The organism is Nocardioides segetis (genome assembly GCF_051390595.1).
In the GTDB taxonomy this organism is placed as follows: domain Bacteria; phylum Actinomycetota; class Actinomycetes; order Propionibacteriales; family Nocardioidaceae; genus Nocardioides.
In genome coordinates this window covers 166469-221023 of sequence record NZ_JBNINR010000005.1, presented here as the reverse complement: position 1 = coordinate 221023, position 54555 = coordinate 166469, and the positions used below count along the sequence as shown (strand labels likewise).

Below are 54555 nucleotides of genomic sequence, written 5' to 3'. Positions count from 1 at the left end.
TAGGGTCGGAGGACCGACGTAGGTCCGCTCTCCCAGGAGGTTCGCAGTGACTGTTCGTGTAGGAATCAACGGATTCGGTCGGATCGGCCGCAACTTCTTCCGCGCGGTCCGCGCGAGCGGCGCCGACATCGAGATCGTCGGAGTCAACGACCTCACGGACAACGCGACCCTGGCCCACCTGCTGAAGTACGACTCGATCCTCGGTCCGCTCGACGCCGACGTCGAGGCGACCGACACCGCGATCATCGTCGGCGGCACGGAGATCCGGGCCTTCGCCGAGCGCGACCCCGCCGCCCTCGGCTGGGGCGACCTCGGCGTCGACGTCGTGGTCGAGTCCACCGGCTTCTTCACCGACGCCACGAAGGCCCGCGCGCACGTCGACGGCGGCGGCGCACGGAAGGTCATCATCTCCGCCCCGGCGTCGAACGAGGACGTCACCATCGTGATGGGCGTCAACGAGGACCGCTACGACCCGGCCGCGCACACCGTGATCTCCAACGCCTCGTGCACCACCAACTGCCTGGCGCCCATGGCGAAGGCGCTCAACGACGGGCTGGGCATCGTCAAGGGCCTGATGACCACGGTGCACGCCTACACCGCCGACCAGAACCTGCAGGACAACATCCACAAGGACCTGCGCCGGGCCCGCGCCGCCGCGATCAACATCGTGCCCACCTCGACCGGAGCCGCCAAGGCGATCGGCCTCGTGCTCCCGGAGCTCAAGGGGCGCCTCGACGGCTACGCCCTCCGCGTGCCGACGCCCACGGGCTCGCTGACCGACCTCTCCTTCGAGGCGCCCCGCGACACGAGCGTCGAGGAGGTCAACGCGATCGTGAAGGCGGCCGCCGACGGTCGCTATCTCGTCTACTCGACCGACCCGATCGTGTCCTCCGACATCGTGACCAACCCGGCCTCCTGCATCTTCGACGCGCCGCTCACCAAGGTCATCGACAACCAGGTCAAGGTCGCCGGCTGGTACGACAACGAATGGGGCTACTCCAACCGCCTCGCCGACCTGATCGTCCACGTGGGCGCGGGCCTCTGAGCGCCACGGCTAGGCTCTGACGCTTGTGACCGACTTCAACGGCCTTGCCCCGGAGTTCCTGCAGCGCGTCCGCGGCAAGCGCGTCCTCGTCCGCTCCGACCTGAACGTCCCGCTGGACGGCGACCGGATCACCGACGACGGCCGGATCCGGGCCAGCGTGCCGACCATCCGGGCCCTGGCCGACGCCGGTGCCCGCGTGATCGTCGCCGCGCACCTCGGCCGTCCGAAGGGCGAGCCCGACCCGGCGTACTCCCTGGCGCCCGTCGCCGCCCGGCTCGGCGAGCTGCTCGGCGCGCCGGTCGCCTTCGCGACCGACACCGTCGGCGCCTCGGCGCGGGAGACCGTCGGCGCCCTGGCCGACGGCCAGGTCGCGCTGCTCGAGAACGTCCGCTTCAACGCCGGCGAGACCAGCAAGGACGACGCCGAGCGCGGCGCCTTCGCCGACCAGCTCGCCGGCCTCGCCGACGCCTTCGTCTCCGACGGCTTCGGCGTCGTGCACCGCAAGCAGGCCAGCGTGTACGACGTCGCGCAGCGCCTCCCGCACGCCATGGGTGGCCTGGTGGCCGCTGAGGTCGAGGTCCTGCGTCGCCTGACGGTCGCGCCCGAGCGTCCCTATGTCGTCGTGCTCGGCGGCTCGAAGGTCTCCGACAAGCTCGGTGTCATCGACAACCTGCTCGGCAAGGCCGACAAGCTGCTGATCGGCGGCGGCATGGTCTTCACCTTCCTGCACGCCGACGGGCTCGAGGTGGGCAACAGCCTGCTCGAGGAGGACCAGCTCGACACCGTGCGCGCCTACCAGGCCCGCGCGAAGGAGCTCGGTGTCGAGATCGTGCTGCCCACCGACATCGTGGTGGCCGACAGCTTCGGCGACGAGGCGTCGGCGCGCGTCGTACCCGCCACGGCGATCCCGGCCGACAGCCTCGGCCTCGACATCGGGCCGGAGTCGGCGGCGGCCTTCGCCGCGGCCCTCGCCGACGCGCGGACGGTGTTCTGGAACGGCCCGATGGGCGTCTTCGAGCAGCCCGCGTTCGCCGAGGGCACCCGGGCCGTCGCCGCGGCGCTGACCGAGGTCGACGGCCTCTCGGTCGTCGGCGGCGGCGACTCCGCGGCCGCGGTGCGCACGCTCGGCTTCGACGAGTCCGCGTTCGGGCACATCTCGACCGGCGGCGGCGCGAGCCTGGAGTACCTCGAGGGCAAGGAGCTGCCCGGCATCACCGTTCTGGAAGAGGAAGGCGCCTGACATGGCCGCTGCTGGACGCACCCCGCTGATGGCGGGGAACTGGAAGATGAACCTCAACCACGCCGAGGCCGTGGTCCTCGTGCAGAAGCTCGCATGGACCCTGTCGGACAAGCGGCACGACTACGGCAAGGTCGAGGTCGCGGTGATCCCGCCGTTCACCGACATCCGCTCCGTCCAGACCCTGATCGACGGCGACCGGCTCTCGATCCGGTACGGCGCGCAGGACGTGTCCCAGCACGCCGCCGGCGCCTACACCGGGGAGATCTCGGCGGCGATGCTGGCCAAGCTCGGCTGCGCCTATGTCGTGGTGGGGCACTCCGAGCGGCGCCAGTACCACGCCGAGACCGACGCGATCGTCAACGCCAAGGCCAAGGCGGCCCTGGGCGAGAAGATCACGCCCATCGTGTGCGTGGGCGAGGGGCTCGACGTACGCCAGGCCGGCGAGCACGTCCCCTTCACCATGGCGCAGGTCGAGGGCTCGCTCGCCGGACTCTCGAAGAAGCAGGTCGCCGGCCTCGTCATCGCCTACGAGCCGGTGTGGGCGATCGGCACCGGCGAGGTCGCCACGCCGGAGGACGCCCAGGAGGTCTGTGCCGCCATCCGGGGCCAGGTCCGGGAGTCGTACGGCGACGAGGCCGCCGACGCCGTACGCATCCTCTACGGCGGCTCGGTGAAGGCGGCCAACGTCGCCGGGATCATGGCCAAGCCCGACGTCGACGGCGCGCTCGTCGGCGGCGCGAGCCTCGAGGTCGACGAGTTCGGCGGAATCTGCCGGTTCTACGACATGCCGGTGCTGTCCTAGCACCAGGTCTGACGTAGGATTCCTCGCGTGTCGACGCTTCTGACTGTGCTGCTCGTGATCACGAGCCTGATCCTCATCCTGCTCGTGCTGCTGCACAAGGGTCGGGGCGGTGGCCTCTCGGACATGTTCGGCGGCGGCGTGTCGAGCTCGCTCGGCGGGTCCTCGGTCGCCGAGCGCAACCTCGACCGCTTCACGGTCGGGGTCGGCGTGATCTGGTTCGCCTGCGTGATCGCGCTGGGCCTCCTGCTCGCCTATCAGAACTGACAGCACAGACCGTCTTGCAACCGCACCCGGCGGAGCCGGGGCGTCCGAGGGCTTGAGGAGAGAATCCGTTGGCTGGTGGTGGGAACGCGATCCGCGGTAGTCGCGTCGGTGCGGGTCCGATGGGAGAGGCCGAGCGCGGCGAGGCGGCTCCCCGTCAGGCGGTCACGTACTTCTGTGCGAACGACCACCGCTCAGTGATCACCTTCTCGGTCGAGGCGTCCGTCCCCGACTCGTGGGACTGCCCGAAGTGCGGCCTGCCCGCGGGCCTCGACTCCGAGAACGCCCCGCCGGCGCCGAAGATCGAGCCCTACAAGACCCACCTCGCCTACGTGAAGGAGCGCCGCTCCGACAAAGAGGCCGAGGTCATCCTCGACGAGGCGATCCAGCTGCTCCGCTCGCGCCGGAAGTCCGGCGAGATCATCTTCTGACCGACCCGGCGCATCTGAACGTCCTGAGAGCGCCGACCCGGCGTGTTTGAACGCGCCGGGTCGATGTCTCAGAGCGACCCGAAGCGCCGTCGAGCCTCGGCAGCGCCCTCCCGGATCAGTCGCTCCGCACACTGAGCGGGTCCGAACACCTGCTCCTTGCGGAGCGCGACGACGTGGAAGCCTCCCTCGTCGAGTACGGCGGCCCGTCGCACCCGGTCGTGCGCGATCTGCTCCGGAGTGCTGTGCCACTCGTCGCCGTCGTACTCCGCGCCGAAGCGGAGCTCCGGGTTCCCGAGGTCGAGCCTCGCCAGGAATCGTCCCTGCGCCCATACGTCGAGCTGCGGGGTCGGCGCGGGCACGTTCGCCTCGATCCACCGGAGCCGGAGGACCGACTCCGGTGGCGACTCCGCACGCCCGTCCGCCAGGGGGACGACGACCCGCAGTACGCTCACCCATCGCATCCCCTTGAACCGCGGGAGCCCGGCGGCGAGCTCGGCGGGCGAGAACGCCCCGAGCCGAAGCATCTGGTCGACAGCGGCCAGCGAGCGTTCGATCCAGCGGTTGCGGCCGAGGTCCCACGCGGTGCGCAGGGGCGTCGTGACCGCCAGCCCGCCGATCTCCATCACGTCCTCGGGACGAAGACTGCGCTCGCCGCTGTCGGCGAGATCGTTGCGCAGCCGCCGGCCGGTCGGCAGGTACATCGAGATCGGGGCGAGTGCCAGGTGCTCTCCGGGTTGGAGCACCATGGTCGCGCCCGCGAGCCAGCCGGCGTGCCGGTCGCAGACGACGGCGTCCGGTGGCACCACCAGCCGCAGGCAGGCGCAGCGCAGGTCGATGGTGTCGGGCAGTCGGCTGTCGACGTACACACTCTTGATGGGGCGCCGCAGGAATCCCTCCGCGGTCAGCCACGTCAGCTCCCGCTGACGGAGACCTTGGGCGCGGGCGAGCTGATAGGTGAAGGGACGGTCGAGCGGAAGCGGGAAGGAGTCGGGAAGGAACGGGAGGCCGGCGAGCTGCATGAGATCCATGGGCCCGGGATTGCCCCGGCCGACCCGCTACTCAAACTCGGGCGCGCGCGGCCTGTGGACGGGAGCGTGAATCAACCGACCCGTCGTGTTCAAACGCGCCGGGTCGGCGGTCACAGGACGTTCAGATGCGCCGGGTCGGGCTAGATCAGAGAGGCTGCCGCGGCGTCGAGGAACCAGGTCGTCTCGGTGCGCCCGGTCACCCCGCGGGCGGGGGTCTCTCGGAGCGCGGCCGCCGCGTCGGCGGGCGCCACCTCGGCCAGGGCCCGGCGTACGGCGTCGGCCTTGGCCTCGCCGCTCACCAGGAACCACACGGCCTGAGCGCGGTTGAGGGCCTCGAAGGTCAGGCTCACCCGGTCGGGCGGCGGCTTGGGGGACTCGTGCACGGCGATGGCATCGACGCCCGCAGCGTCGAGCCCCGGGTGGCCCGGGAAGAGCGAGGCCACGTGACCGTCGGGGCCGATGCCGAGCATGAGGATGTCGAGATGGCTGCCACCCTGGGTCCGGATCGTGTCGGCGTACGACGCCGCGGCCTCCTCGGCGGAGCCGACCTCGGAAGACGAGGGCGCGGTGTGGACGCGGAAGGCACCGACCTCGTCGAGGAACGCCGTGCGCGCCTGGGTGATGTTGCGGTCGGGGGAGTCGGCGGGGACGAAGCGCTCGTCGCCGAACCACAGCACGACCGCGCCCCAGTCGACGCCGGAGGCCGGGGCCAGGCGGGCGATCTCGCGGTGGATCGCGTCGGCGATCGTGCCACCGGTGAGCCCGACGTGGGGGACCTGGCCAGCGGCCTGGGCGTCCGCGAGCCGGTTGAGGAGCTCGCCGGCGACCGCCGTCGCGAGCGCGGCGGCGTCGTCATGGACCTCGATGAGGGGCTGGGACGTCTCGGTCATCGTGTGCGCTGCTCCCGGTAGTAGTCGATCATCGCGCGGGTCGACGGATCCTGCGCGGCCAGGACGTCGGCGTCACCGGCGAGGGCGGGCGTGATCTGCACCGCCAGCTGCTTGCCGAGCTCCACGCCCCACTGGTCGAAGCTGTCGATGCCCCACACGACGCCCTGGGTGAAGGTGATGTGCTCGTAGAGGGCGATCAGCTGTCCGAGCACCGACGGCGTCAGCGCCGGCGCCAGGATCGAGGTCGTCGGCCGGTTGCCGGAGAACACCCGGGCCGCCACCGTCTCCTCCGGGATGCCCTCGGCGCGCACCTCCTCGGCCGTCTTGCCGAACGCGAGCGCCTTGGTCTGGGCGAGGAAGTTGGCGAGCAGGAGCTCGTGGACGTCGGTGTCGCCGTCCTCGAGGGGGTACGCCGGGTTCGCGAAGGCGATGAAGTCCGCGGGGATCAGGCGGGTGCCCTGGTGGAGGAGCTGGTAGAACGCGTGCTGACCGTTGGTGCCGGGCTCGCCCCAGAACACCTCGCCGGTGTCGGTCGTGACCGACGAGCCGTCCCAGCGCACGCTCTTGCCGTTGGACTCCATGGTGAGCTGCTGGAGGTACGCCGGGAACCGGTGCAGCGACTGCGCGTAGGGGAGCACCGCGTGCGACTGGGCGCCGAGGAAGTTGGCGTACCAGACGTTGAGCAGTCCCATCAGCGCCGGCACGTTGCGCTCCAGCGGTGCGGTGAGGAAGTGGTCGTCGACGGCGCGGAAGCCGCCGAGGAACTCCTCGAAGCGCTCGGGCCCGATGGCGACGGCCAGGGAGGTCCCGATCGCCGAATCCACGGAGTAGCGGCCGCCGACCCAGTCCCAGAAACCGAAGGCGTTGGCCGGGTCGATGCCGAACTCCTCGACCTTGTCGAGCGCCGTGGACACCGCGACGAAGTGGCGCGAGACCGCCTCGTCGCCCGTCCCGAGCCCGTCGAGCAGCCAGCGGCGGCACAGGCGGGCGTTGGTCAGGGTCTCCAGCGTCCCGAAGGTCTTGCTCGAGACGATGAACAGCGTGGTGGCGGGATCGAGTCCGGTGAGCTTCTGCGCGGCGTCGGTGGGGTCGACGTTGCTCACGAAACGGCATTCGAGGCCGTGTTGGACATAGGGACGCAGCGCCTCGTAGGCCATCACCGGACCGAGGTCGGACCCGCCGATGCCGATGTTGACCACCGTGCGGATCGGCAGGCCGGTGGACCCGCGCCACGCGCCGGAGCGGACGTCGTCGGCGAAGGCGTAGACCCGGCGCAGGACGGCCCGGACCTCCTCGACCACGTCGGTCCCGCCGACGTCGAGGCGAGACCCGGCGGCGCGGCGCAGCGCGGTGTGCAGGACCGCCCGGTCCTCGGTGACGTTGATGTGCTCGCCGCGGAACATGGCGTCGCGGCGAGCGGGAAGACCGACCTCGGCGGCCAGCGCCTGCAGCTGCTTCCAGATCTCCGGGGTGACCAGGTTCTTGGACAGGTCGACGCGCAGGTCGCCCGCCTGCACCGTCGAGCGGGTCACCCATTCCGCGTCGGCCAGGCTCCGGCGCAGGTCCGGACGGAAGCCGGAGGCGAGCTCGGTGAGCCGGCCCCAGGCCTCAGTCGTGGTCGGGTCGACGGGAGCCGCCGCCACGGTCAGTCCTTGGCCTTGTCCATCTGCGCCTGGACCGTCGCGACCAGCTCGGTCCAGGAGGCCTTGAACTTGTCGACGCCCTCGGTCTCCAGCACCCGGAAGACGTCGTCGAGATCGACCCCGACCGCCGCCAGCTGGTCGAAGACCGCCTGGGCCTCGCCGGCCCGACCGGTGACCTGGTCACCCTTGACCTCGCCGTGGTCGGCGAACGCCTGCAGCGTCTTCTCCGGCATCGTGTTGACGGTGCCGCCGACGACCAGGTCGGTGACGTAGAGCGTGTCGGGGTACGCCGGGTTCTTGACGCCGGTCGACGCCCACAGCGGCCGCTGGGGGTGGGCGCCCGCGTCGGCGAGGGCCAGCCAGCGGGGGGAGGCGGTGACCTCCTCGAAGGCCGCGTAGGCGAGTCGGGCGTTGGCGACGGCCGCGCGGCCGCGCAGCGCGAGCGCTTCCTCGGTCCCGATCTTGTCGAGTCGGGCGTCGATCTCGGTGTCGACGCGGGAGACGAAGAAGGAGGCGACCGACTGGATGGTGGCCAGGTCGATCCCGGCGTCCCGCGCCTGCTCGAGCCCGGCGAGGTAGGCGTCCATGACGGCCCGGTAGCGCTCGACGGAGAAGATCAGGGTCACGTTGACGCTGATGCCTGCCGCGATCGCGGCCGTGATCGCCGGCAGGCCCTCGAGGGTGGCCGGGATCTTGATCAGGGCGTTGGGCCGGTCGACCGCTGCCCAGAGTGCCTTCGCGGAGGCGATGGTGGCGTCGGTGTCGTTGGCCAGGGTCGGCTCCACCTCGATCGAGACCCGGCCGTCGGCGTGGTGCGCGGCGGCGACGGGCGCGAGCACGTCGCACGCGTTGCGCACGTCGTCGGTGGTGAGCGCGAAGATCACCTGATCCACGTCGGCACCGTCGGCGACGAGCTGGCGCACCTGCGCGTCGTACCGCTCGCCGTCGGCGATCGCCCCCGCGAAGATCGTCGGGTTGGTCGTGACGCCCACGACCGAGCGCTCCTGGACGAGCTCGGCGAGGTTGCCGGTCTCGATCCGCTCGCGGGACAGGTCGTCGAGCCAGATGGACACCCCCGCGTCAGCGAGGGCCTTCAGTCGATCAGTCATCAGTTCCTCCTGCTGCGGTGGGTGTGCCGTTCAGTCGCGTGCGGCGGCCGCCATGCTCTCGCGGGCCGCCTGGACGACCGCCTCGGGAGTGAAGCCGAACTCGCGGAACAGGGTGCCCGCGTCGGCGCTGGCCCCGTAGTGGTCGATGCTGACGATGCGGCCCGCGTCGCCGACGTACTCGCGCCAGCCCTGCTTGACGCCGGCCTCGACCGAGACGCGCGCCTTGACCGTGGGTGGGATGACCTGGTCGCGGTAGGCCTGGGTCTGTGCCTCGAACCACTCCAGGCAGGGCAGAGAGACGACCCGGGCGCCCACGCCCTCGGCGGCGAGCCTCTCGCGGGCGGCGACGGCGTACTGGACCTCGGAGCCGGTCGCCAGGAGGACGACGTCGGGCTGGCCGCCCTCGGCGTCGAGCAGGACGTAGCCGCCCTTGGCGACGTTGTCGGTGGTCGCGTAGCCGTCGGTGCCGCGAGGGAAGGTCGGGACGTTCTGGCGGCTCAGGATGAGGCCGGCCGGGCGGTCGCTGTTGCGCAGGACCTGGAGCCAGGCGGCAGCGGTCTCGTTGGCGTCGGCGGGTCGGACGATGTCGAGCCCCGGGATCGCGCGCAGTGCCGCGAGGTGCTCGATCGGCTGGTGCGTGGGACCGTCCTCGCCGAGGCCGATGGAGTCGTGCGTCCACACGTAGACGACCGGCGCCTTCATCAGCGCGCCGACCCGGACCGCGCCGCGCATGTAGTCGGAGAACGTGAGGAACGTGCCGCCGAAGACGCGGGTGCCGCCGTGGACGGCGATGCCGTTCATGATCGCGCCCATGCCGTGCTCGCGGATGCCGAAGTGGAGGACGCGCCCCTGGTAGGGGTCGCCCTTCCACTCCGCGACCGAGCGGTCGAGCGGGAGGAAGGACGGCGCGTCCTTGATCGTGGTGTTGTTGGAGCCGGCGAGGTCGGCCGAGCCGCCCCACAGCTCGGGCATGACGGCGGCGACGGCGTTGATCACCTTGCCGGAGGCGGCGCGGGTCGCGACGCCCTTGGCGTCGGGCTCGAACACCGGGAGCACGCCCTCGATGCCGTCGGGAAGGGCCCGCTCGCGCATCCGGTGCAGCAGGGCGGCACCCTCGGGGTTGGCCGCGGCCCAGGCGTCGAGCTCCTTCTGCCACGCCGCGGCGGCGGCCTTGCCGCGCGCGATCAGGTCGCGGGTGTGGGCGAGGACGTCACTGGGGACCTCGAAGGACTTGTCGGGGTCGAAGCCCAGGATCTTCTTGGTCGCGGCGACCTCGTCGGCGCCGAGGGCCGAGCCGTGGGCGGCCTCGGTGTTCTGCGCGTTCGGGGCCGGCCAGGCGATGACCGTCTTGAGGACGATCAGCGACGGGCGGTCGGTGACCTCGTCGGCCGCGGCGATCGCCGCGTGCAGGGCCGGGACGTCCTCCTCGTAGTTGGCGAGGTCGTTGTGGTCGGTGCCGGTCCAGTCGACCGTCTGGACGTGCCAGCCGTACGCCTCATAGCGCTTCGCGACGTCCTCGTTGAACGCGATGTGGGTGTCACCCTCGATCGAGATCCGGTTGGCGTCGTAGATGACGGTGAGGTTGCCCAGCTCCTGGGTGCCCGCGATGGACGACGCCTCACCGCTCACGCCCTCCTCGAGGTCGCCGTCGGAGGCGAGCACGTAGACGTGGTGGTCGAAGAGCGAGGGGCCGTCGCCGGCCCCGGGGTCGAGCAGGCCCCGCTCGCGGCGCGCGGCCATCGCCATGCCGACCGCGTTGGCGACGCCCTGGCCCAGGGGGCCGGTGGTGACCTCGACGCCGGAGGTGTGGCCGAACTCGGGGTGGCCGGGGGTCTTGCTGCCCCACGTGCGCAGTGCCTCGAGGTCGGCGAGCTCGAGGCCGAATCCGCCGAGGAAGAGCTGGGTGTAGAGGGTGATCGAGGAGTGTCCGCAGGAGAGGACGAAGCGGTCGCGCGCCATCCAGTCCGGGTCGGCGGGGTCGTGGCGCATGACCTTCTGGAACAGCAGGTATGCCGCCGGCGCCAGGCTCATCGCGGTGCCCGGGTGGCCGTTGCCGACCTTCTGGACGGCGTCCATCGCGAGGACGCGGGCGGTGTCAACTGCCTTGCGGTCGAGGTCGGTCCACTCGAGCTCCGGGATCATGGTTCCGAGCCTACCGAGAGCACGTGGGAGACAGACATCCGCGTGGGGCGGCCACGGCCCGGCCGCGTCGCCACCTGCGAGATTCTTCCCACAGGGGGGATCGCGGGTGTCCGCTTTCTTCCGGAAGACGCCGTCGGGCTACACTCAGAGCGCTTCTACTCCTGTTTGCGAGGACTTCCGTGACCTACGTCGACCCGACCAGCCGCGATCTGCTGGCTGACGACGAAGGACGGCAGAAGGCGACCTTCCGCGACGTGGTGATGGCGTACGTCGGCCTCACCAAGCCGCGCGTCATCGAGCTGCTGCTCCTCACGACGGTCCCGGTGATGTTCTTCGCCGCCCGCGGGGTGCCTCCGCTCGGGCTGGTCCTCGCCACCGTCGTCGGCGGCACGCTCTCCGCCGGCTCGGCCTCGGTCTTCAATTGCGTCTACGACCGCGACATCGACGAGCAGATGCGTCGTACCCGTCGCCGGGCGCTGCCGCGCCACATCGTCACGCCGGCCGCGGCGCTCGTCTTCGGCATGGTCCTGGGCATCCTGTCGACCGTGATCCTCGCGGTCTGGGTCAACCCGCTCTCGGCGATCCTCTCGGTCAGCGCCAACGCGTTCTACGTCTTCGTCTACACGATGCTGCTCAAGCGGCGCACGACCCAGAACATCGTCTGGGGCGGCATCGCCGGCTGCTTCCCCGCGCTCATCGGCTGGACGGCGGTGACCGGTGAGCTGTCCTGGGTGCCGGTCGTGCTCTTCGCCGTGGTGTTCTTCTGGACGCCGCCGCACACCTGGGCGCTGGCGCTGCGCTATCGCGAGGACTACGCGCAGGTCGACGTCCCGATGCTCCCGGTGGTCAAGCCGGCCCGCACGGTGGCGCTGCAGATCGTCGTCTACAGCTGGGTCATGGTCGCCACGTCGCTGCTCCTGTGGCCCGTCGCCGACACCGGTCCGCTCTACCCGATCGTGGCCGGCGTCCTCGGCGCGGTCTTCCTGGTCCAGGCCCACGGCCTGCACCGTCGCGCCCGGACCTCCGACGAGCTCAGCGTGCTCCAGCCGATGCGGCTGTTCCACTCCTCGAACCTCTATCTCAGCCTCCTCTTCGTCGCCGTCGCGATCGACCCGCTGCTCCACTGACCCGCTGCTCCACTGATCGGCCGCTCCGTTGACGCGCGTCGTCACGGTGCGGCGCCGAGCCGCCGGGCGAGTGCGGAGGCGGCGACGGCCAGCGGGGCCGGGCCGACGACACGGAAGGACGCGTCGAAGCGGACGACCTCCGCGAGCAGGCCGGCCCACGACCACGAGCCCAGGGTGACCAGACACGATCCGTCGGTCTCGGGCTCGACCTGTCCGTCGCGCACCCACGGGACCACCGCCGTCGCGGGCAGGTCGAGCACGACCTGCCCGACGCAGGGCCAGGCGCCGTCGCCGCCGGCGCCCCGGGCACGGGCCGCGAGGAAGGCGGCCGCGTCGCCCAGGGGGATCGCGCGGGGAGCGAACCGCGGGCCGGTGGGTACGCGCGGCAGCATGCGGTCGAGCCGGAAGGTCCGCCAGTCCCCGCGGTCGAGGTCCCACGCGATGACGTACCACCGTCCGTTGCGGGCGACCAGTTCATGGGGCTCGGCACGCCGGGCCGGTGCGTCGGCGGGGCCCGAACCGTAGTCGAAGCGCAGGGTCGTCCGCTCGCCGACAGCCCGGCTCACGGCGTGGAGCACCTCCGGATCCACGGGCTCGGGGCCCGGCGTGCTGGCGAACCGTACGCCGTCGACCCGGTGCCGCAGCCGTGACGGCAGCACCTGCCGAACGGTGGCGAGTGCGCGCTGTGCGGCATCCTCGATCGCCACGCCGCTCGAAGCGGCGTTCTGCAGGGCCACGGCGAGGGCCACGGCCTGCTCGTCGTCGAAGAGCAGCGGTGGTAGATCCGCGCCCGCGGCCAGCCGGTAGCCGCCGTCCGGACCCTTGGCGGCCGTGATCCGGTAGCCCATGACGCGCAGTCGGTCCACGTCGCGACGTACGGTCCGGGTCGTCACCCCGAGCCGCTCGGCGAGCACCTGCCCCGGCCAGTGGCGACGTGCCTGGAGCAGGGACAGGAGCGTGAGGCTGCGCTGGGAGGCTCCGGACATGCGCTCATTCTGCTCGGGGTAGCGGACAGCAGTCGTCCGCCATGGGCGCCAGAGTCGTGGTCACGGGCGAGTGCCCGCAGCGGAACCGACACCAAGGAGCGACCCGGTGACCCTCACCATCACGACCCATCTCAACCTGCCCGGCACCGCCCGTGCGGCGCTGGCCTTCTATCGCGACGTGTTCGGAGGCCGGATCACCACGACGACCTACGCCGACCTGGGCCAGCCCGCCGAGAGCGCCGGCGCCGACCGGATCGTGTTCGGCGCCCTCGAGGCGGACAACGGCGTCCGGCTGATGGCGTACGACGTCCCGGGGCTCACCGAGGCCGCTCCCGTGTCCACGCGGCGGATGGACGGCATGACTCTCACCGATCAGCCGTTCTTCGTCTCGTTGAGCGGGGAGACGCTCGAGGAGGTCGCGGCGTACTGGGAGCGGCTCGCTGTCGGGGCCCGGGTCGTCGAGCCCCTCGCGGCCTCGGCGTGGAGCGCCGGCTTCGGGATGCTGACCGACCGCTTCGGCGTCACCTGGGTGCTCGACGTGGCGACGCCGGCTGCCGGTTGAGGCCGATCAGGCCGCGTCCGTGCGGGCCCGAGCGGCCAGCACCACCCAGGTGATCGCCGCCGACGTGAGTGCGGCGCCGAGCATGTGGGTCGCGACCAGGAGCTCGGGCAGGTCGGCGAAGTACTGCCAGAAGCCCACGACACCCTGGGCCAGCTCCAGTGCGAGGAGCGCGCCGGCGGCCGACTGCAGCAGCGGACGGCCGGTCCGCCGTGCGACGACCAGGACGGCCACCGTCGCCGCGACGAGGACGTAGACCGCCCAGGCGTGGACGTGCGACATGACCTGCGGGTCGAGCCCCGTGCGCTTGGAGTCCAGGTCGCCGGAGTGCGGGCCGGAGCCGGTGACGACCGTGCCGAGGTAGAGGACCACCCAGCCGAGGGCGAACACCGCCCACGCCAGACCCCGGGTGCGCTGGCCGGCCGCCATCCGGGGTCCGGCGAGCAGGTGGTCGAGCAGCATGACGCACAGGCCGATGATGACCATCGACGACAGGAAGTGGAACGAGACGACCCAGGGGTTGAGGTCGGTGAGCACGGTGATGCCGCCGATGACCGCCTGTGCCGGGATGTAGAGACCGATGAGGAGGGCGAGCAGGCGCGCGCGCCGGTCGCGGCTGCGCCAGGCCGCGACGAACGCGGCGATCGCGATGGCCCCCACCGCGAAGGTCAGCAGCCGGTTGCCGAACTCGATCGCGCCGTGCAGGCCGAGCTCTCCGTGCGGCACGTACGACTCGTCGCTGCAGCGCGGCCAGGTGGGGCAGCCGAGCCCCGATCCGGTCAGGCGGACGGCACCGCCCGTCACGACGATCCCGATGTTGGCGACGAGGTTCGCCCAGGCGAACCCGACGAGCCAGCGCCTTGTCACGGCGGTCACGGTCACTCCCACGTGAAGGTTCGAGCGGTCAGGGCGGAGCCGAGGCCGGTCCAGGCCACGAGCACGAGCAGGTCGCGCACGGCGACGGCGCCGTCGCAGGCGGAGCGGACGGCCTCCCCGAGCGCGCCCGAGGGCAGCCAGCGCACGACGTCGCCGAGGCCGCCGTACATGGTGGCGGGGAGGATGACGGCGCCGCCGGCGAGCAGCAGCAGGTAGACCAGGTTCGCCGCCGCCAGCGTCGCCTCGGCGCGCAGCGAGCCGGCGAGCAGCATCCCGAGGGAGGCGAACGCGGCGGTGCCGCACAGGGCGGCCAGGAGGAGGGCCAGCACCCCTCCCGCCCCGTCGGGCCCGGACCAGCCGAGCGCCAGGCCGACCCCGCCGATGACGACGAACTGGAACACCTCGACCAGGAGCAGTGCGAGCACCTTCCCGCCCAGGAGCGTCACCCGGGACAGGGGAGCGGTGCCCAGGCGCTTGAGGACGCCGTAGCGGCGCTCGAACCCCGTGGCGATGGCGAGGGACGTGAAGGCCGTCGACATCACCGCGAGGGCGAGCACCCCCGGCGTCAGGACGTCGATCGGGCGGCCGTCGAGATCCAGACCGACCTTCTCCGCACCGCGGACGGCGCCGATGAGCACGATGACGGGGATCACCACGGCGAGCAGGAGCTGCTCGCCGTTGCGCAGCATCAGCCGGGCCTCCATGCCCGCCTGCGTGACGAGCTGGCGGGCGACGGGCGCGGCGCCGGGCGCCGGGGCGAAGGTGCGGGCGCTCATGCGAACTCCTCACGGCCGGTGAGCTCGAGGAAGACGTCCTCGAGATTGCGCTGGCCCAGGGACAGCGACTCGGGGAGCACGTCGTGGGCCGCGCACCAGGCCGCGACCGTGGCGAGCGTGGTGCTGTCGGCGGGGCCGGACAGCTGCAGGCTCAGCGGGTCGAGGACGGTGAGCTCCGTCCCGTCGCCCAGCTCGCGCACCAGGGCCTCGGGCGCGCCCTCGGGGAACGGCTGGGTGACGACGATCCGGATCGTCGCGACCGTGCCGCCGCGGGTGAGCTCGAGCGGGCTCCCGCTGGCGACGAGGCGGCCGCGGTCGAGGATGTGGACCCGGTCGGCGAGCCGCTCGGCCTCCTCCAGGTAGTGGGTCGTCAGCACGACGGTGACACCGTCCGCGCGCAGCTCCTCCAGCAGCTCCCACACCGCCCGGCGGATCTGGGGGTCCATGCCGGCGGTCGGCTCGTCGACGAAGACCAGCTCGGGACGCCCGACGAGCGCGAGGGCCAGGCCGAGGCGCTGCTGCTGACCACCGGAGAGCCGACGGTACGGCGTCCGGCCGCACTCGTGCAGCGCGAGCCGGTCCATGAGCAGCCCGACGTCCTGGGGGTGGGCGTGCAGGCGCGCGAAGTGCCGCAGCATCTCCTCGGCGCGGGCGCCGCTCCAGGCCCCGCCGGACTGCAGCATCACGCCGATCCGCGGCAGCAGCTCGGCCCGCTGACGGACGGGGTCGAGCCCGAGGACCCGGACGGTGCCGCCCTGCACGCGGCGGTAGCCCTCGCAGGTCTCCAGGGTGGTGGTCTTCCCGGCGCCGTTGGGGCCGAGCACGGCCGTGATCGTGCCCCGCTCGACGGTCAGGGAGAGCGCGTCGACGGCGACGGTGTCGCCGTACCTCATCACCAGTCCGTCGACCTCGACAGCAGGGGAAGGAAGAGGCACGGCGACAGTCTAGGAATGCGTCCTCACGCCTCGTCGGGCAGGGCCAGGGGTGCGAGCTCGGCGAAGCGGTCGCCCGGACCGGGGTTCCCCGGAGCGCTCGTCCCGCCGAAGTGACGCACGACACCCCACACGGCATTGAGGGCTGTCGTGACGGCGCCCTCGGCCCAGCCCGCGGTCCAGGAGATGTCGTCACCGGCGAGGAAGATCCCGCGCCGGTGCGGCGGGAGGCCGTCTTGGACGAAGTGGGAGAACAGCCGCCGCTGGTAGCGGTAGTGACCCGGGAGGTTGGCCTTGAAGGCACCCATGAAGTTCGGGTCGGACTCCCACGACACGGTGATCGGGTCCCCGACGATGTGGGAGGCGATGTCGACGCCGGGGTAGATCTTGCGCAGCGAGTGCAGCTGGAGCCGGACGCGCTCCTCGATCGGCAGCGCCAGCCACTTCAGCGCGTCGTCGTTCCACGTGTAGGACAGGCAGATCGAGGCCGCGCCGTCGTCCTCCAGGAGGTACGTCGCCCGGGTCAGCCGGTCGGTGAGCGTCATGCTCATCACGTCGCGTCCGGTCTCCGGGTCGACGTCCTTCCAGAAGGGGCGGTCCACCCGCACGAAGGTCTTGGACGACTGCATGTAGTGGGTCCGCTCCATCGCCATCCACAGGTCGGGGGAGAAGAGCGACTCGTCGACGTCGATGCGCGCCGACAGCAGCCAGACCTGGCAGGTGACCACGACGGCGTCGTAGGACCGGGTGGTGCCCCAGCGGTCGGTGATTTCGAAGCGCTCGTCCGCCCCGCGCGCGATCCGGGCCACGCCGGGCAGCGCCGAACCGCCGTGCAGGCTCTCCAGCGAGGTGCCGGCCGGCCAGTGCGCGCACGCCGGCGCGTCCCGCCACAGCCCGACCGGGAGCTGCTGGGCGCCGCCGTGGACGAGCTGGTGGTCCTCGTCGGCGTTGGTGAAGATCACCCGCAGGATCTCGAGCATCGAGTTCGGGAAGTCGGTGTCCCAGCCGCCGGTGCCGAAGCCGACCTGGCCGAACACCTCGCGGTGCCGGAAGGAGCGGGAGCCGAACGCCTTGGAGTTGGCGAGGAATCCGGAGAAGGTCTCCTCGTCGAGGGTGAGGACGAGCTGGTTCCACAGCTCCTTGAGCGCGGCCACGTCGCGTTCGGCGATCGCGCGCTGGGCGTCGGCGAAGCCGATCTCCCCGAGCGCCTCGTGCCAGGCGTCGGCGACGTCCTTGAGGAAGGCCGGCAGGTCGTCGTACCCGCGGGCGTAGAAGGACTCGCCACCGAGCTCGACGACCGTGCTCGGCGTAGCCTCGGACAGCGGGTTCGGGAACGGCGAGGTCCGCAGTCCGAGGTGGTCGAGGTAGTGGAACAGCGCGCGCGAGGACAGCGGGAAGCGCATGCCACCGAGCTCGGCGATCGGGCCGTGCGGGCCGCCGAAGGGCTGCGAGCGCAGCCGCCCGCCGATCCGGTCCGCCTCGTAGACGACCGGCTTGAGGCCCAGGCGCATCAGCTCGAAGGCGGTGACCATGCCCGAGAGCCCGCCGCCGACGATCGCGACCTCGCGGCCGTGGTGCTCGGCGGGAACCGAGCCGAGCCCGGCGGGGTGGGCCAGGTACTCGTCGTACCCGAACGGGAAGTCGGGACCGAGCATCGTCACCGGAGCGGGTACGACGTGCGCGGGGTCCGGCGTGGTCTGTCCGGTCGTCATCGGGTCAGTCCTCCGTAGACCTCGGGCCTGCGGTCGGCCAGGTGGGTGTTGACCCGGCGCGCCTCGTCGAGGGCGGCGGAGGTCAGGGTCGCGACGACCAGGCCCGGCCGGTCGTCGGCGCGGGCGAGGTCGACGCCGTCGGGGCCGACGACACAGCTCAGCCCCGGGTAGGTCAGCCGGTGCTCGGTGCCGGTGCGGTTCGCGTAGGCGACGGCCATCTGGTTCTCGAACGCCCGCGCCGGGACGAGGAGCGTGCTGACGGCGTCGTACGGCGTCATCAGCGCGGTCGGGCAGGCGAGCAGGTCGGCGCCGGCCAGCGCGACCATCCGGACCTGCTCGGGGAACTCGATGTCGTAGCAGACGAGGAGACCGACGCGGTAGCCGTCGATCTCGCCGATCGCCGGCGTCCCGTCGCCGGGGACGTAGACCGAAGCCTCCTCCGGACCATAGAGGTGGGTCTTGCGGTGCCGGGCCAGCACCGTGCCGTCCCGGTCCACCAGCTCCACCGCGATGTGCACCTGCTCGCCGTCGCGCTCGGGCCAGCTCCAGACGATTGCGAGGGCGTGCCGACGCGCGATGTCGGCGACGGCCCGTCCCATCGACCCGCCGGCCGGCTCGGCGAGCTCGCCGGCCCGCGTCGCGATGTCGTAGCCGGTGAGGGTCAGCTCGGGACACACCAGCAGTCGGGCACCGCGGGCCGCCGCCGCGGCCGCCGTGTCGTCGAGGGCGACGAGGGCGGCGGGCACGTCGAGCAGCGGCCCGTCCGGCTGCCAGGCGGCGACGACGAGGGCGTCGGCGCGGGGGATGTCGGTCACCCGGACAGCCTAGGAACGCTGTCGCGCAAGATCGAGGGATGCGCGTTGCTCGGTGGTGGCGATTCATTGCGTCGATCGATGGCCCAGCCGTGGTCTCTTGCGCTGCGCGCCGTCGGACGGGTTGACGGCGTGGGTGGTCAGACCAGTCCGCGATTGGGCAGAGACCGCACGTGAGCAGGCCGAAATGTTGCGGTTTGGGACCAAACCGCAACGCCACCGCCCGCCCCCAGGGGTCAGTCGGGGAGGCTGCCCTGTTCGCGCCGGACCAGCGGCGAGAGCACGAGCTCGCTGCGGGTCCGCGCGACGAACCGCTCGCTCGCGATCCGCTCGACGACCTGCTCGAAGTGCCGGATGTCGGCGGCCAGGATGTGCAGGATCGCATCGGCCTCGCCGGTCACGGTCGAGGCCGAGACGACCTCCGGGTGCTTGTCCACGGCCTTGAGGATCTCGCCGGGCGTGGTCGAGCCCTGGCAGTAGATGGAGACGTAGCCCTCCGTCGACCAGCCGGCGACGGCCGGGTCGACCCGCGCGGTGAAGCCGGTGATCGCGCCGGAGGCGACGAGCCGGTCGACGCGGCGCTTGACCGCGGGAGCGGACAGTCCGACCGCCTGCCCGATCCGCGCGAAGGTGGCCCGGCCGTCCTCGAGCAGGACGCCGACGATGAGGCGGTCGAGGTGGTCGAGCTGCATGGGGGTCATTCTCGCCGACGCCCGGCGGTCTACGCTGACCGCCGTGAATCCCTGGCTGTACGGCGTCGCGCTCGTCATCGCCGGCGCGCTCGCCGTCCTGCTCGTGGTCGATCTCGTCCGCGACCGCGCCGCGCAGGACTCTCACTTCATCGGCCTCGCGGTGCTCGAGGTGATCATGCTCGTCCAGCTCGTCGGGGGCGTGATCGCGCTGACCCGCACCGAGCGCGACGTCGAGGGCGCGGTGTTCGTCAGCTATCTCGTCACGAACCTGCTGGTCCCGGTCGTCGCCGCGCTCTTCGCGCTCACCGAGCGGTCCCGGGTCGGCACGACGATCCTGTTGCTGGGCGTCGCCACGGTCGCCGGGCTCGAGGTGCGGCTGTGGGACGTGTGGGGAGGCCGCGGTGCCTGAGTCGCGGCAGCCGAGCCAGGCGCTGTCCGAGGGGTGGGGGCGTGCCCTGGTCTTCGTCTACGGCCTCTTCGCCGTCGCCGCCACCGGCCGTTCCGCGGTCCAGCTCGGCATGGATCCGGACAAGGCGCCGCTGGCCTACTCCCTGTCGCTGCTCGCCGCCGTCCTGTACCTCGTCGCGACCACCTGCCTGCTGCTGGGCGGTAGCACCGGCTGGCGGGTCGCCGGCATCGCGGTCACCGTCGAGCTGCTCGGCGTCCTCTCGGTCGGCACCTTGAGCTACCTCGCCACCGATCTCTTCCCGGACAAGACGGTCTGGTCCCACTTCGGTCAGGGCTACGGCTTCCTGCCCCTCGTCCTCCCGCTGGCGGGGCTCGCCTGGCTGCGTCACACCAGCCCTCGGTCGGACTAAGGCAACCCTTGCTTGAACGGGCCCACCCAATATCGGCACACTGATGTTGTGGAAATGGCGACCGAGAGCGATCAGCCGACGCGGCAGCGCGTCGCGCGGTCGATCCTGGTCAACGGGCCGTCCACGGCAGCGGCGCTCGCCGAGCGCCTCGAGCTGACCCCCGCGGCGGTGCGTCGGCACCTCGACCAGCTGCTGGCCGAGGGTGCGGTCGACGCGCGCGACCCGCGTCCGGTCGGGGCGCGCGGCCGGGGCCGCCCGGCCAAGGTCTTCGCCCTCACCGAGCGGGGCCGCGACGCCTTCGACCAGCAGTACGACGACCTCGCCGCCGAGGCGCTGCGCTTCCTCGCCGAGACGGTGGGCGAGGAGGCGGTCCGCGCGTTCGCCGAGCGCCGGGCGGCGTTCATCGAGCAGCGGTTCCCCGAGGTCGCCGCGGCGCACCCGGACGCGTCTCCGGCGCAGGTCCTGGCGATGGTGTTCTCTGACGAGGGGTACGCCGCCGCGGTCCGCGAGCTGCCGGTCGTGGGGGAGCAGCTGTGCCAGCAGCACTGCCCGGTGTCCCACGTCGCCCACGAGTTCCCCCAGCTGTGCGAGGCCGAGACGGAGGCCATCGGTCGCGTCCTCGGCACCCACGTGCAGCGTCTGGCCACCATCGCCCACGGCGACGGGGTGTGCACCACGTGCATCCCGGACGCCGCCACGGTCTCGTCCCGAGAGAAGAAGGAGCAGGTCACCTCATGACCTCCATCGAAGAGCTGAACCCCGAGCTCAAGGGGATCGGTCGCTACGAGTTCGGCTGGGCCGACAAGAACGACGTCGGCGCCAATGCCAAGCGCGGCCTCAACGAGGACGTCGTCCGCGACATCTCCGGCAAGAAGAGCGAGCCGGGCTGGATGCTCGACCTGCGGATGAAGGGCCTCAAGCTCTTCGACCGCAAGCCGATGCCGACCTGGGGCTCCGACCTCTCCGCCATCGACTTCGACAACATCAAGTACTTCGTGCGGTCCACGGAGAAGCAGGCCCAGAGCTGGGAGGACCTGCCCGAGGACATCAAGAACACCTACGACAAGCTCGGCATCCCGGAGGCGGAGAAGCAGCGCCTCGTCGCCGGTGTCGCCGCCCAGTACGAGTCCGAGGTCGTCTACCACCAGATCCGCGAGGACCTGGAGGAGCAGGGCGTCATCTTCCTCGACACCGACACGGCGCTCAAGGAGCACGAGGAGCTCTTCAAGGAGTACTTCGGCACCGTCATCCCGGTCGGCGACAACAAGTTCGCCGCGCTCAACACCGCGGTGTGGTCGGGTGGCTCCTTCATCTACGTCCCGAAGGGTGTGCACGTCGACATCCCGCTGCAGGCCTACTTCCGGATCAACACCGAGAACATGGGCCAGTTCGAGCGGACCCTGATCATCGTCGACGAGGACGCCTACGTGCACTACGTCGAGGGCTGCACCGCGCCGATCTACTCCTCCGACTCGCTGCACTCCGCGGTCGTCGAGATCATCGTCAAGAAGGGCGGCCGCTGCCGCTACACGACGATCCAGAACTGGTCCAACAACGTCTACAACCTCGTCACCAAGCGTGCGGTCTGCGAGGCCGGCGCGACGATGGAGTGGGTCGACGGCAACATCGGCTCCAAGGTCACGATGAAGTACCCCGCCGTCTACCTCATGGGCGAGCACGCCAAGGGCGAGACCCTGTCCATCGCCTTCGCCGGCGAGGGCCAGCACCAGGATGCCGGGGCCAAGATGGTCCACGCCGCGCCGCACACGTCGAGCTCGATCCTGAGCAAGTCGGTGGCGCGCGGCGGCGGCCGGACGTCGTACCGCGGCCTGATCCAGGTCAACGAGGGCGCCCACGGGTCGAAGTCCAACGTGCTGTGCGACGCGCTGCTGGTCGACCAGATCAGCCGCTCCGACACCTACCCCTACGTCGACATCCGCGAGGACGACGTGTCCATGGGCCACGAGGCGTCGGTCTCGAAGGTCTCCGACGACCAGCTCTTCTACCTCATGTCGCGCGGCATGGAGGAGGACGAGGCGATGGCGATGATCGTGCGCGGCTTCGTCGAGCCGATCGCCAAGGAGCTCCCGATGGAGTACGCCCTCGAGCTGAACCGCCTGATCGAACTGCAGATGGAAGGAGCCGTCGGCTGATGACGGCAGTTGCCGAGGCTCTCGAGATGGGCGACGCCGCCCGGGTCGAGAGTCACCTGAACCCGCCCGCGTCGTACGACCTGGCCGACCACCCCGTGCCCACCGGGCGCGAGGAGGTGTGGCGGTTCACGCCCATCAAGCGGCTGCGCGGGATCCTCGACGGCGATGCGTCCGCCGCCACGCTGAAGCAGGAGACGACGCTGCCCGAGGGCGTCACGCTCACCGAGATCACGGCCGAGGAGGCCGTGGCGCTCGGCGAGCTGCCGCCCAACGAGCGGCCGGCAGCCCTCGCCGCGGCCAACGCCGGCGGCGCGCTGCTCCTCGACGTCCCGGCCGAGGCCGTCGTGACGGAGCCGGTCGTCATCCGGCTGACCGGCGCGACGGTCGACGACCTGGTCTGGGGCCGCCTCCTCTACCGGATCGGCGCCCACGCCGAGGTCACCATCGTGCTCGTGCACGGCGGGTCCGCGCGCTACTCCGCCATCTCGACCTTCCTGGTCGGCGACGGCGCGAAGGTCAACGTGCTGAGCCTGCAGGACTGGGCCGACGACGCCGTCCACCTGGGTCGCGACGCGATCCGGGTCGGCCGCGACGCGTCGGTCAAGCACACCTCGATCTCCTTCGGGGGCGACCTGGTCCGCATGCACGCCAACGTCGAGTACGCCGGTCCCGGCGGCGAGGCCGAGCTCCTGGGGCTCTACTTCGCCGACGAGGGCCAGCACCTCGAGCACCGGCTCTTCGCCGACCACAACGCGCCCAGGACCAAGAGCAATGTCGTCTACAAGGGCGCGCTGCAGGGCAAGGCCGCCCACACCGTGTGGATCGGCAACGTCTTGATCCGCAAGGTCGCCGAGGGCATCGAGACCTACGAGGAGAACCGCAATCTCGTCCTCACCGACGGCTGCCAGGCCGACTCGGTGCCCAACCTCGAGATCGAGACCGGCGAGATCGAGGGGGCCGGCCACGCCTCGGCGACCGCCCGCTTCGACGACGAGCAGCTGTTCTACCTGCGCTCGCGCGGCGTCTCGGAGAAGGAGGCCCAGCGCCTGGTGGTGCACGGCTTCTTCAACGACCTGATCCGCAAGGTCGGCATCCCCTCGATCGAGGACAAGCTGCTCGAGACGGTCGAGGCCGAGCTGGCCAAGAACGTCCTCAAGGGCTCTGCCGTCGTGGAGGGAGCATGAGCTTCGAGCGCGCCTGCGCGGTCGCGGACATCCCGGAGGACGAGGCGCTCGGCGTCACCGTCGACCGGTACGACGTCGCGGTGGCCCGCCACGGCGACGAGGTCTTCGCCCTGCAGGATCTCTGCTCCCACGCCGCCGTCGCGCTGAGCGAGGGCGAGGTCGAGGACTGCACCGTCGAGTGCTGGCTGCACGGCTCGCGCTTCGACCTGCGCACCGGCAAGCCGACCGGCCTCCCCGCGACCGAGCCGGTCGCCACCTTCCCCGTCGAACTGCGCCCGACCGGTTCGGGCGACGTCGACGTCTACATCGACGTCACCACCACGCTGAACGGAGTCACCCCATCATGAGCACCCTCGAGATCAAGGACCTGCAGGTCCAGGTGCAGACCGAGGACGGTCCCAAGGAGATCCTCAAGGGCGTCACGCTGACCATCAAGGACGGCGAGACCCACGCGATCATGGGCCCCAACGGCTCGGGCAAGTCGACCCTGGCGTACTCGATCGCCGGGCACCCCCGCTACGAGATCACCGGCGGCTCGGTGACGCTCGACGGCGAGGACGTGCTCGAGATGTCGGTCGACGAGCGCGCCCGCGCGGGGCTCTTCCTCGCGATGCAGTACCCCGTCGAGGTGCCGGGCGTGTCGGTCGCCAACTTCCTGCGCACGGCCAAGACCGCGATCGACGGCGAGGCCCCGAAGCTGCGCACCTGGGTCAAGGACGTCAACGCGGTCCTCGACCGGATGAACCTCGACCCGACGTTCTCGCAGCGCTCGGTCAACGAGGGCTTCTCCGGTGGTGAGAAGAAGCGCCACGAGATCGCCCAGCTGGACCTGCTCGACCCGAAGGTCGCGATCCTCGACGAGACCGACTCCGGACTCGACATCGACGCGCTCAAGGTCGTCTCCGACGGGGTCAACCGGTTCCGCGAGCGCGACGGCAAGGGCGTCCTGCTGATCACGCACTACACGCGGATCCTGCGCTACATCAAGCCTGACCACGTCCACGTCTTCGTGGCCGGCAAGGTCGCCGAGTCCGGCGGTCCCGAGCTGGCCGAGGAGCTGGAGGCCAACGGCTACGAGCGCTTCCTCACCGCGGCGGTCTGATGGTCTCGACGGGCTCGACCACCTCGCTGCCGGGGCTGCTCCCCGAGCTGGCGGTGATCCGCAAGGACTTCCCGATCCTCGAGCGGACGCTCGCCGGCGGGCTGCCGCTGGTCTACCTCGACAGCGCCAACACCTCGCAGAAGCCCCAGGTCGTCATCGACACGATGGTCGACCACCTGGAGCGGCACAACGCCAACATCGCTCGCGCCATGCACCAGCTCGGCGCCGAGTCGACCGAGGCGTTCGAGGCCGCCCGCGACAAGGTGGCGGCGTTCATCGGCGCGCCCGAGCGCGACGAGGTGATCTTCACCAAGAACGCCTCCGAGGCGCTCAACCTGGTGGCCAACACCCTGGCCTGGCGCGGCGAGCACCAGGTCGGCGAGGGTGACGAGATCGTCATCACCGAGATGGAGCACCACTCCAACATCGTGCCGTGGCAGCTCCTCGCGGAGCGCACCGGCGCGACCCTGCGCTGGTTCGGGCTCACCGACGACGGCCGACTCGACCTGAGCAACGCTCACGAGCTGATCAACGAGCGCACCGCGGTCGTCGCGTTCACCTGGGTCTCCAACATGCTCGGCACGATCAACCCGGTCGCCGAGCTGACCCGCCGCGCCCACGCGGTCGGCGCGCGGGTCGTGGTCGACGCCTCCCAGGCCGCACCCCAGCTGCCGATCGACCTGGCGGCGATGCCGGAGACGGACCGTCCCGACGCCATCGCCTTCACCGGCCACAAGGTGGTCGGCCCCACCGGCATCGGCGTGCTCTGGGGACGCCGGGCCTTCCTGGACGCCCTCCCTCCCTTCCTCGGCGGCGGCGAGATGATCGAGACCGTCCGGATGGAGGGCTCGACCTACGCGGGGATCCCGCACAAGTTCGAGGCCGGCACGCCGCCGATCGTCGAGGCGATCGGACTCGGCGCCGCGGTGGAGTACCTCGGCCACGTCGGCATGGACGCGATCCACGCGCACGAGCAGGCGATCACCGCCTACGCCCTCGACGGCCTGCGGTCGGTCCCGGGACTGACCGTGCTCGGTCCGCTCGACGCCACCGCTCGGGGCGGTGCGATCTCGTTCGAGCTCGACGGGGTGCACCCCCATGACATCGCCCAGGTGCTCGACAGCCGCGGCGTGGCGGTGCGCGCCGGGCACCACTGCGCGAAGCCGGCCCATGCCCGGTTCGGCGTGCAGAGCTCGACGCGCATGTCGTCGTACCTCTACACCGAGCCGCGGGAGATCGACGCCCTCGTCGAGGCGCTGGAATACACCCGCAGCTACTTCAAGTTGGGCTGAGTGATGGCTGCGACCGATCTGGATGCCCTGTACCAGGAGATCATCCTCGACCACTACAAGAACCCGCACGGCAAGGGGCTGCGCGAGGCCCACGAGGCCGAGGTGCACCACGTCAACCCGACCTGCGGCGACGAGGTGACCCTGCGGGTCCACCTGAGCGACGGCGTCGTCCAGGACGTGTCCTACGACGCGCTGGGCTGCTCGATCTCCCAGGCGTCGGCGTCGGTGCTCTACGACCTGGTCGTCGGCAAGGACGTCGACCAGGCGATGGCGATCCACCAGGAGTTCCTCACCCTCATGCAGGGCAAGGGCACCGTGGAGCCCGACGAGGAGGTCCTCGAGGACGGCATCGCCTTCGCGGGGGTGGCGAAGTTCCCGGCCCGCGTGAAGTGCGCCCTGCTGTCGTGGATGGCATGGAAGGACGCGACGGCGCAGGCCATCGCAGGAGACGGAGACAAGTGATGAGCGAGCCCATCGACAACAGCGACCTGCCCGAGGTCCCCGAGGCCGGGCTGGCCGGGACCAACGCGTCGTCCAACGTCGCGCTGGCGGACATCGAGGAGGCGATGAAGGACGTCGTCGACCCCGAGCTCGGCATCAACGTCGTCGACCTCGGCCTCGTCTACGGCATCCACGTGGACGAGGGCACCAATGTCGTCCTCGACATGACCCTGACCTCCGCGGCGTGCCCGCTGACCGACGTGATCACCGACCAGACCGAGTCCGCGCTGGAGGGCCTGGTCAACGACGTCGCCATCAACTGGGTCTGGATGCCCCCGTGGGGCCCCGACAAGATCACCCCCGACGGCCGCGACCAGCTCCGCGCCCTCGGCTTCAACGTCTGAGAGCCCCGACGCTCCCTAGCAGCGACCGCTGCCGTAGCTCCAGTCGAACCGCGCCCGCACCGACTCCTGCGGGCCGGTGCCCACGAGCGTCACGTGGTAGCTGCCGGCCTGGCGCGGCGGGCGCAGCCGGTACAGACCGTCGCCGACCGCGGTGACCGACCGCGTGGCCCGACAGACGGCGTCCGTCGACCGGACGCCGCGGTACGTCGCCTGCCAGGTCCAGCCCGGACGGTCGACCGCCAGCAGGACCCGGCCCTCGCCGGTCACCCGGGGGACGGCGCCCGGCGTGGGCCGCCGACAGCTGCCGCCCCCGAGCTCGCCCTCGGCCGTGGCAACCTGTGCGAACACCACACAGTGCTCGACGACCGCCGCCCGGAGATCCGGTCCGGGCACGCGCAGCTCGACCACGGGAATCCGGCCGGCGGCCGCGTCCGCGGCGGGCAGCACCGCGGCGGGCAGCACGACGACGGGCAGCACGACGACGGGCAGGGCGACCGCTCCCGCGAGCGCGAACAAGCGGCGGAGCAGCGGGAGCACCCGAAGAGTCTAGGCGTCGGAGGACCGCCTCGTGGTCGTTTCGGCCGAGACCGACCGGCAATGGGGCCGGCGGCGTACGGCAGGCGGGCCCTGTCGCCGGTCGCTCCAACTCACTGGGCGGTCGCGAAGCGCCGCTCGGTGTAGCGGCGGAGGTTCGCCAGGAAGCGCCGGAAGGCGATCGTGCAGGCCAGGCCGCTCAGCGGCATGAAGTAGCGGCCGGGCCCCGCCACATCGAGGGCCAGCGTCCAGGTCAGTCGGCAGCCCGTGGGAGTCGGCTCGACGTCGTACCGCTCCGCGAAGGCGCGGATCGACCTCTCCGACGCCTCGTTGAAGCGGAAGCCCATCCGACGGCCCGGCTCCCAGAGCAGGAACTCCTCCGCACCGCGCAACCCACCGAGCATCGTCACCACCCGGGTGCTGCCGACACCGGGTGGCGGCGGTGAGGTCCACTCGACCCTGCGGATGACGCTGGCCCAGCGCGGCCAGGCGTCGGCGTCGGCGAACACCTCGAACATTTGGTCCGGCGTGATCGTGAGATCGATGCTGTTGGCGTAGCGGTGCGGCGCGGTGTCGACGAAGTCGATCCCGACCGGTTCGCAAGGATGCAGGGCGCCCATGGCTGCACACTAGAACACGTTCTCGCCAGTAGGGTCGCGTCGTGCCCGAGGTTCTCGTCCCGTCCGCCCGGTGGCCGCGGTGGGTCGCCAACTTCACCGACTCCCACGGCGAGCCGGAGCTCCGAGTCGCCGACGGAGCGCTGCATGGCACGGCACCCGACGGCGCCTGGTTCACGGCCAGGCTGCCGTTCTCCGCGCCGTACGACGGTCCGGCCGACGCCGCGACGCTCGCCGAGCGGGCCGGCGCGCCCGCGGAGTGGGGCGTGCTCCTCGTGCGCAAGGGCGGGTTCGCGGTGGCCCGGCTGGAGGGGGAGCGGATGGCCGACAGCAAGGTCGGCCAGCGCCACGTCCAGGGGCGGACCAAGGCCGGCGGCCAGTCGCAGCAGCGCTTCGCCCGACGACGGGGCAACCAGGCCCGCGACGCCTACGCAGCCGCGGCCGAGCACGCGGTCCGCGTGCTCGGAGAGGCGCCGACGGTGGTCGTCGGTGGCGACCGCGTGGCCGTGGCCGAGGTGCTGGCCGACCCACGCCTGGCCCGGCTGCGGACGGCGGGGCCGTGGCTGGCCGTCCCCGATCCGCGGCGGGCCGTGCTCGACCGGGCGGTGCTCGACGCCCAAGCACTGGTCGTGGAGGTGGAGAACGCCGGGCCCGCCCCGGCGCGGCACTGACGGAACGGGACACGTGGCCCGCTGGAACGTGTTGCAATTGGGCAGAGACTGCACGGTTCGAGCGGGAATTGTTGCGGTTTGGGACCAAACCGCAACGTCCAGAGCCTCGTCCCGGGGTCAGCCGTCGAGCCCGAGCTCGCCCCGTCGCACGGCCCAGCGCTGCTCGAGGTCGGACATCTCGGCGAGGACGAACGCGAGGAACTCGCGGGCGAGCCGGAGCCGGTGCCGGGCGGGGTCGCCGGCCGCGAGGTCGGCGAGCCCGCGGTCGAGCGCGGCGATCAGCGGCGCGTAGAACTGGTCCAGGCGCAGGAGCATGCCGTGCCAGGCGTCGTCGTCGACGACGAACACGTCGCGCCGGGATCCGCGCTCGCGCTCCCGGCGGATCATGCCGATGCCGTCGAGATAGCGCACCGCGCCCGACACGCCGGCGGGGCTCACGCCGAGGCCGGCGGCGATCTCCGCCGCCGTCATCCGGCCGTCGTCGTCGACGAGGAGCGCGGCGAAGACGCGCGAGGGGAGTCGGGCGAGTCCGGCGCTGGTGAGGGCGCCGCCCATCCGCTCCACGAAGGAGTCGCGCGAGGTCTCGGCAGCCATGTCTGGATATTACAGTATTCAGTAATTGCTGAAACAGGTGCATGATGGGTCTCATGCCCCGTCCCCTCATCGAGGTCCACGGCCTCGTGAAGACCTTCGGATCCTTCCGCGCGCTCGACGGGCTCGACCTCGTCGTCGAGGCGGGGGAGGTGCACGGCTTCCTCGGCCCCAACGGCGCCGGGAAGTCCACGACCATCCGGGTGCTCCTCGGGCTGTTGCGCCAGGACGCCGGCGAGGTCCGCGTCCTGGGCGGCGACCCGTGGCGCGACGCCGCCACGCTGCACCGGCGACTGGCCTACGTCCCCGGCGACGTGAGCCTGTGGCCCAACCTCAGCGGCGGCGAGATCCTCGACCTGCTCATCCGGATGCGGGGCGCGGATCCCGCGACCTCGCGACGCGAGGAGCTGGTCGAGCGCTTCTCGCTCGACCCGACCAAGCGCGGCCGGGCCTACTCCAAGGGCAACCGCCAGAAGGTCGCCCTGGTGGCGGCGTTCGCGACCGACCCCGACCTGCTCATCCTCGACGAGCCGACATCGGGGCTCGACCCGCTGATGGAGCAGGTCTTCAACGAGTGCGTCGCCGAGCAGACCGCCCGGGGTGCGACCGTGCTCCTGTCGAGCCACATCCTCAGCGAGGTGGACCGGCTGGCCGACCGGGTCACCATCATCCGAGAGGGCAAGGTCGTCGAGAGCGGCCGGCTCAGCGACCTGCGCCACCTCAGCCGCAGCCGCATCGTCGCCACCCTGAGCGGGGCCGCGCCCGACCTCGCCGGGGCGGGAGGCGTCCACGACCTGGCGGTCGACGGATCCCGGTTCAGCTGCACCGTGGACCCCGACGGCCTGCCCACCGTGCTGCGCGCCCTCACCGCGGCCGGCGTCACCTCGCTCACCAGCACGCCACCCAGCCTCGAGGAGCTCTTCCTCGACGCCTACCGCGACCGGGCCGGGGCCGGCCGGTGAGCCCCGCCACCACCGGCTGGCCGCTCCTGCTGCGCCTCGGCCTGCGCCAGGACCGGATCCTGGCGCCGGTGGCACTCGCCGTCCTGGTCCTGATGAGCGTCGCCTCCGCGGCCGCCACGCCTGGCCTGTATGCCGACCAGGCCGATCGGATCCGGGCGGCGGAGGCCATCAACGCCAGTCCCGGGATCGTCGCGCTCTACGGTCCGGTCCTCGACGTGGCCAGCGAGGGCGAGCTGGCGATGACCAAGATGACGGTCCTCTATGCGGTGTTCGTCGCGGTCCTCTTCGTCGTCGTGGTGCGTCGACACACGCGCGTCGAGGAGGAGACCGGTCGCACCGAGCTGATCGGAGGCACCGCCGTGGGCCGCCATGCACCGCTGGTCGCGACCGCGGCCGAGGCGGTGCTGCTGGCGCTCGCCCTCGGGTTGCTGACGGCGCTCGGCAACACCCTCGCCGGTCTGGACGCCCTCGGCTCGGTCGCCTTCGGCGCCCTCTGGGCCGGGACCGCGCTCGTGGCGGCGGGCGTCGGCGCGGTGACGGCGCAGCTCTCGGCGAGCGCGCGCACCTGTGCCGCGTACGCCGCCGGCACGATCGGGCTGCTCTTCGTGCTGCGCGCCGTCGGCGACACCGGCCCGGCCTGGGTGAGCTGGCTGTCGCCCTTGGGCTGGAACACGCAGACCCGGGCGTACGGCGAGGTCCGCTGGTGGCTGCTGCCGTGCTACGCATGGGTCGCGGCCGGGCTGCTCGGGGTCGCATTCTGGCTGCGCTCCCGGCGCGACCTCGGCTCCGGCCTGGTGCCGGCCCGGCCGGGTCCGCGGACGGGCTCGCCGCGTCTCGCCGACGCCTTCGCCCTCACCGTGAAGGTGCACGCCACGACCTTGGCCCTCTGGTCATCGGCCGCGGCGGCCCTCGGCGTCGTCTTCGGGATGATCGCGCCCGGGATCGGCGACCTCCTCGACTCCGACGTCGCGCAGTCGATCATCGACGAGCTCGGAGGCGCGCTGGTCGCGGCGATCCTCTCGATCCTCGCGGTGGTGCTGACCTACTTCTCGGTGACGGTGGTCAGCCATGCGGGTCGCGACGAGGAGGACGGTCGGGTCGAGCTGGTGCTCGCCACCGCGACGAGCCGCGGCCACTGGTTCGCGGCCTCCGCCACGCTCGCGCTCGTCGGGACCGGCTGGCTGCTCGCCGTGACCGGTGTCGGCCTCTGGATCGGGTACGCCGCCGCGGACGGCCCCGGGATCGGCAACCTCCTGCTCGCGGCGCTCGCGTGGGCGCCGGCGGCCTGGGTGGTCGGAGCGCTGGCCGTGCTGTCGCTCGCGCTCGGCCTGCGCTGGTCGCTGCTCGTGTGGGTCTGGCCGGCCGCCTTCTTGACCCTCGGCCTGGTCGGCGACCTGCTCGAGCTGCCGGGCTGGCTGACCGGGCTGTCGCCGTACTCCCACGTGCCGTCGCTGCCCGCCGACGCCTGGAGCTGGGGGAGCGCCGGCAGCCTGAGCGCAGTGGCGGCCGTCCTGCTGACGGTGGCGTGGTGGCGGTTCCGCGAGCGCGACATCGGCTGATCCCCGCCCCAGAAACGTTGTTATATAACGATGTTTCGACTACGGTCCAGCCATGGCCCGCCCCCGGACCCACACCGCCGAGCTGCGTGAGCGGATCATGGCGTGCGCGCTGGACACCGTCGCCGAGCACGGGTGGGCGGCGCTGGCCCTGCGCGACGTCGCGCAGCGGGCGGGCACCTCGACGACGGCGGTCTACGCGCTGTTCGGCAGCAAGGACGCACTGCACCGGGCGGTGCTGATCCACGCGTTTGCCGCCTTCGGGGCCGAGCAGGCCGCCCAGCCGGTGAGTGACGACCCGGTGACGGACCTCGCGGGCCTCGGCGCCCGGTACGTCCAGTGGGCGCTGGACCACCCCCGCCTCTACGAGGCGATGTTCACCGACAGCGCCGCGGGCCTCGCCCCGACGCCGGAGCTCGACGACGCGCGGGCGCGAGCGATCGCCGGGGTCTCCGACGCCGTGCGACGCGCGCTGCGCAGCGGCGCCTTCCGCCCCGCCGACGAGGTGACCGTCATCGCCTCGCTCTGGGCGCAGGTGCACGGGCTCGCCGCGCTGATGACGGCCGGGCAGCTCCCGACCGAGGCCGATCCCGCGGCCGCGGCGTGGGCCGTGATCGAAGGCTGGCTGGCACCGACCCGCGTCCCCTAGGCATCAAGGAGCTCCCATGACCCGCCCCGCGACGACGCCCGCAGCCGCGTCATGACCATGTCACTGCACCTCGTCGAGCACCGGGTCCGTCACCTGCCGCACCGCTGGCTGCACCGTCGCTGCCTGCAGGCGGAGGCCGAGCGCACGCCCGGAGTCGCCCTGGCCCGGCTGATGCCCGAGGTCGACCTGCGCGCCAGCACCGGCGGCCTGCCGCGGCCACGGTCGACGGCCCTGCTGGTCGGTTGGCACGGCCGTGCCGCGCGCGACGCCTGCTTCGCCGACCCGGCCTGGCCGGCGTCGTACACCGAGGGCGCCGGCGAGTCCTGGGCGGTCGCGCTCGACACCGTCCGGCTGATGCGCGGCGACTGGCACGGCTGGCAGCCGCAGAACGACGGGGCGGAGCGGATCCCGGGCGAGGAGCCGATGGCCGTGCTCACCTTGGGCTTCCTCCGCCCGCGCAGCGTGCCGGCCTTCGTGCGCGGCAACCGACGAGTGCTGCGCGACCTCGACGGCAACCCCGACGAGACCTTCCGGGTCGGCCTGATGGACGGACCGCTCGGGTTCGGCACCTTCACCCTGTGGCGCTCCCGGGCGGCGATGGGCCGGTTCGCGTACGGCGCCGGGAGCCACGACTCGATCCGCCGCCGCTTCGAGGAGGAGCAGCGGATCGGCCACCCGCTCTTCGTGCGGTTGCGCCCGGTCGCCACGCGCGGCACCTGGCGCGGGCGGGACCCTCTCGCCGAGGTGGCGGCGCCTTCGCGCCCCTGATCTCCGCGTGGTGGCCCTCCCGCGGGCGCGCCATCGGCTAGTTTCGGCCGCATGTGGCAGCCCGAGCCCGATTGGGTGGCGCTCCCCGGTGGCACCGGGACGTCGACCGTGGGCGTGTGGCGGACCGCACTCGGCGGGCGGCCCGTGGTGGTGAAGAGGCTCGGCGCTCCGGCGCCGGGCGACCCGGCCGTGCTCGGCGAGCGGGCGCACGCCGGCTACTGGCGTCGTGAGGCGGATGTGCTGCTGACCGGCCTGACGACAGGCACCCCCGGTCTGCGGGCCGCGGGCGCGTCGGTCGAGGAGGACGACGACGGCATCACGATCGTGCGGGACTGGGTCGAGGACGCCGCCTCCAGCGGACTGTTCCTCGCGCTCTCGCTCGGGCGCTTCGCGGGCGCGGACATCGGCCGTCCCACCTTCCTGGCCAGCGCGCTGCTCCGTGACCGGCTGGCCAGGGTCGAGCGGCGGGGCGGCTGGCCGACGCTGGCCCGCACCACGGTCGCGGACGTCGCCGAGCACCTGTGGACCCATCGGGAGCGGATGCTCATGCTGCTCGACGGGTTGCCCCAGGTGCCGCAGCACGGCGACCCCACGGCCCTGAACCTCCCCGGCCGCGACGGCGACGACGCCGTGGCCATCGACTGGGGGACCCTCGGTCTCGGCCCGGTCGGCGGCGACCTGGGCTACCTGTCGCTCTCCTCGCGCGAGGAGTTCGAGCCGCTGCTCGACGCCTACCTGCTGGGGCTCCCGGGCGGGATCGCGGATCGGGAGGAGGTCGTGCGCGGCGCCCGGATCGTATCGGTCTACACCGCGCTCAGTCGCGCGGAATGGGCGCTCTCCCGGGTGGCGGGCGGGGAGGGCGCCCTGGCCGGCAAGTACCGACATCCCGCGGTCGCGCCTCATCTGCGGGCGCTGCAGCGCACCTTCGGCCACATGGAGGCCCTGCTCGAGCTGTAGGTCCCGATCCGAGATCGGGCTCAGACCTTATCGGCGGCGAAGGTGTCGCAGGCGTCCAGGCTGCCCTGCTGGTAGCCCACCATGAACCACTTCCGGCGCTGCTCCGAGGAGCCGTGCGTCCAGGCCTCCTCGTTGACGCGGCCGCCGCTGCGCTTCTGGATGTAGTCGTCGCCGACCGCCTTGGCCGCGTCGATCGCCTCGGTGATGTCGTCCTGGGTGAGGTCGAGGATCAGCTTGTTGCCGGACGCGTCCTCGGTGGTCGTGGCGTGGTTGGCCCACAGGCCCGCGTAGCAGTCGGCCTGGAGCTCGAGGCGCACGCCGTCGCTCTGCGGGCCGGTCTCCTGGCTGCGCACCTGTCCCATGTAGCCGAGCAGGTTGGAGATGTGGTGGCCGTACTCGTGGGCGAGGACGTAGAACTCGACGAAGCTGCCCTCGGGACCACCGAGCTGGCCCTCGAGGACGTCGTCGAAGAACGTGGTGTCGAGGTAGATCGTCTCGTCGGCGGGGCAGTAGAACGGGCCGACCGCCGAGGAGGCCGCCCCGCAGGCGGTGTTGACCGACCCGGTGAAGGTGACCATCTCCCGCTCGGGGCGGAACTTCCCGCCCAGCTCGGCCTCCCAGTAGTCGGTGAGCGAGTTCTCGATCGCGACCCGGGCGCAGTCCTGGCTGTTGTTGGCGTCCTCGCCGGTCGTGCAGCCGGCGTACCGGTCGCTGCCCTCCTGCGCGTCGCTCATCCGAGCGGGCGAGTAGGCGCTGCCGAGCCCGCCACCGCCGCCACTGCCGCCCAGGCCGAAGTCGACGCCCAGCAGCCGGGCGACCACGAAGAGCACGACGACGAGCACGATGCCGCCGATGCCGCCCTTGCCGGTGGGGATCGGCAGCCGCATGCCGCCACCGCCGAGACCGCCGCCGACGCCCCCTGCGCCTCCTCGGCCCGCGTCGCGGACCCGGGACTGGTCGAGGCGTGCCTTCGGATTGAATCGCACCACGGTTGCACCCTATTGCAGACGGCGGCGTTTTCGGCCGTGTCGCTGCGCCATGGGAGGATCGGTCGGTCATGATCACGGTGCACCAACTCGAGGTACGCGTCGGTGCGCGACTCCTCATGGAGAACGTCAGCTTCCGCGTCGGCCCCGGCGACAAGGTCGGCCTGGTGGGCCGCAACGGCGCCGGCAAGACGACGCTGACCAAGGTGCTCGCCGGGGACGTCCTTCCGGCCGGCGGCTCGGTGACCAACAGCGGCGAGCTCGGCTACCTGCCGCAGGACCCCCGCGTCGGCGACCCCGAGGTGATCGTCCGCGACCGGATCCTGTCGGCCCGCGGACTCGACGACGCCGTACGCCGGATGCGGGCCGCCGAGGTCGCGATGGCCTCCGACGACCCCCAGGAGCGGGACAAGGCGTTCCGCCGGTTCCAGCGCGCTCAGGACGAGCTCGATGCTGGTGGCGGGTACGCCGCCGAGACCGAGGCGCTGCAGATCGCGCAGAGCCTCGGGATCCCCGATCGGCTGATGGACCAGCCGCTCGGAACGCTGTCGGGCGGCCAGCGGCGGCGCGTCGAGCTGGCCCGGATCCTCTTCTCCAGCGCCGAGGTCCTCATCCTCGACGAGCCGACCAACCACCTCGACGCCGACTCGATCACGTGGCTGCGCGACTGGATGAAGTCCTACAAGGGCGGCTTCATCGTGATCAGTCACGACAACGACCTCCTGGGCGAGACCGTCAACAAGGTCTTCCACCTCGACGCGAACCGCTCGGTCATCGACGTCTACAACATGGGCTGGAAGAACTACCTCACCCAGCGCGAGACCGACGAGGCCCGGCGCAAGCGCGAGCTGATGAACGCGCAGAACAAGGCCAAGACGCTCACCGACCAGGCCAACAAGATGCGGGCCAAGGCCACCAAGGCGAGCGCCGCCCAGCAGATGCTCAAGCGGGCCGAGCGCCTCCTCGAGGGCGTCGAGGGGGAGCGGCAGGCCGACAAGGTCGCGGCGATCAAGTTCCCGACCCCGGCCGCCTGCGGCAAGACCCCCCTGTCCGCGCACGACCTGTCGAAGTCCTACGGCGCGCTGGAGATCTTCACCGCGGTCGACCTCGCCATCGACAAGGGCTCCCGCGTCGTCATCCTCGGCCTCAACGGTGCGGGCAAGACGACGATGCTGCGCATCCTCGCCGGCGTCGACAAGCCCGACACGGGCGAGGTCGTCGCCGGCCACGGGCTGAAGGTCGGCTACTACGCCCAGGAGCACGAGACCCTGGACGTCGACCGCACCGTGCTGGAGAACATGCAGTCCGCGGCACCCGAGCTCACCGACACCGAGGCCCGCTCGGTGCTGGGCTCGTTCCTCTTCTCGGGCGACGACGTCCACAAGCCGGCCGGCGTCCTCTCGGGCGGCGAGAAGACCCGGCTCGCGCTGGCGTCCCTCGTCGTCTCGTCCGCCAACGTGCTGCTCCTCGACGAGCCCACCAACAACCTCGACCCGGCGTCGCGCGAGGAGGTCCTCAACGCCATCCGGCGCTACGAGGGCGCCATCGTGCTCGTCACCCATGACGAGGGCGCCGTGCACGCGCTCGAGCCGGACCGGGTGCTCATCCTGCCCGACGGCGTCGAGGACCTGTGGAGCCCCGACTACGCCGACCTGGTCGCGCTGGCCTGAGCCGTCACTCGTTCGCGATCGCGTCCAGGACGTCGAGCCGCGCGGCCCGGATCGCCGGGACGACGGCGGCCAGGACGCCGACCACGATCGCCACGACGAGGAACGCCACCAGCTGGCCGACCGGCAGTCCGAGACTGGTGAGGTCCTCGGAGAGGGCACGCTGCAGGAGGATGCCGACGACGAGCCCGAGCGCCATGCCGAGGACCGCGCCGAGCACCGCGATCGTCACCGACTCCAGGGTCACCATGCGGCGGACCCGGGCCCGGCTCATGCCGACGGCCCGGAGCAGGCCGATCTCGCGGGTGCGCTCGATGACGCTGAGCCCGAGCGTGTTGACGATGCCGATCACGGCGATCACGATCGCGAGCGCGAGCAGGCCGTAGATGATGTAGAGCAGCTGGTTGACCTGGCCCCGGATCTCGTCGGCGAACTCCGTCTTGTCGTAGACGCCGACGATCGGCGCCGGCGTGGCGGCCTCGTCGACGCGGTCGTGGACGGCTCCCGGATCGGCACCGGGAGCCAGCAGGATCCCGAGTGAGGTGTCCTGCCGCAGGACGCCGGCCGCGGCCAGGTCGCCGAGGGGGACGGTGATCTCGGAGGTGACCTCGCTCGGCTCGACCACGCCGACGACCGTCGCCCTCAGTCGCTGAGCACCGGGGAACGCCAGGTCGACGGTGTCGTCGAGCGCGAGGCCGTGCTCGTCGGCGAAGTCGGTGGTGACCACCGCTCCGCCACCCGCCACGCGGTCGGTGCCGCTCACCACGTCGAGGTCGAAGACGTCGGCGAAGCGCTCGTCCACACCGGAGACGAAGACGGACGCGTCGTCGTAGCGCGCCGACGTGAACTGCTGGCGGGTCAGCACGCCCACGCCGTCGAGGGTCGCGATCCGGTCGCCGATCTCGGTCGAGAACGGCAGGAAGGTCGGGCTCTGGACCAGCAGGTCGGCGGTGAACTGGTCATCGACGACGTCGTCGACGGACGCGTTCAGCGACGCCGCCAGGACCCCGATGGTGGAGACGAGGGCGAGCCCGATCATCAGCGCCGAGGCGGTGGCCCCGGTGCGCCGCGGGTCGCGCAACGCGTTCTCGCCGGCCAGGCGGCCGGTCGCGCCGAAGAGCCCGGCGAACAGCGTGCGGCACCCGGCGAGCACGGGCCTGCCGATCACGGGGCTGAGCGCGGCGACGGTGAGGATCCACAACACCGCGCCGACGCCGATCCACAACGCGTCGGAGTCGCCGACGCCGTACGCCGCGAAGCCGGCGCCCACCGCGAGGACCAGCGCGCCGAGCAGGGTCCGCCGGCGCAGCGACGACGGCTCCGGCGTGGCGTCCGCGCGCATGGCGGCGACCGGGGCGACCCGGCCGGCCCGGCGCGCGGGCAGGTAGGCGGCGACCATGGTCACGCCCACGCCGACCACGTAGCTGGTGAGCGCGGTGTCGCCGGTCAGGTCGAGCGCCCCTCCGGCGATGTCGAGTCCGAACGCGCGGAACATCGCGGCGAGGGCACGGGCCAGCAGCAGGCCGAGGCCGATCGCCAGGGTCGAGGACACCAGGGAGAGCACGAACGCCTCGACCAGCACCGATCGCGTGACCTGGCCCCGCGACGAGCCGAGGGCCCGGAGCAGGGCCAGCTCGCGCGAGCGCTGGGCCACCAGGATGGAGAAGGTGTTGACGATGATGAAGCCGCCGACGAGGACGGCGATGATCGCGAACACGGTGAGGAAGATCGTGATGACGTCGAGGAAGCCGCCGACGGCGTCCTGCGAGTCCTTCGCGACCTGGGTGCCCGTGACCGCCTCGAACCCCGGAGGCAGGACCCGGTCGGCGGCGGCGACCAGCTCCTTCTGGCTGACCCCCTCGGCCGCGGTGAGGCTGATCCGGTTGAAGACGTCGCGGCCCTGGTAGAAGATCTCCTGCGCCTCGTGGGTCGAGAGGATCAGCAGGGTCGCTCCGGCCGTGCCACCGCCGTTGAACTCGGCGATGCCGACGAGGCGCGCCGTGCGGTCGAGCTCGCCGAAGGGCGCCAGCAGCCGCACCTCGTCGCCGAGCTCGTAGCCGCCGGACTCCGCCGCGCGCTGGTCGAGCACGATCTCACCGTCGGCGGTGGGCCAGTCGCCGCTCTTCAGGAGCAGGGCCTGCTCGCCCCGCATGTTGGGTCCGTCGTGGTAGTTGAACGACAGCGTCGGCGCGCCGGTGCCGCCGACGAGCGTCCCGTCGCTGGCGAGCAGGTTGAGACCCGCCCCGGCGACGTCGCCGTCGGCGCGCGCCACCTCCGGCAGCGCGGCGAGGTCGGCCACGACCTCGGGCGTCATCGCCTGCGCGGACTGCCCGCTGACCCCGCCGCTGAACTCGTCGGTGTCCTGCGCCCGCACGACGCCGTCCGGCGTGGATCCGTTGATGATGGCGTCGAAGGTCGCCGACAGCGCGTTGCTGAAGACGAGCACGCCCGCGAGGAAGGCCACGCCGAGGACGACCGCCAGGCCGCTCATCAGCAGCCGCACCTTGCGGGCGAGCAGGGTGCGGAGCGTCAGCCGCAGCATGTCAGGCCTGCCCGCGCGCCGCGGCCGTCTGCAGCGCGGTCATGTGCTCGAGGATCAGCTCCCGGTCGGGGGAGCGGATCTCGTCGACGATCCTGCCGTCCGCGAGGAAGACCACCCGGTCGCAGTACGACGCCGCGACCGGGTCGTGGGTGACCATCACGATGGTCTGGCCGAACTCGTCCACGCTGCGTCGGAGGAAGCCGAGCACCTCGGCTCCCGACGTGCTGTCGAGATTGCCGGTCGGCTCGTCGGCGAAGACGATCGACGGCTTGCTCACCAGCGCCCGGGCGCAGGCCACCCGCTGCTGCTGGCCGCCCGACATCTGCGAGGGCCGGTGCCCGAGGCGGTCGCGCAGGCCGACCGTGTCGACGACCGTGTCGAACCACTCCCGGTCGGGCTTGCGCCCGGCCAGGCTCAGCGGGAGCAGGATGTTCTCGCGCGCGGTGAGCGTCGGCACCAGGTTGAACGCCTGGAACACGAAGCCGATCTCCTCGCGGCGCAGCGCGGTGAGCGCCTTGTCGCGCAGCCGCGACAGCGTCACCTCGCCGATCAGCACCTCGCCCGAGGTGGGGGTGTCCAGGGCGGCGAGGCAGTGCATGAGCGTCGACTTGCCCGAGCCGGACGGGCCCATGATCGCCGTGAACTCCCGGGCCGCGATGTCGAGGGAGACGCCGTCGAGGGCGCGGACCTCGGAGTCGCCCGCGCCGTAGCGCTTGTGGAGTTCGATGGCGCGGGCGGCGACTGCTGACATGCCCATCACCCTAGGCTGGTGGCCATGGCTGAGGCACGCTTCGTGGGAGCGATCGACCAAGGTACGACGAGCACCCGGTTCATGGTGTTCGACCACGACGGCACCGAGATCGCTCGCCACCAGCTCGAGCACCAGCAGATCCTGCCGCGGGCGGGCTGGGTCGAGCACAACCCGGTCGAGATCTGGGAGCGCACCTCCGCGGTCGTGCAGACGGCCCTCGGGAAGGCGCGGCTCGGTCCGGGCGACCTGGCCGCGATCGGGATCACCAACCAGCGTGAGACGACGATCGTGTGGGACCGCCGCACCGGTCGCCCGCTCCACAACGCCATCGTGTGGCAGGACACCCGCACCGACGCGATCGCCGCCGCTCTCGACCGCGACGGGCGGGGCGACGTGATCCGCCACCGGGCCGGCCTGCCCCCGGCGACGTACTTCTCCGGCGGCAAGCTCCAGTGGATCCTCGAGAACGTCCCGGGGGCGCGCGAGGCCGCCGAGCGCGGCGACGTGCTCTTCGGCACCCCCGACACCTGGGTGCTGTGGAACCTCACCGGCGGCCCGGACGGCGGCGTGCACGTCACCGACGTCACGAACGCGGGCCGGACCATGCTGATGGACCTCGAGACCCTCGACTGGGACGACGAGCTGCTGGGCTTCTTCGGCGTCCCCCGGGCGATGCTGCCCGAGATCCGGGAGTCGTCGGCCACGGCGCCGTACGGCACCACCCGGGTGCGGGGGCCGTTCGGCGGGGAGGTCCCGATCACCGGCATCCTCGGCGACCAGCAGGCCGCGACCGTCGGCCAGGTCTGCTTCGCGCCGGGCGAGGCCAAGAACACCTACGGCACCGGCAACTTCATGCTGCTCAACACCGGCACCGAGATCGTCCGCTCGAAGGCCGGCCTCCTCACGACCCCGGCCTACCGGCTGGGCGACCGGCCGTGCGTCTACGCCCTCGAGGGCTCGATCGCGGTGACCGGGTCGGCGGTGCAGTGGCTGCGTGACCAGCTCGGGATCATCAGCGGCGCCGCGGAGTCGGAGTCCCTGGCCCGGCAGGTCGACGACAACGGCGGCGTCTACTTCGTCCCGGCCTTCTCCGGCCTGTTCGCGCCGTACTGGCGCTCCGACGCCCGCGGCGCGATCGTCGGCCTGTCGCGGTTCAACACCAACGCCCATGTCGCCCGGGCTACGCTCGAGGCGATCTGCTACCAGTCCCGGGACGTGATCGAGGCGATGTCGGCCGACTCCGGGGTCCGGCTGGAGGTGCTCAAGGTGGACGGTGGCGTCACCCTCAACGACCTGTGCATGCAGATCCAGGCCGACGTGCTCGGCGTACCGGTGTCGCGGCCGGTGGTGCCCGAGACGACCGCGCTGGGCGCGGCGTACGCGGCGGGGCTCTCGGTCGGCTACTGGCGCGACACCGACGAGCTGCGGCGCAACTGGCGCGAGGACACCCGATGGGAGCCGCACTGGGACGAGCAGCGTCGCGAGGCCGGCTATGCCCAGTGGCAGAAGGCCGTCCAACGCACCCTCGACTGGGTGGAGGTGGGCCGATGAGCCCCGCCGCGCTGTCCCCGCGGGCGCGCACCGCCGCGCTCAAGCGGCTCGCGAGCCAGCAGCTCGACGTCCTTGTGATCGGCGGGGGAGTCGTCGGGAGCGGCGCGGCGCTCGACGCGGCCACCCGGGGCCTCTCGGTCGGTCTCGTCGAGGCGCGCGACTTCGCCTCGGGCACCTCGAGTCGCAGCTCCAAGCTGGTCCACGGCGGACTGCGCTACCTGGAGATGCTCGACTTCCGGCTCGTCGCGGAGGCGCTGAAGGAGCGTGGCCTGCTCATGCAGCGACTGGCGCCGCACCTCGTGCGTCCGGTGCCCTTCCTCTACCCGCTGACCGGGCTCGGCTGGGAGCGATGGTACGCCGGCACGGGCGTCGCGATGTACGACGCGCTCTCGAAGGCGAGCGGGTACGGCGATGGCATGCCGCTCCACCAGCACCTGACGCGGCGCGGTGCCCGCAAGGCCTTCCCGTCGCTGCGCAAGGACGCCCTGGTCGGGGCGATCCGCTACTACGACGCGCAGGTCGACGACGCCCGGCACACGATGTTCCTCGCGCGCACCGCGGCGACCTACGGGGCTGCCGTGGCGTCCCGTACCCGCGTCCTGGGACTGATCAAGGAGAGCGAGCGCGTCGTCGGGGCCTCCGTGATCGACCTGGAGACCGGCGACCGGTTCGACATCCGCGCCTCCCAGGTCATCAACGCGACCGGCGTGTGGACCGACGAGCCCCAGGCGATGGCGCGCGAGCGGGGGCAGTTCAAGGTGCGCGCCAGCAAGGGCATCCACCTCGTCGTCCCGCGCGACCGGATCCGCGGCGAGACCGGACTGATCCTGCGCACCGAGAAGTCGGTGCTCTTCGTGATCCCGTGGAAGCGGCACTGGATCATCGGCACGACCGACACCGACTGGTCGCTCTCCAAGGACCACCCCGCGGCGTCGAGCAGCGACATCGACTACCTGCTCGACCACGTCAACCGCGTGCTCGAGGTGCCCCTGACCCGCGAGGACGTCGAGGGGGTGTACGCCGGCCTCCGACCGCTCCTCGCCGGTGAGTCCGAGGCCACCTCCAAGCTGTCCCGCGAGCACGCGGTCGCGCACAGCGTGCCGGGCCTCGTCGTGGTGGCGGGAGGCAAGTACACGACCTACCGGGTGATGGCGGCCGATGCCGTCGACGAGGCGGTGCACGGCCTCGAGACCGTCCTGGGGCGCAAGGTCGGGGAGTGCGTGACCGAGCGGGTGCCGCTCGTCGGCGCCGACGGCTACCAGGCGCTGTGGAACCAGCGGCGCTCGCTGGCCGCGCAGTCCGGGCTCGCGATCAACCGCGTGGAGCATCTCCTGGAGCGCTACGGCTCCCTCGTGCTGGAGGTGCTGGACCTGATCGCCGCCGAGCCCGACCTGGGCGAGCCGCTCCCCGGCGCCGAGGACTACCTGAGGGCGGAGGCGGTCTACGCCGTCACCCACGAGGGAGCGCGACACCTCGACGACATCCTCACCCGGCGGCTGCGGGTGTCGATCGAGACCTTCGACCGCGGCGCCGCGGCGGCGCCGTACGTCGCCGACCTGGTGCGCGGACACCTGCGCTGGGACTCCGACCAGCACACCCGCGAGCTCCAGCACTACCTCAAGCGCGTCGAGGCCGAGCGCGAGAGCCAGCGGCAGCCCGACGACCACACGGCCGACGCCGCGCGCAAGGGCGCCCCCGACGTCGTACCGGTGTCGCGGATCGCCGAGGAGATCGAGTCGATGGAGAGCAACTGATGGACCTGCAGCTGACCGACCGCGTCTACCTGCTCACGGGCGCGACCCGCGGCCTCGGCCGCGCGACGGCAGAGGCCCTGGTGGCCGACGGGGCGCGGGTCGTCGTGTCGGGACGCAGTGCGACCGCGGTCGAGGCGGCCGTCACCGGGCTCGGCGGGCCGGACCACGCTCGCGGGGTGGTGGCCGACAACGCCGATCCCGGCACACCGGCCGCCCTGATCGACACCGCGCGCGACGCCTGGGGCCGGGTGGACGGCGTGCTGATCAGCGTCGGCGGTCCGCCGCCGGGACCGATCACGGCCATGACGGACGAGCAGTGGACGGCGGCCTTCGGCTCGGTCTTCCTCGGCGCTGTCCGGCTGGCGCGCGAGGTCGGCGCGGTCCTCACGGAGTCACCGGACGGTGGTTCGATCGCGTTCGTGCTGTCGACCAGCGTGCGGGAGCCGATCGCGGACCTCGCCATCTCCAACGGCCTGCGCCCTGGCCTGGCCATGGCCGCGAAGACGCTCGCCGACGAGCTCGGTCCCCGCGGGATCCGGGTCAACGGCCTGCTGCCCGGCCGGGTCGCCACCGAGCGGATCGTCGAGCTCGACTCCGCGCAGGGCGACCCCGAGGCGGCCCGCGCGAGGGCCACCGCGCAGATCCCGCTGCGGCGCTACGGACGGCCGGAGGAGTTCGGCCGGGTCGCGGCGTTCGTGCTGTCGCCGGCGGCGTCGTACGTGTCCGGCGTCATGCTGCCCGTCGACGGCGGGGCGCTGCGGCCGCTCTGACGGGAGAACGGGCCGCCGGACCTGCGTCCGGCGCCCGGGCGCTGGCCTCGCGGGCCGAGCCTGCGCTCGTCCCAGGCGAGATAGAGGAAGCCGCCGAGCGCGAGGATCCCGAAGAACCACCACTGGAGGCCGTAGAAGAAGTGCGGCCCCTCGTCGAGCTCGGGCAGCTGCACCGGGGCGAGCTCCTCGGCCGGCGCCGGATCCTCCGCCTTCAGGGCGACGAAGCCGGTGTAGACCTCCTGCCCGATCGCCTCGCCGATCGGGCCGCTGGCGATCGCGCGCGTCGAGTGGTCGTCGACCTCCGTGCTGTCGCCCGTGCCGTCGGCCCGGACCCAGCCCGTGATGGTCACCTCGCCGTCCGGCGGCGCCGGCAGCGCCGCGCCCTTGATCAGCGGGTCGTCGGTGCCGTACCAGCCCCGGTCGACGAGGAGGGTCGTCCCGTCCGTCGTCACGAGGGGGACGACCACCTCGACCCCCGGGTAGCCGTTGCGCGTGCGGTAGCGCACGACGACCGTGTCGTCGCGGTCGTACTCGCCGGTCGCGGTGACCACGCGCCACTCGTCGTCCTCGGCGACCCGGCGCCCGGGCGCGAGGACCTCGCTGACGTCGGCGGGCGCGCGGTCCTCGTTGGCGCGCACGACGGCGTTGCGCTCCTTGCGGTCCTCGAGCCGGCCGAACTGCCACTCCCCGAGCCACCAGGTCGCCCAGCCCACGATGATGATCGCCAGGAAGAACAGCACCCAGCGGCGACTGAGCAGGAATCGCCACGAGGACAGCCAGGAGAACACGGGACAACGGTAGCCACGACCCCGCCGTGCCTAGACTGATGGGGTGCAGCCCCTTGTCGACCAGCACGGACGGATCGCGACGGACCTTCGGGTGTCGCTGACCGACCGCTGCAACCTGCGGTGCACCTACTGCATGCCCCCGGAGGGCCTCGACTGGCTCCCGGGCGACGACCAGCTCACCGACGACGAGGTCGTGCGCCTCATCGGCATCGCAGTCGGGCGGCTCGGCGTGCGCGAGGTCCGCTTCACCGGTGGCGAGCCGCTCGTGCGCCGCGGCCTCGTCGACATCGTCCGCAGGGTGCGGGCTCTCGACGCCGGCGTCGAGATGTCGATCACGACCAACGCGCTCGGGCTCGCGCGGACCGCGCACGCGCTCGCCGAGGCCGGACTGAGCCGCGCGAACGTCAGCCTCGACACGGTCCGCAGCGACACCTTCCACCAGATCACCCGACGCGACCGGCTCACCGACGTCGTCGAGGGTCTCGCGGCGGCCGAAGCGGCCGGGCTGGGCCCGGTGAAGGTCAACGCCGTCCTGCTCCGCGGGGTCAACGACGACCAGGCGCCCGAGCTGTTGGCCTGGTGCCTGGAGCGCGGCTACCACCTGCGCTTCATCGAGCAGATGCCGCTCGACGCCCAGCACGGCTGGGACCGGGCGGCGATGGTGACCGCCGACGAGATCCTGGCCTCGCTCTCCGCCGCCTACCGGCTCACCCCGGCCGCCGAGCCCCGGGGGAGCGCACCCGCCGAGCTCTTCGCCGTCGACGGCGGTCCGGCGACCGTGGGCGTCATCGCCTCGGTCACCCGGCCGTTCTGCGGCGACTGCGACCGGGTCCGGCTCACCGCCGACGGCCAGGTCCGCAACTGCCTCTTTGCCCGCTCCGAGTCGGACCTGCGGGTCGCCCTGCGTGCGGGCGCGAGCGACGACGAGCTCGCCGAGCGCTGGCGGACCGCGATGTGGGGCAAGCTCCCCGGCCACGGCATCGACGACCCCACCTTCCTCCAGCCCGACCGGCCCATGTCCGCCATCGGGGGCTGAGACGCTCCTGCGCGTCGCCGGCCGGCGGTGACGAGGATCCGACCACTCAAGGGTGCGGGACGGTCTCCTTCAGGAAGCCGCGCGCACCGAGGAAGGACGCCAAGGACTCCCGGTGCTCGGCGCAGGCCAACCAGGTCTTGCGCCGGTCGGGGGTGTGGATCTTGGGGTTGTTCCACAGCAGCTGCCAGGTGGCCGGCTCCCGGCAGCCCCGGGCCGAGCAGATGTCAGGCTCCATGCCCGCCCTGCTCGCTGCGGACGTCGTGGCCGCTGTCGGAGCTGCTGGCGTCGCCCTCGGTGCCATCGTCGCCGGTGTCACCGGACCGGCCGAGCTGCCGCTGGGCGTCGCCACCGCCGGTGAGGGGGAGAGCGGTGGTCCGGCTGTCCTCGGCGTTCGCCATCACCACGGCGACGTACGGCAGGACGATCGCGCCCACGATGAGGATCGGCCACAGCCAGTGCAGGCCGGCCGCGCCGCTGATCGCCGCGCCGACGAAGCACAAGGTCCGGATCGTCATCGCGATGACGTACTTCTTCTGCCTCCGCGCCAGGTCGTCCTGGGGGCTGGAGCCCGCCGTGGTGATGCGGATGGCGTCCATGCCCTCAGCCTACGCCGGTGCCGTGCTGAGTACGCTGCTGGCATGTCGAATCGCACCTACCGCGTCAGCGAGATCGTCGGCACCTCTCCCGAGGGCATCGACCAGGCCGTCCGCAACGGCGTCGAGCGCGCCGGTCAGACCCTCCGCCACCTCGACTGGTTCGAGGTCACCCAGGTGCGCGGCCAGATCAAGGACGGCGCCGTGGAGCACTTCCAGGTGACCATGAAGATCGGCTTCCGGCTCGAGGACGACGAGTAGGCCGCACCCTTCTCGCAGATCTGCCCTTTTGGTGGGTCTGCCTCCAGACCCGGACCCGCGACGTTGCGGTTTGGTCCCAAACCGCATGCCGGACCCTCGAATTGTTGCGGTTTGGGACCAAACCGCAACAACTCAGCCCCGCCCGATTCCGGCCGGTTTGTGGGGGTCCTACAACACAGCGCCGGGATCTTGGTGCCTGCCGCCCGTGAGGCCCGACCACCGGCGCCACTAGCGTCACAGAGCGTGAGCCAACCACGTTCCGTCCTCGTCACCGGAGGCAACCGCGGCATCGGCCGCGCGATCGCCGAGGCCTTCATCGCCGCAGGCGACAAGGTCGCCGTCACGACCCGGAGCGGAGGCGCGCCGGACGGTGCGCTCGAGCTCAAGGCCGACATCACCGACGCCGCTGCCGTCGAGGCCGCGTTCGCCGCCGCCGAGGAGGCGCACGGCCCCGTCGAGGTGCTGGTCGCGAACGCGGGCATCACCAAGGACACCCTGCTCCTGCGGATGTCGGAGGACGACTGGTCGTCGGTCATCGACACCAACCTGACCGCCTCGTTCCGGCTCGCCAAGCGCGCGGCGAAGGGCATGCTGCGGCAGAAGAAGGGGCGGATCATCTTCATCTCCAGCGTGGTGGGCCTGCTCGGCTCGCCGGGCCAGGTCAACTACGCCGCCTCGAAGGCGGGCCTGGTCGGCATGGCGCGCTCGCTGGCGCGCGAGCTCGGCCCGCGCTCGATCACGGCCAACGTCGTGGCGCCGGGGTACGTCGACACCGACATGACCGCGGTGCTGACCGACGAGCAGAAGGAGGGGATCCGCAGCCAGGTCCCGCTGGGCCGGTACGCCGACCCGACCGAGATCGCCGGGGCGGTGCTGTTCCTCGCCAGCCCCGAGGCGGCGTACGTGACCGGCGCGGTGATCCCCGTGGACGGCGGACTGGGAATGGGGCACTGACGATGACCGGAATCCTCGCGGGCAAGAACATCCTCGTCGCGGGTGTCACCCTCGACACCTCGATCGGCTTCGCGGTCGCGAAGTTCGCGCAGGAGCAGGGCGCCACGGTCCTGGTCTCGAACTTCGGCCAGGCGCTGCGGATCACCCGTCGCATCGTCAAGCGGCTCCCGGACCTGCCCGAGGTCATCGAGCTCGACGTGACCGACACCGAGCACCTCGCGGCGCTGCCGGACGCCGTCCGCGCGGCGCTCGGTCCCGACGCGACCCTCGACGGGGTGGTCCACTCGATCGCCTACGGCAACCCGGAGACGCTGCTCGGGGGCAAGTTCCTGGACGGCCCGTGGGAGGACGTCGCGCAGGCCGTCCAGGTCTCGGCGTACTCCCTCAAGTCGCTCGCCGTCGCCTGCCGGCCGCTGATGACGGAGGGCGGCTCCGTGGTGGGCCTCACCTTCGACGCCAGCGTCGCGTGGCCGGTCTACGACTGGATGGGCGTCGCGAAGGCCGGCCTCGAGTCCTGTGCCCGCTATCTCGCCCGTGACCTGGGCGGCGACGGGATCCGGGTCAACCTGGTGTCCGCGGGTCCGCTGCGCACGCTGGCGGCCAAGGCGATCCCCGGCTTCGAGGACCTCGAGTCGATGTGGGCGACGAAGTCGCCGCTCGGCTGGGACAACACCGACCAGGAGCCGACCGCCAAGGCGGTCTGCGCGCTGCTCTCGGACCTGTTCCCGGCCACCACCGGCGAGATCGTCCACGTCGACGGGGGCTTCCACGCGATGGGCGCCTGACGCCTCCACCGGTACGCCTCCACCGGTACGCCTCATTCGGTACGCCGCAGCCAGCGTCGGGCGCCGAGCGTCATCAGCGCCCACACCGCGAGCACGATCGCGATCTCCTGGAACACGTACCACGGCCACGGTCCCAGGAGGTCGAGGAGCGAGCGTCCCGGCTTGCGCATGAGGTAGCCGTAGTTGGTGTCGGCGACCAGGTTGAACAGGTAGGTCCCGGCCGCCCACACCAGGGTCACGGCGACGGCCGAGCGGTAGTCGCGCCAGCGGGGCACCAGGCGCAGCCCGACGACGAGGTAGACCGCCGCCAGCACGATCAGCAGGTGCAGCGCCCAGAAGGCGAAGTACCTCGGGTGCGGCAGGTCCTCGTTGAGCGACGGCGTCACCACCCCCTGGATGGTCAGCGTCAGCCCCCAGAAGAAGGTCAGCGCGACCGGCAGCGACCGGTGCGTCCACAGCGCCCACGTCGCCGCGATCCAGGCCAGGTCGCACAGGTGCAGCGGCAGCGTGACGCCGAGCTCGAAGTTGAACGCCAGGTCGATCAGTTGGAACGGCACGGTCGCCAGCGGGATGAGCACCGCCCAGGTGCGGCTGAACCGGGTGGGACCGTCGTACGACGCGTGGCGGCGGCCGACGAGCACCACGACCACCAGCCCGACGGCGAACACCGCGAGCGGGAGGACGTGGGTGGGCCCGTACTGCGTCACAGCACTACCATGCACGGGTGGAGAAGCAACGGCTCCTCGTCGTCGTCCGACACGCCAAGGCGGAGCAGTCCGCCCCCTCCGACGTCGAGCGCGTGCTGAGCGCCCAGGGCCGGGCCGACGGCCGCGCCCTCGGGCGGTGGCTCGCGGGCCAGGGCGTCTCGCCGGACGCGGCCTACGTGTCGTACGCCGCCCGGACCCGCGAGACGTGGGAGGTCCTCGCCGAGGGTGCCGGCTGGGACATCGCGCCGACCGTCGACGGCAGCCTCTACGCCACCGACGAGGACGGCGTGCTGGAGCTCGTGCACACGACGCCGGGGGACGCCCGGACCGTGGTCGTGGTCGGTCACAACCCCACGATGGCCATGCTCGTGCAGCTCCTCGACGACGGCGAGGGCGCCGCCTCCGGAGAGTTCCAGCTGGGCACCTTCCCGACCGGTGCCGCGGCGGTCCTCGAGGTCCCGGGGGAGTGGACCGACGCGACGTCGATGGGCTGTCGGCTGCGCGCCTTCCACGTCGGCCGCGCCTGAGACGCCCGCCGTCAGGCGACGGGCGGGGCGGGGGTGACGATGCCCGCGGCGGCGTCGGCCGCCTCGATCTCCTCGCGGGTGATGCCGAGCAGGTACATGATCGCGTCGAGGTAGGGGACGTTGAGCGCCGTGTCGGCGGCCTCGCGCACGACCGGACGGGCGTTATAGGCGATCCCCAGGCCGGCGGCGGCGAGCATGTCGAGGTCGTTGGCACCGTCGCCGATGGCGATCGTCGCGTCCTCCGGTACGCCGAGGTCCGCGGCGAACTCGCGCAGCGCCTGGGCCTTGCCGGCCCGGTCGACGACGGCGCCGACCACCTCGCCGGTGAGCTTGCCGTCGACGATCTCGAGCGTGTTGGCGCGTGAGCGGTGGATGCCGAGGTCCTCGGCGAGGCGGTCGGTGATCTGGCTGAAGCCCCCGGAGACGATCGCGAACCGGTAGCCGAGGCGGCGCAGGGTGCGCACCATCGTCCGCGCGCCCGGGTTCACCACGATCGCGTCGTACACCTGGTCGAGGACCGAGGCGTCGAGCCCGGCGAGCAGCTTCACCCGTGCGCGCAGCGACTGCTCGAAGTCGAGCTCACCGCGCATCGCCCGCTCGGTGACGTCGGCGACCTCCGCCCCGAAGCCGGCGTGCTCGGCGAGCATCTCGATGACCTCGCCCTGGATCAGGGTCGAGTCGACGTCCATGACGATCAGCCGGACACCGTGCCGCAGGAGGTCCGCGGGCTGCACCGCGACGTCGATGCCGTGGGCAGCGGCGTCGCCGGCCAGCAGCTGGCGCAGCCGGTCCGGTCGGGCGCCCGACACGTCGAGCTCGATCGCGGTGACGGGGTAGCGCGCCATCCGCTCGATCCGGTCGATATTGCCTCCGCAGTCGGCGATCCGGCCGGCGATCGCCGCCATCGCCGACGCCTTGAGCGGTGCGCCGATGACCGTGACGTGGGCGCGGTCGCGGTGTCGGGTCCGGTTGTCGCCGGAGCCCTTCTCGATGTCGACACTCATGCCGAGCGCCTCCATGCTGGCTCCGAGCTGGCGTCGCAGCCGCTTGCGGTCGCGAGGCGCCGTCACCAGCACGCCCAGCACCAGGCGTCCGCGCATCAGGATCTGCTCGAGGTCGACGACGCTGACCCCGGAGCCGGCGAGGCTCTCCAGGACCGCGGAGGTCACACCGGGGCGGTCGGTGCCGGTGACGGTGATGAGGAGCGTGTCGTCCGCTGCGTCGTGAGGACTCATGGCGGGGTGCAGGCTACCGCTGCCCGGTGTCGTCGGCGGGTGGCGGCCAGCCGTCGGGCGAGCAGGCGGCGGTGAGCGCGTGCCGGGCGGCGCGCTCCAGCGGCTCCAGGCTGGCCCGGCGGACGGCCGCGTCGCGCGCCGAGAGGGCGCCGCCCTCGTCGCGCAGGGCGAGCGCGACGACCGCCTCAAGGTGCAGCGCCCGGGCGGCGAGGTCGACGCACCGGGTCGGCGTGCCCGGAGGAGCGACGAGGGGGACCCCGGCGCGCAGGTCGTGCAGCTCGTCGGCGACCAGCGGCTGCCACCGGGCGACGTCGAGGTCGGCGAGCGCGTTCGCCGCGGTCAACAGCGCCGCGCGGAGCCCGCGGTCGGCGTCGCCGAGGTCCGGCGGAGGGCGGCGCTCGGCGGGCAGCGCCTGCCATTCGACGGCGCGACCGACCTGGCGGGGGACCAGGCCGGTGCCCGGCAGCAGCACCACCTCGCCGGCCTCGATGGCGGCGGCGGTCAGCTCCCGCGGCCCGCGCAACCCGGCCGGATCGCCCGGGGCGGGGAAGGCCGCGGCGACGCCGTCCGCGCCGTGGTTGCGCGCGGCCGCGAGCTCGAGCAGCAGGGAGGACGGACCGTCGGAGGAGGCCACGACGTGGGTCACGTCGTCGCCGTGGACGGCATCGACGACCTCGTCGGGGCCGAGCCGCCCGCGCATCCAGGCCGTTCCCCACCAGGCCAACCGGGCGGATACGGGCAGGGCACTCACCCGCCGACCCTACTGGTCCGCCTGGATAGGGTGGCCCCCATGTCCGCCGTGCTCGAGCTCGCCGAGGTGACCGTACGACGAGGGCAGTCCACCTTGCTCGACCGCGTCAGCTGGGTGGTCCGCGAGGGCGAGCGGTGGATCCTGCTCGGCGCGAACGGTGCCGGCAAGACGACGCTCATGCAGATCGCCGGGGCGCAGCTGCACCCGACGTCCGGTGCCGTCGGCCTGCTCGGCGAGCTGCTGGGCACCGTCGACATCTTCGAGCTCCGGCCCCGGATCGGCGTCTCCAGCGCGGCGATCGCCGAGCAGATCCCGCGCAACGAGACCGTGCGCGACCTGGTCCTGACCGCGTCGTACGCCGTCCTCGGCCGCTGGCGCGAGGAGTACGACGCCGTGGACCATGACCGTGCCGACGCGCTGCTGCGCGAGGTCGGCGTCGCGCAGCTGGCCGACCGCACCTACGGCACCCTCAGCGAGGGCGAGCGCAAGCGGGTCCAGATCGCGCGGGCGCTGATGACCGATCCCGAGCTGCTGCTGCTCGACGAGCCCGCGGCCGGTCTCGATCTCGGCGGACGCGAGGACCTCGTCTCCACCCTCTCGGTCCTGGCCTACGACCCGCTGTCGCCCGCGACGGTCCTGGTCTCCCACCACGTCGAGGAGATCCCCCCGGGCTTCACCCACGTGATGATGCTGCGCGGCGGCAGGGTCGTCGCCCAGGGCCCGCTCGAGGAGACGCTGACGCCCGAGGCGCTGTCCGCCACCTTCGGGATGCCGCTCGTGCTGGAGCACCACGACGGGCGCTACGCCGCGCGCCGCAAGCAGCACCACCGGGGCTGACGCGGAGGCGCTCAACTACAGTGCGGCCATGGACTGGCTCCGGGACCACCTGTGGGAGGCCTGGCTGGGGACGGCCTTCGTCCTCGCCCTGGCCGAGCTGCTGAGCCTGGACCTGTTCCTGCTCATGCTGGCCGGCGGCGCGCTCGCGGGCGTCCTGACGGCGTTCGTCACCGACAACGTCGTGCTCCAGGTGCTCGTCGCCTCGGCGGTGTCGGTCCTGCTGCTCGCCGCCGTGCGCCCGCCTCTCGTCCGGCGCCTCCACGGCGGCCCGGACCTGGTGCTGGGCCCGGCGAGCCTGGTGGGCAGCCGGGGCATCGTGACCGAGCCCGTCGCCGAGCACCGGCCGGGCCGGGTGAAGATCGGCGGGGAGTCCTGGCTCGCCGTCGCCGAGCCGCCGGGCTCCGCGCTCGCCGTGGGTGAGACCGTCGAGGTCGTCTCGATCGTCGGCGCCACGGCCCATGTCCGTCCCGTGTCCGATCCCCGACTCGAGGAGTCCTCATGACCATCCTGGTCCTGCTCGTCCTCCTGCTCCTGCTGGTGATCACCGTGGTCGCGAAGGCGATCCGGGTGGTGCCGCAGGCCTACACCGGCATCGTCGAGCGGTTCGGCAAGTACAAGGAGACCCTCCCGGCCGGCCTCAACTTCGTGGTGCCCTTCATCGACAAGGTGCGCTACATCATCGACCTGCGCGAGCAGGTCGTGAGCTTCCCGCCGCAGGCGGCCATCACCGAGGACAACCTGACCGTCGACATCGACACGGTGATCTACTTCCAGGTGACCGACCCGATCGCGGCGACGTACGAGATCTCCAACTACATCCAGGCGATCGAGCAGCTGACCATGACGACGCTGCGCAACGTGGTCGGCGGCATGGACCTCGAGCAGACGCTGACCAGCCGCGAGTCCATCAACAGCGGCCTCTCGGCGGTGCTCGACGAGACCACCGGCCGCTGGGGCATCAAGGTCAAGCGTGTCGAGATCAAGGGCATCGACCCGCCGCCGTCGATCAAGGACGCGATGGAGAAGCAGATGCGCGCCGAGCGCGACAAGCGGGCGCTCGTGCTCTCGGCCGAGGGCCAGCGCCAGTCCGCGATCCTCACGGCCGAGGGCAACAAGCAGTCGGCGATCCTCAACGCCGAGGGTGAGCGGGAGTCCCAGATCCTGCGCGCGCAGGCCGACCGCGAGGCGCAGATCCTGCGGGCGCAGGGTGAGGGACAGGCCATCCAGACCGTGTTCCAGGCGATCCACGACGGTCGGCCCGATCAGTCGCTGCTGGCCTACCAGTACCTCCAGATGATGCCGCGCATCGCGGAGGGCGACGCCAACAAGGTCTGGGTGATCCCCTCGGAGATCACCAAGGCCCTGGAGGGCCTGGGCTCCTCGATCCACGAGGTCGCGGGCATCCCCAGGTCGACCTCGGGGCCGGCCAAGCGCGTCGACATGGGGCCCAGCGAGCCGGCGACGCCGGTGACCGGGACGAGCGCGGCGGTCCAGGAGGCCATCGCCGAGGCGGAGAGCGCCGCCCACCCGGGCCAGCCGCCCGCCGGGGAGTCGGCGGAGCCGGCGGAGTCGGCGCCGGAGGAGCCTCCCGCCGGGTGACGCTCCTCGAGATCGCGGCGGTGCTCCTCGCGGGCGTCGGCGCGGGGATGATCAACGCAGTGGTCGGCTCCGGGACCCTCATCACGTTCCCGACCCTGCTCGCGCTCGGGGTCCCTCCCGTGACCGCGAACATGTCCAACAGCCTGGGCCTGGTGCCCGGCTCGATCGCGGGTGCGATCGGCTACCGGCGCGAGCTGGTCGGCCAACGGGCTCGGCTGCTGCGACTGCTGGCGTTCTCGTCGGTCGGCGGGGTGGCCGGCGCCGTCCTGCTGATCGTCCTGCCACCGGGCGCCTTCGAGGCGGTCGTCCCGGTGCTGATCCTGCTCGGCATCGCCCTCGTCGCGCTCCAGCCCCGCCTGTCGCGCGCGGTCGCCGCCCGCGCCGCGCGCCGGCGGCCGGCCGACCCGGAGGCGGCAGCGACAGCGGAGGCAGCGGGCGGCAACGGCGAAGGACCCGTGGAGCGCTCCTGGTGGGTGCCGATCGCGGTCCTCGGCACCGGGGTGTACGGCGGCTACTTCGGCGCCGCCCAGGGCGTGCTGCTGATGGGCGTGCTGGGCATCGGCGTCACCGACGCGCTCCAGCGGCTCAACGGGATCAAGAACGTCCTGGTCGCCGTCGTCAACGCGATCGCGGGTCTCGTCTTCGTGACCGTCGCCGAGCTCGGCCTGTTCGGCGCCGAGGCCGAGGTCGACTGGCTCC

Annotated in this window: 60 protein-coding genes (1 of these 60 running past the window's edge); 36 read left to right on the top strand and 24 right to left on the bottom strand. The window is 72.0% G+C overall.

The window, feature by feature from the left end; all coding sequences use genetic code 11:
- Window positions 1-46: 46 nt before the first annotated feature.
- The 5 genes from gap (at window position 47) to ACPZVR_RS11680 (ending at window position 3779) form a co-directional block, all read left to right on the top strand.
- Window positions 47-1045, top strand: a complete 999-nt coding sequence (gene gap, locus ACPZVR_RS11700; RefSeq protein ID WP_436699758.1) for a type I glyceraldehyde-3-phosphate dehydrogenase — start codon at window positions 47-49, stop codon at window positions 1043-1045.
- A gap of 25 nt (window positions 1046-1070) precedes the next feature.
- On the top strand, window positions 1071-2285 hold the full coding sequence (locus ACPZVR_RS11695) for a phosphoglycerate kinase (RefSeq protein WP_436699757.1): 1215 nt from the start codon (window positions 1071-1073) through the stop codon (window positions 2283-2285).
- Window position 2286: 1 nt separating this feature from the next.
- Window positions 2287-3087, top strand: a complete 801-nt coding sequence (tpiA, locus tag ACPZVR_RS11690) for a triose-phosphate isomerase (RefSeq protein ID WP_436699756.1) — start codon at window positions 2287-2289, stop codon at window positions 3085-3087.
- Between the two features lie 27 nt (window positions 3088-3114).
- On the top strand, window positions 3115-3351 hold the full coding sequence (gene secG / locus ACPZVR_RS11685; RefSeq protein ID WP_436699755.1) for a preprotein translocase subunit SecG: 237 nt from the start codon (window positions 3115-3117) through the stop codon (window positions 3349-3351).
- 68 nt (window positions 3352-3419) lie between these two features.
- Entirely contained in the window at window positions 3420-3779 is a 360-nt protein-coding gene (locus tag ACPZVR_RS11680) for an RNA polymerase-binding protein RbpA (protein WP_141007576.1), read from the top strand.
- Between the two features lie 68 nt (window positions 3780-3847).
- Here ACPZVR_RS11680 and ACPZVR_RS11675 read toward each other — a convergent pair whose 3' ends face one another.
- From ACPZVR_RS11675 to tkt, 5 genes are all read right to left on the bottom strand, one after another.
- Window positions 3848-4807, bottom strand: coding sequence for a type IV toxin-antitoxin system AbiEi family antitoxin (locus tag ACPZVR_RS11675; RefSeq protein ID WP_436699754.1), 960 nt, complete (start codon window positions 4805-4807; stop codon window positions 3848-3850).
- A gap of 140 nt (window positions 4808-4947) precedes the next feature.
- Entirely contained in the window at window positions 4948-5697 is a 750-nt protein-coding gene (gene pgl / locus ACPZVR_RS11670) for a 6-phosphogluconolactonase (RefSeq protein ID WP_436699753.1), read from the bottom strand.
- Window positions 5694-7340, bottom strand: coding sequence for a glucose-6-phosphate isomerase (gene pgi / locus ACPZVR_RS11665; RefSeq protein ID WP_436699752.1), 1647 nt, complete (start codon window positions 7338-7340; stop codon window positions 5694-5696). The genes pgl and pgi overlap by 4 nt, the downstream gene beginning before the upstream one ends.
- Window positions 7341-7342: 2 nt before the next feature.
- Window positions 7343-8449, bottom strand: a complete 1107-nt coding sequence (gene tal, locus ACPZVR_RS11660; RefSeq protein WP_436699751.1) for a transaldolase — start codon at window positions 8447-8449, stop codon at window positions 7343-7345.
- Between the two features lie 30 nt (window positions 8450-8479).
- A complete protein-coding gene (gene tkt, locus ACPZVR_RS11655) occupies window positions 8480-10591 on the bottom strand; it encodes a transketolase (protein ID WP_436699750.1) in 2112 nt (703 codons plus the stop codon).
- A 209-nt stretch (window positions 10592-10800) separates the two neighbouring features.
- On the opposite strand from tkt, the gene ACPZVR_RS11650 reads away from it, so the two are divergent.
- Complete coding sequence (locus tag ACPZVR_RS11650) at window positions 10801-11718, top strand: heme o synthase (RefSeq protein WP_436699930.1); 918 nt, start codon at window positions 10801-10803, stop codon at window positions 11716-11718.
- A gap of 41 nt (window positions 11719-11759) precedes the next feature.
- Here the strand turns inward: ACPZVR_RS11650 and ACPZVR_RS11645 are convergent, their stop codons facing one another.
- The gene (locus tag ACPZVR_RS11645) at window positions 11760-12704 is read right to left on the bottom strand and encodes a helix-turn-helix transcriptional regulator (RefSeq protein ID WP_436699749.1); all 945 of its coding nucleotides are present in this window, start codon (window positions 12702-12704) and stop codon (window positions 11760-11762) included.
- Between the two features lie 106 nt (window positions 12705-12810).
- On the opposite strand from ACPZVR_RS11645, the gene ACPZVR_RS11640 reads away from it, so the two are divergent.
- Window positions 12811-13266 carry a VOC family protein gene (locus tag ACPZVR_RS11640; RefSeq protein WP_436699748.1) on the top strand — a complete coding sequence of 152 codons (456 nt, stop codon included), beginning with the start codon at window positions 12811-12813 and terminating at the stop codon, window positions 13264-13266.
- Window positions 13267-13272: 6 nt separating this feature from the next.
- On the opposite strand, the gene ACPZVR_RS11635 is transcribed toward ACPZVR_RS11640, so the two are convergent.
- From ACPZVR_RS11635 to ACPZVR_RS11610, 6 genes are all read right to left on the bottom strand, one after another.
- Window positions 13273-14139, bottom strand: coding sequence for a COX15/CtaA family protein (locus tag ACPZVR_RS11635; RefSeq protein ID WP_436699747.1), 867 nt, complete (start codon window positions 14137-14139; stop codon window positions 13273-13275).
- 2 nt (window positions 14140-14141) lie between these two features.
- Window positions 14142-14915, bottom strand: a complete 774-nt coding sequence (locus tag ACPZVR_RS11630) for an ABC transporter permease (protein WP_436699746.1) — start codon at window positions 14913-14915, stop codon at window positions 14142-14144.
- Window positions 14912-15850 (bottom strand): ABC transporter ATP-binding protein, encoded by a 939-nt coding sequence (locus ACPZVR_RS11625; protein WP_436699745.1) that lies wholly within the window; start codon window positions 15848-15850, stop codon window positions 14912-14914. The genes ACPZVR_RS11630 and ACPZVR_RS11625 overlap by 4 nt, the downstream gene beginning before the upstream one ends.
- Before the next feature lie 23 nt (window positions 15851-15873).
- Complete coding sequence (locus ACPZVR_RS11620) at window positions 15874-17559, bottom strand: flavin monoamine oxidase family protein (RefSeq protein WP_436699744.1); 1686 nt, start codon at window positions 17557-17559, stop codon at window positions 15874-15876.
- On the bottom strand, window positions 17556-18374 hold the full coding sequence (locus ACPZVR_RS11615; RefSeq protein ID WP_436699743.1) for a carbon-nitrogen hydrolase family protein: 819 nt from the start codon (window positions 18372-18374) through the stop codon (window positions 17556-17558). The genes ACPZVR_RS11620 and ACPZVR_RS11615 overlap by 4 nt, the downstream gene beginning before the upstream one ends.
- Before the next feature lie 233 nt (window positions 18375-18607).
- Window positions 18608-19063 (bottom strand): Lrp/AsnC family transcriptional regulator, encoded by a 456-nt coding sequence (locus ACPZVR_RS11610; protein ID WP_436699742.1) that lies wholly within the window; start codon window positions 19061-19063, stop codon window positions 18608-18610.
- A gap of 43 nt (window positions 19064-19106) precedes the next feature.
- Here ACPZVR_RS11610 and ACPZVR_RS11605 point away from each other — a divergent pair, with 43 nt between their 5' ends.
- The 10 genes from ACPZVR_RS11605 to ACPZVR_RS11560 are packed head-to-tail and all read left to right on the top strand — an operon-like array spanning window position 19107 to window position 26457.
- Entirely contained in the window at window positions 19107-19472 is a 366-nt protein-coding gene (locus ACPZVR_RS11605; RefSeq protein ID WP_436699741.1) for a hypothetical protein, read from the top strand.
- A complete protein-coding gene (locus tag ACPZVR_RS11600) occupies window positions 19465-19881 on the top strand; it encodes a hypothetical protein (protein ID WP_436699740.1) in 417 nt (138 codons plus the stop codon). Before ACPZVR_RS11605 ends, ACPZVR_RS11600 begins: the two co-directional genes overlap by 8 nt.
- Before the next feature lie 54 nt (window positions 19882-19935).
- Window positions 19936-20619 (top strand): helix-turn-helix transcriptional regulator, encoded by a 684-nt coding sequence (locus ACPZVR_RS11595; protein WP_436699739.1) that lies wholly within the window; start codon window positions 19936-19938, stop codon window positions 20617-20619.
- Window positions 20616-22034, top strand: coding sequence for a Fe-S cluster assembly protein SufB (gene sufB, locus ACPZVR_RS11590; RefSeq protein ID WP_436699738.1), 1419 nt, complete (start codon window positions 20616-20618; stop codon window positions 22032-22034). The genes ACPZVR_RS11595 and sufB overlap by 4 nt, the downstream gene beginning before the upstream one ends.
- Window positions 22034-23218, top strand: a complete 1185-nt coding sequence (gene sufD / locus ACPZVR_RS11585) for a Fe-S cluster assembly protein SufD (RefSeq protein ID WP_436699737.1) — start codon at window positions 22034-22036, stop codon at window positions 23216-23218. The genes sufB and sufD overlap by 1 nt, the downstream gene beginning before the upstream one ends.
- The gene (locus tag ACPZVR_RS11580; protein WP_436699736.1) at window positions 23215-23565 is read left to right on the top strand and encodes a non-heme iron oxygenase ferredoxin subunit; all 351 of its coding nucleotides are present in this window, start codon (window positions 23215-23217) and stop codon (window positions 23563-23565) included. Before sufD ends, ACPZVR_RS11580 begins: the two co-directional genes overlap by 4 nt.
- Complete coding sequence (gene sufC / locus ACPZVR_RS11575) at window positions 23562-24320, top strand: Fe-S cluster assembly ATPase SufC (RefSeq protein WP_436699735.1); 759 nt, start codon at window positions 23562-23564, stop codon at window positions 24318-24320. The genes ACPZVR_RS11580 and sufC overlap by 4 nt, the downstream gene beginning before the upstream one ends.
- On the top strand, window positions 24320-25612 hold the full coding sequence (locus tag ACPZVR_RS11570; protein ID WP_436699734.1) for a cysteine desulfurase: 1293 nt from the start codon (window positions 24320-24322) through the stop codon (window positions 25610-25612). Before sufC ends, ACPZVR_RS11570 begins: the two co-directional genes overlap by 1 nt.
- A gap of 3 nt (window positions 25613-25615) precedes the next feature.
- Window positions 25616-26074 carry a Fe-S cluster assembly sulfur transfer protein SufU gene (gene sufU, locus ACPZVR_RS11565; protein ID WP_436699733.1) on the top strand — a complete coding sequence of 153 codons (459 nt, stop codon included), beginning with the start codon at window positions 25616-25618 and terminating at the stop codon, window positions 26072-26074.
- Window positions 26074-26457, top strand: coding sequence for a metal-sulfur cluster assembly factor (locus ACPZVR_RS11560; protein ID WP_436699732.1), 384 nt, complete (start codon window positions 26074-26076; stop codon window positions 26455-26457). The genes sufU and ACPZVR_RS11560 overlap by 1 nt, the downstream gene beginning before the upstream one ends.
- A gap of 15 nt (window positions 26458-26472) precedes the next feature.
- Here the strand turns inward: ACPZVR_RS11560 and ACPZVR_RS11555 are convergent, their stop codons facing one another.
- A complete protein-coding gene (locus ACPZVR_RS11555; RefSeq protein WP_436699731.1) occupies window positions 26473-26994 on the bottom strand; it encodes a hypothetical protein in 522 nt (173 codons plus the stop codon).
- A gap of 110 nt (window positions 26995-27104) precedes the next feature.
- On the bottom strand, window positions 27105-27611 hold the full coding sequence (locus ACPZVR_RS11550) for an SRPBCC family protein (protein WP_436699730.1): 507 nt from the start codon (window positions 27609-27611) through the stop codon (window positions 27105-27107).
- A 41-nt stretch (window positions 27612-27652) separates the two neighbouring features.
- On the opposite strand from ACPZVR_RS11550, the gene ACPZVR_RS11545 reads away from it, so the two are divergent.
- Window positions 27653-28279 (top strand): acVLRF1 family peptidyl-tRNA hydrolase, encoded by a 627-nt coding sequence (locus ACPZVR_RS11545; RefSeq protein WP_436699729.1) that lies wholly within the window; start codon window positions 27653-27655, stop codon window positions 28277-28279.
- Window positions 28280-28396: 117 nt separating this feature from the next.
- On the opposite strand, the gene ACPZVR_RS11540 is transcribed toward ACPZVR_RS11545, so the two are convergent.
- Window positions 28397-28873 (bottom strand): GbsR/MarR family transcriptional regulator, encoded by a 477-nt coding sequence (locus ACPZVR_RS11540; protein ID WP_436699728.1) that lies wholly within the window; start codon window positions 28871-28873, stop codon window positions 28397-28399.
- Window positions 28874-28926: 53 nt separating this feature from the next.
- Between ACPZVR_RS11540 and ACPZVR_RS11535 the strand changes: the two genes are divergently transcribed.
- The 5 genes from ACPZVR_RS11535 to ACPZVR_RS11515 are packed head-to-tail and all read left to right on the top strand — an operon-like array spanning window position 28927 to window position 33762.
- Complete coding sequence (locus tag ACPZVR_RS11535) at window positions 28927-29832, top strand: ABC transporter ATP-binding protein (RefSeq protein ID WP_436699727.1); 906 nt, start codon at window positions 28927-28929, stop codon at window positions 29830-29832.
- On the top strand, window positions 29829-31391 hold the full coding sequence (locus tag ACPZVR_RS11530) for an ABC transporter permease (protein WP_436699726.1): 1563 nt from the start codon (window positions 29829-29831) through the stop codon (window positions 31389-31391). Before ACPZVR_RS11535 ends, ACPZVR_RS11530 begins: the two co-directional genes overlap by 4 nt.
- Before the next feature lie 52 nt (window positions 31392-31443).
- Entirely contained in the window at window positions 31444-32037 is a 594-nt protein-coding gene (locus ACPZVR_RS11525) for a TetR/AcrR family transcriptional regulator (RefSeq protein ID WP_436699725.1), read from the top strand.
- Between the two features lie 51 nt (window positions 32038-32088).
- Window positions 32089-32805: a hypothetical protein gene (locus tag ACPZVR_RS11520; protein ID WP_436699724.1), complete on the top strand. Its 717-nt coding sequence runs from the start codon at window positions 32089-32091 to the stop codon at window positions 32803-32805.
- 51 nt (window positions 32806-32856) lie between these two features.
- A complete protein-coding gene (locus ACPZVR_RS11515) occupies window positions 32857-33762 on the top strand; it encodes a phosphotransferase (protein WP_436699723.1) in 906 nt (301 codons plus the stop codon).
- Between the two features lie 20 nt (window positions 33763-33782).
- On the opposite strand, the gene ypfJ is transcribed toward ACPZVR_RS11515, so the two are convergent.
- Window positions 33783-34748, bottom strand: a complete 966-nt coding sequence (gene ypfJ, locus ACPZVR_RS11510) for a KPN_02809 family neutral zinc metallopeptidase (protein WP_436699929.1) — start codon at window positions 34746-34748, stop codon at window positions 33783-33785.
- 71 nt (window positions 34749-34819) lie between these two features.
- On the opposite strand from ypfJ, the gene ACPZVR_RS11505 reads away from it, so the two are divergent.
- Complete coding sequence (locus ACPZVR_RS11505) at window positions 34820-36418, top strand: ABC-F family ATP-binding cassette domain-containing protein (protein ID WP_436699722.1); 1599 nt, start codon at window positions 34820-34822, stop codon at window positions 36416-36418.
- A 4-nt stretch (window positions 36419-36422) separates the two neighbouring features.
- On the opposite strand, the gene ACPZVR_RS11500 is transcribed toward ACPZVR_RS11505, so the two are convergent.
- Window positions 36423-38957, bottom strand: coding sequence for an ABC transporter permease (locus ACPZVR_RS11500; RefSeq protein WP_436699721.1), 2535 nt, complete (start codon window positions 38955-38957; stop codon window positions 36423-36425).
- A 1-nt stretch (window position 38958) separates the two neighbouring features.
- Window positions 38959-39708, bottom strand: coding sequence for an ABC transporter ATP-binding protein (locus ACPZVR_RS11495; RefSeq protein WP_436699720.1), 750 nt, complete (start codon window positions 39706-39708; stop codon window positions 38959-38961).
- 24 nt (window positions 39709-39732) lie between these two features.
- On the opposite strand from ACPZVR_RS11495, the gene glpK reads away from it, so the two are divergent.
- The 3 genes from glpK to ACPZVR_RS11480 are packed head-to-tail and all read left to right on the top strand — an operon-like array spanning window position 39733 to window position 43783.
- Window positions 39733-41259, top strand: a complete 1527-nt coding sequence (glpK, locus tag ACPZVR_RS11490) for a glycerol kinase GlpK (protein ID WP_436699719.1) — start codon at window positions 39733-39735, stop codon at window positions 41257-41259.
- Window positions 41256-43013 (top strand): glycerol-3-phosphate dehydrogenase/oxidase, encoded by a 1758-nt coding sequence (locus tag ACPZVR_RS11485; protein WP_436699718.1) that lies wholly within the window; start codon window positions 41256-41258, stop codon window positions 43011-43013. The genes glpK and ACPZVR_RS11485 overlap by 4 nt, the downstream gene beginning before the upstream one ends.
- Window positions 43013-43783 carry an SDR family oxidoreductase gene (locus ACPZVR_RS11480; protein ID WP_436699717.1) on the top strand — a complete coding sequence of 257 codons (771 nt, stop codon included), beginning with the start codon at window positions 43013-43015 and terminating at the stop codon, window positions 43781-43783. The genes ACPZVR_RS11485 and ACPZVR_RS11480 overlap by 1 nt, the downstream gene beginning before the upstream one ends.
- Here the strand turns inward: ACPZVR_RS11480 and ACPZVR_RS11475 are convergent.
- Window positions 43669-44571, bottom strand: a complete 903-nt coding sequence (locus ACPZVR_RS11475; protein ID WP_436699716.1) for an SURF1 family cytochrome oxidase biogenesis protein — start codon at window positions 44569-44571, stop codon at window positions 43669-43671. The two genes, ACPZVR_RS11480 and ACPZVR_RS11475, sit on opposite strands and share 115 nt — an antisense overlap.
- A gap of 43 nt (window positions 44572-44614) precedes the next feature.
- Between ACPZVR_RS11475 and moaA the strand changes: the two genes are divergently transcribed.
- A complete protein-coding gene (gene moaA / locus ACPZVR_RS11470; protein WP_436699715.1) occupies window positions 44615-45607 on the top strand; it encodes a GTP 3',8-cyclase MoaA in 993 nt (330 codons plus the stop codon).
- A gap of 46 nt (window positions 45608-45653) precedes the next feature.
- On the opposite strand, the gene ACPZVR_RS11465 is transcribed toward moaA, so the two are convergent.
- Window positions 45654-45842, bottom strand: coding sequence for an acetone carboxylase (locus tag ACPZVR_RS11465; RefSeq protein ID WP_436699714.1), 189 nt, complete (start codon window positions 45840-45842; stop codon window positions 45654-45656).
- On the bottom strand, window positions 45832-46203 hold the full coding sequence (locus tag ACPZVR_RS11460; protein ID WP_436699713.1) for a DUF3099 domain-containing protein: 372 nt from the start codon (window positions 46201-46203) through the stop codon (window positions 45832-45834). Before ACPZVR_RS11460 ends, ACPZVR_RS11465 begins: the two co-directional genes overlap by 11 nt.
- Window positions 46204-46245: 42 nt before the next feature.
- Here ACPZVR_RS11460 and ACPZVR_RS11455 point away from each other — a divergent pair, with 42 nt between their 5' ends.
- The 3 genes from ACPZVR_RS11455 (at window position 46246) to fabI (ending at window position 48200) form a co-directional block, all read left to right on the top strand.
- Entirely contained in the window at window positions 46246-46461 is a 216-nt protein-coding gene (locus ACPZVR_RS11455; RefSeq protein ID WP_436699712.1) for a dodecin, read from the top strand.
- A gap of 243 nt (window positions 46462-46704) precedes the next feature.
- Complete coding sequence (locus ACPZVR_RS11450) at window positions 46705-47415, top strand: beta-ketoacyl-ACP reductase (protein ID WP_436699711.1); 711 nt, start codon at window positions 46705-46707, stop codon at window positions 47413-47415.
- Window positions 47416-47417: 2 nt separating this feature from the next.
- On the top strand, window positions 47418-48200 hold the full coding sequence (fabI, locus tag ACPZVR_RS11445; protein ID WP_436699710.1) for an enoyl-ACP reductase FabI: 783 nt from the start codon (window positions 47418-47420) through the stop codon (window positions 48198-48200).
- A gap of 32 nt (window positions 48201-48232) precedes the next feature.
- On the opposite strand, the gene ACPZVR_RS11440 is transcribed toward fabI, so the two are convergent.
- Complete coding sequence (locus tag ACPZVR_RS11440) at window positions 48233-48907, bottom strand: YwaF family protein (RefSeq protein ID WP_436699709.1); 675 nt, start codon at window positions 48905-48907, stop codon at window positions 48233-48235.
- Between the two features lie 17 nt (window positions 48908-48924).
- On the opposite strand from ACPZVR_RS11440, the gene ACPZVR_RS11435 reads away from it, so the two are divergent.
- On the top strand, window positions 48925-49434 hold the full coding sequence (locus ACPZVR_RS11435; RefSeq protein ID WP_436699708.1) for a SixA phosphatase family protein: 510 nt from the start codon (window positions 48925-48927) through the stop codon (window positions 49432-49434).
- Window positions 49435-49445: 11 nt separating this feature from the next.
- On the opposite strand, the gene serB is transcribed toward ACPZVR_RS11435, so the two are convergent.
- Together serB and ACPZVR_RS11425 are read right to left on the bottom strand one after the other, a co-directional pair.
- Window positions 49446-50669: a phosphoserine phosphatase SerB gene (gene serB, locus ACPZVR_RS11430; RefSeq protein WP_436699707.1), complete on the bottom strand. Its 1224-nt coding sequence runs from the start codon at window positions 50667-50669 to the stop codon at window positions 49446-49448.
- 13 nt (window positions 50670-50682) lie between these two features.
- Window positions 50683-51420 (bottom strand): Rv1486c family protein, encoded by a 738-nt coding sequence (locus ACPZVR_RS11425; protein ID WP_436699706.1) that lies wholly within the window; start codon window positions 51418-51420, stop codon window positions 50683-50685.
- Window positions 51421-51459: 39 nt separating this feature from the next.
- Here ACPZVR_RS11425 and ACPZVR_RS11420 point away from each other — a divergent pair, with 39 nt between their 5' ends.
- The 4 genes in view from ACPZVR_RS11420 to ACPZVR_RS11405 are tightly spaced (at most 28 nt apart) and all read left to right on the top strand, a layout consistent with a single transcriptional unit that may run on beyond the window.
- Window positions 51460-52257 carry an ABC transporter ATP-binding protein gene (locus tag ACPZVR_RS11420; protein WP_436699705.1) on the top strand — a complete coding sequence of 266 codons (798 nt, stop codon included), beginning with the start codon at window positions 51460-51462 and terminating at the stop codon, window positions 52255-52257.
- A 28-nt stretch (window positions 52258-52285) separates the two neighbouring features.
- Complete coding sequence (locus ACPZVR_RS11415) at window positions 52286-52759, top strand: NfeD family protein (RefSeq protein ID WP_436699704.1); 474 nt, start codon at window positions 52286-52288, stop codon at window positions 52757-52759.
- Window positions 52756-53856, top strand: coding sequence for an SPFH domain-containing protein (locus ACPZVR_RS11410; protein WP_436699703.1), 1101 nt, complete (start codon window positions 52756-52758; stop codon window positions 53854-53856). The genes ACPZVR_RS11415 and ACPZVR_RS11410 overlap by 4 nt, the downstream gene beginning before the upstream one ends.
- A protein-coding gene (locus ACPZVR_RS11405; RefSeq protein WP_436699702.1) for a sulfite exporter TauE/SafE family protein crosses the window boundary here: on the top strand, window positions 53853-54555 show its 5' portion. It continues 137 nt past the right edge of the window; only the first 703 of its 840 coding nucleotides appear in the window; its start codon is at window positions 53853-53855; its stop codon lies off the right edge, out of view. The genes ACPZVR_RS11410 and ACPZVR_RS11405 overlap by 4 nt, the downstream gene beginning before the upstream one ends.

Excerpts from the sequence above, each read along its gene's own strand:
- ACPZVR_RS11455 (WP_436699712.1), top strand. The coding sequence starts at position 46,246 with ATGTCGAATCGCACCTACCGCGTCAGCGAGATCGTCGGCACCTCTCCC.
- sufD (WP_436699737.1), top strand. The coding sequence starts at position 22,034 with ATGACGGCAGTTGCCGAGGCTCTCGAGATGGGCGACGCCGCCCGGGTC.
- ACPZVR_RS11675 (WP_436699754.1), bottom strand. The coding sequence starts at position 4,807 with ATGGATCTCATGCAGCTCGCCGGCCTCCCGTTCCTTCCCGACTCCTTC.
- sufU (WP_436699733.1), top strand. The coding sequence starts at position 25,616 with ATGGCTGCGACCGATCTGGATGCCCTGTACCAGGAGATCATCCTCGAC.
- ACPZVR_RS11630 (WP_436699746.1), bottom strand. The coding sequence starts at position 14,915 with ATGAGCGCCCGCACCTTCGCCCCGGCGCCCGGCGCCGCGCCCGTCGCC.
- sufB (WP_436699738.1), top strand. The coding sequence starts at position 20,616 with ATGACCTCCATCGAAGAGCTGAACCCCGAGCTCAAGGGGATCGGTCGC.
- ACPZVR_RS11410 (WP_436699703.1), top strand. The coding sequence starts at position 52,756 with ATGACCATCCTGGTCCTGCTCGTCCTCCTGCTCCTGCTGGTGATCACC.
- ACPZVR_RS11525 (WP_436699725.1), top strand. The coding sequence starts at position 31,444 with ATGGCCCGCCCCCGGACCCACACCGCCGAGCTGCGTGAGCGGATCATG.
- tal (WP_436699751.1), bottom strand. The coding sequence starts at position 8,449 with ATGACTGATCGACTGAAGGCCCTCGCTGACGCGGGGGTGTCCATCTGG.
- ACPZVR_RS11460 (WP_436699713.1), bottom strand. The coding sequence starts at position 46,203 with ATGGACGCCATCCGCATCACCACGGCGGGCTCCAGCCCCCAGGACGAC.
- ACPZVR_RS11580 (WP_436699736.1), top strand. The coding sequence starts at position 23,215 with ATGAGCTTCGAGCGCGCCTGCGCGGTCGCGGACATCCCGGAGGACGAG.
- ACPZVR_RS11560 (WP_436699732.1), top strand. The coding sequence starts at position 26,074 with ATGAGCGAGCCCATCGACAACAGCGACCTGCCCGAGGTCCCCGAGGCC.
- serB (WP_436699707.1), bottom strand. The coding sequence starts at position 50,669 with ATGAGTCCTCACGACGCAGCGGACGACACGCTCCTCATCACCGTCACC.
- ACPZVR_RS11550 (WP_436699730.1), bottom strand. The coding sequence starts at position 27,611 with ATGGGCGCCCTGCATCCTTGCGAACCGGTCGGGATCGACTTCGTCGAC.
- ACPZVR_RS11480 (WP_436699717.1), top strand. The coding sequence starts at position 43,013 with ATGGACCTGCAGCTGACCGACCGCGTCTACCTGCTCACGGGCGCGACC.
- ACPZVR_RS11495 (WP_436699720.1), bottom strand. The coding sequence starts at position 39,708 with ATGTCAGCAGTCGCCGCCCGCGCCATCGAACTCCACAAGCGCTACGGC.
- tkt (WP_436699750.1), bottom strand. The coding sequence starts at position 10,591 with ATGATCCCGGAGCTCGAGTGGACCGACCTCGACCGCAAGGCAGTTGAC.
- ACPZVR_RS11535 (WP_436699727.1), top strand. The coding sequence starts at position 28,927 with ATGCCCCGTCCCCTCATCGAGGTCCACGGCCTCGTGAAGACCTTCGGA.
- ACPZVR_RS11505 (WP_436699722.1), top strand. The coding sequence starts at position 34,820 with ATGATCACGGTGCACCAACTCGAGGTACGCGTCGGTGCGCGACTCCTC.
- ACPZVR_RS11485 (WP_436699718.1), top strand. The coding sequence starts at position 41,256 with ATGAGCCCCGCCGCGCTGTCCCCGCGGGCGCGCACCGCCGCGCTCAAG.
- glpK (WP_436699719.1), top strand. The coding sequence starts at position 39,733 with ATGGCTGAGGCACGCTTCGTGGGAGCGATCGACCAAGGTACGACGAGC.
- fabI (WP_436699710.1), top strand. The coding sequence starts at position 47,418 with ATGACCGGAATCCTCGCGGGCAAGAACATCCTCGTCGCGGGTGTCACC.
- ACPZVR_RS11515 (WP_436699723.1), top strand. The coding sequence starts at position 32,857 with ATGTGGCAGCCCGAGCCCGATTGGGTGGCGCTCCCCGGTGGCACCGGG.
- ACPZVR_RS11420 (WP_436699705.1), top strand. The coding sequence starts at position 51,460 with ATGTCCGCCGTGCTCGAGCTCGCCGAGGTGACCGTACGACGAGGGCAG.
- tpiA (WP_436699756.1), top strand. The coding sequence starts at position 2,287 with ATGGCCGCTGCTGGACGCACCCCGCTGATGGCGGGGAACTGGAAGATG.
- ACPZVR_RS11610 (WP_436699742.1), bottom strand. The coding sequence starts at position 19,063 with ATGCAGCTCGACCACCTCGACCGCCTCATCGTCGGCGTCCTGCTCGAG.
- pgl (WP_436699753.1), bottom strand. The coding sequence starts at position 5,697 with ATGACCGAGACGTCCCAGCCCCTCATCGAGGTCCATGACGACGCCGCC.
- ACPZVR_RS11595 (WP_436699739.1), top strand. The coding sequence starts at position 19,936 with ATGGCGACCGAGAGCGATCAGCCGACGCGGCAGCGCGTCGCGCGGTCG.
- sufC (WP_436699735.1), top strand. The coding sequence starts at position 23,562 with ATGAGCACCCTCGAGATCAAGGACCTGCAGGTCCAGGTGCAGACCGAG.
- ACPZVR_RS11500 (WP_436699721.1), bottom strand. The coding sequence starts at position 38,957 with ATGCTGCGGCTGACGCTCCGCACCCTGCTCGCCCGCAAGGTGCGGCTG.
- ACPZVR_RS11540 (WP_436699728.1), bottom strand. The coding sequence starts at position 28,873 with ATGGCTGCCGAGACCTCGCGCGACTCCTTCGTGGAGCGGATGGGCGGC.
- ACPZVR_RS11415 (WP_436699704.1), top strand. The coding sequence starts at position 52,286 with ATGGACTGGCTCCGGGACCACCTGTGGGAGGCCTGGCTGGGGACGGCC.
- ACPZVR_RS11570 (WP_436699734.1), top strand. The coding sequence starts at position 24,320 with ATGGTCTCGACGGGCTCGACCACCTCGCTGCCGGGGCTGCTCCCCGAG.
- ACPZVR_RS11520 (WP_436699724.1), top strand. The coding sequence starts at position 32,089 with ATGACCATGTCACTGCACCTCGTCGAGCACCGGGTCCGTCACCTGCCG.
- ACPZVR_RS11620 (WP_436699744.1), bottom strand. The coding sequence starts at position 17,559 with ATGACGACCGGACAGACCACGCCGGACCCCGCGCACGTCGTACCCGCT.
- ACPZVR_RS11465 (WP_436699714.1), bottom strand. The coding sequence starts at position 45,842 with ATGGAGCCTGACATCTGCTCGGCCCGGGGCTGCCGGGAGCCGGCCACC.
- ACPZVR_RS11645 (WP_436699749.1), bottom strand. The coding sequence starts at position 12,704 with ATGTCCGGAGCCTCCCAGCGCAGCCTCACGCTCCTGTCCCTGCTCCAG.